Annotated in this window: 50 protein-coding genes and 7 tRNA genes (2 of these 57 running past the window's edge); 46 read left to right on the top strand and 11 right to left on the bottom strand. The window is 59.5% G+C overall.

Going from position 1 to position 56,790, the window contains the following annotated elements; all coding sequences use genetic code 11:
- A protein-coding gene (locus AC3WMT_RS21500; RefSeq protein WP_103304849.1) for an HlyD family secretion protein crosses the window boundary here: on the bottom strand, window positions 1–787 show its 5' portion. Its footprint begins 263 nt before the window's first position; the window shows 787 of its 1,050 coding nt (coding positions 1–787); its start codon is at window positions 785–787; the stop codon falls past the left edge of the window.
- Between the two features lie 228 nt (window positions 788–1,015).
- Between AC3WMT_RS21500 and gltX the strand changes: the two genes are divergently transcribed.
- From gltX to AC3WMT_RS21440, 12 genes are all read left to right on the top strand, one after another.
- Window positions 1,016–2,497: a glutamate--tRNA ligase gene (gene gltX, locus AC3WMT_RS21495; protein WP_103304850.1), complete on the top strand. Its 1,482-nt coding sequence runs from the start codon at window positions 1,016–1,018 to the stop codon at window positions 2,495–2,497.
- Window positions 2,498–2,700: 203 nt separating this feature from the next.
- Window positions 2,701–2,776, top strand: a tRNA-Ala gene (locus AC3WMT_RS21490).
- 79 nt (window positions 2,777–2,855) lie between these two features.
- Window positions 2,856–2,931, top strand: a tRNA-Glu gene (locus AC3WMT_RS21485).
- 53 nt (window positions 2,932–2,984) lie between these two features.
- Window positions 2,985–3,060: transfer RNA gene (locus AC3WMT_RS21480), tRNA-Ala, on the top strand.
- Window positions 3,061–3,141: 81 nt separating this feature from the next.
- Window positions 3,142–3,217: transfer RNA gene (locus tag AC3WMT_RS21475), tRNA-Glu, on the top strand.
- Between the two features lie 182 nt (window positions 3,218–3,399).
- Entirely contained in the window at window positions 3,400–3,939 is a 540-nt protein-coding gene (locus AC3WMT_RS21470) for a TetR/AcrR family transcriptional regulator (RefSeq protein ID WP_103304851.1), read from the top strand.
- 30 nt (window positions 3,940–3,969) lie between these two features.
- Window positions 3,970–4,803: an alpha/beta fold hydrolase gene (locus tag AC3WMT_RS21465; protein ID WP_103304852.1), complete on the top strand. Its 834-nt coding sequence runs from the start codon at window positions 3,970–3,972 to the stop codon at window positions 4,801–4,803.
- A gap of 46 nt (window positions 4,804–4,849) precedes the next feature.
- Entirely contained in the window at window positions 4,850–5,299 is a 450-nt protein-coding gene (locus AC3WMT_RS21460) for an acyl-CoA thioesterase (protein WP_103304853.1), read from the top strand.
- 160 nt (window positions 5,300–5,459) lie between these two features.
- Window positions 5,460–6,419: a tRNA dihydrouridine synthase gene (locus tag AC3WMT_RS21455; protein ID WP_103304854.1), complete on the top strand. Its 960-nt coding sequence runs from the start codon at window positions 5,460–5,462 to the stop codon at window positions 6,417–6,419.
- A 121-nt stretch (window positions 6,420–6,540) separates the two neighbouring features.
- Window positions 6,541–6,987 (top strand): Hsp20 family protein, encoded by a 447-nt coding sequence (locus AC3WMT_RS21450; protein ID WP_103304855.1) that lies wholly within the window; start codon window positions 6,541–6,543, stop codon window positions 6,985–6,987.
- Between the two features lie 187 nt (window positions 6,988–7,174).
- A complete protein-coding gene (locus AC3WMT_RS21445; RefSeq protein ID WP_103304856.1) occupies window positions 7,175–7,870 on the top strand; it encodes a DUF1266 domain-containing protein in 696 nt (231 codons plus the stop codon).
- Window positions 7,867–10,545 (top strand): DUF805 domain-containing protein, encoded by a 2,679-nt coding sequence (locus tag AC3WMT_RS21440; protein ID WP_103304857.1) that lies wholly within the window; start codon window positions 7,867–7,869, stop codon window positions 10,543–10,545. The genes AC3WMT_RS21445 and AC3WMT_RS21440 overlap by 4 nt, the downstream gene beginning before the upstream one ends.
- Here AC3WMT_RS21440 and AC3WMT_RS21435 read toward each other — a convergent pair.
- The 3 genes from AC3WMT_RS21435 to AC3WMT_RS21425 form a co-directional block, all read right to left on the bottom strand.
- The gene (locus AC3WMT_RS21435; RefSeq protein ID WP_103304858.1) at window positions 10,542–12,233 is read right to left on the bottom strand and encodes a molecular chaperone HscC; all 1,692 of its coding nucleotides are present in this window, start codon (window positions 12,231–12,233) and stop codon (window positions 10,542–10,544) included. The two genes, AC3WMT_RS21440 and AC3WMT_RS21435, sit on opposite strands and share 4 nt — an antisense overlap.
- Window positions 12,234–12,319: 86 nt before the next feature.
- Entirely contained in the window at window positions 12,320–15,598 is a 3,279-nt protein-coding gene (locus AC3WMT_RS21430) for a sensor domain-containing protein (protein WP_103304859.1), read from the bottom strand.
- Window positions 15,599–15,667: 69 nt separating this feature from the next.
- A complete protein-coding gene (locus tag AC3WMT_RS21425) occupies window positions 15,668–16,558 on the bottom strand; it encodes a LysR family transcriptional regulator (RefSeq protein ID WP_103304860.1) in 891 nt (296 codons plus the stop codon).
- Window positions 16,559–16,698: 140 nt separating this feature from the next.
- Here AC3WMT_RS21425 and leuC point away from each other — a divergent pair, with 140 nt between their 5' ends.
- The 22 genes from leuC to AC3WMT_RS21315 all read left to right on the top strand — a co-directional run bounded on the left by leuC (window position 16,699) and on the right by AC3WMT_RS21315 (window position 41,721).
- Window positions 16,699–18,117: a 3-isopropylmalate dehydratase large subunit gene (gene leuC, locus AC3WMT_RS21420; protein ID WP_103304861.1), complete on the top strand. Its 1,419-nt coding sequence runs from the start codon at window positions 16,699–16,701 to the stop codon at window positions 18,115–18,117.
- An 11-nt stretch (window positions 18,118–18,128) separates the two neighbouring features.
- On the top strand, window positions 18,129–18,773 hold the full coding sequence (gene leuD, locus AC3WMT_RS21415; RefSeq protein WP_007913445.1) for a 3-isopropylmalate dehydratase small subunit: 645 nt from the start codon (window positions 18,129–18,131) through the stop codon (window positions 18,771–18,773).
- A 146-nt stretch (window positions 18,774–18,919) separates the two neighbouring features.
- Entirely contained in the window at window positions 18,920–19,687 is a 768-nt protein-coding gene (locus tag AC3WMT_RS21410) for a class I SAM-dependent methyltransferase (RefSeq protein WP_103304862.1), read from the top strand.
- Window positions 19,688–19,741: 54 nt separating this feature from the next.
- On the top strand, window positions 19,742–20,824 hold the full coding sequence (gene leuB / locus AC3WMT_RS21405; protein ID WP_103304863.1) for a 3-isopropylmalate dehydrogenase: 1,083 nt from the start codon (window positions 19,742–19,744) through the stop codon (window positions 20,822–20,824).
- Between the two features lie 66 nt (window positions 20,825–20,890).
- Window positions 20,891–22,003, top strand: a complete 1,113-nt coding sequence (asd, locus tag AC3WMT_RS21400) for an aspartate-semialdehyde dehydrogenase (RefSeq protein WP_007956451.1) — start codon at window positions 20,891–20,893, stop codon at window positions 22,001–22,003.
- 274 nt (window positions 22,004–22,277) lie between these two features.
- A complete protein-coding gene (locus AC3WMT_RS21395; RefSeq protein WP_103304864.1) occupies window positions 22,278–23,288 on the top strand; it encodes an aspartate-semialdehyde dehydrogenase in 1,011 nt (336 codons plus the stop codon).
- 208 nt (window positions 23,289–23,496) lie between these two features.
- Complete coding sequence (locus tag AC3WMT_RS21390) at window positions 23,497–26,145, top strand: motility hub landmark protein FimV (protein ID WP_103304865.1); 2,649 nt, start codon at window positions 23,497–23,499, stop codon at window positions 26,143–26,145.
- A 273-nt stretch (window positions 26,146–26,418) separates the two neighbouring features.
- A complete protein-coding gene (gene truA, locus AC3WMT_RS21385; protein ID WP_034152768.1) occupies window positions 26,419–27,243 on the top strand; it encodes a tRNA pseudouridine(38-40) synthase TruA in 825 nt (274 codons plus the stop codon).
- Window positions 27,244–27,308: 65 nt separating this feature from the next.
- A complete protein-coding gene (locus AC3WMT_RS21380; RefSeq protein WP_103304866.1) occupies window positions 27,309–27,935 on the top strand; it encodes a phosphoribosylanthranilate isomerase in 627 nt (208 codons plus the stop codon).
- 204 nt (window positions 27,936–28,139) lie between these two features.
- Window positions 28,140–29,060, top strand: a complete 921-nt coding sequence (accD, locus tag AC3WMT_RS21375) for an acetyl-CoA carboxylase, carboxyltransferase subunit beta (protein WP_103304867.1) — start codon at window positions 28,140–28,142, stop codon at window positions 29,058–29,060.
- On the top strand, window positions 29,057–30,364 hold the full coding sequence (gene folC / locus AC3WMT_RS21370; protein ID WP_103304868.1) for a bifunctional tetrahydrofolate synthase/dihydrofolate synthase: 1,308 nt from the start codon (window positions 29,057–29,059) through the stop codon (window positions 30,362–30,364). Before accD ends, folC begins: the two co-directional genes overlap by 4 nt.
- Entirely contained in the window at window positions 30,348–31,004 is a 657-nt protein-coding gene (locus AC3WMT_RS21365; protein WP_103304869.1) for an SPOR domain-containing protein, read from the top strand. Before folC ends, AC3WMT_RS21365 begins: the two co-directional genes overlap by 17 nt.
- Window positions 31,005–31,102: 98 nt before the next feature.
- Window positions 31,103–31,663: a CvpA family protein gene (locus AC3WMT_RS21360; protein ID WP_007913461.1), complete on the top strand. Its 561-nt coding sequence runs from the start codon at window positions 31,103–31,105 to the stop codon at window positions 31,661–31,663.
- Window positions 31,664–31,704: 41 nt separating this feature from the next.
- Window positions 31,705–33,210 carry an amidophosphoribosyltransferase gene (purF, locus tag AC3WMT_RS21355; protein WP_007956466.1) on the top strand — a complete coding sequence of 502 codons (1,506 nt, stop codon included), beginning with the start codon at window positions 31,705–31,707 and terminating at the stop codon, window positions 33,208–33,210.
- A gap of 73 nt (window positions 33,211–33,283) precedes the next feature.
- The gene (locus AC3WMT_RS21350; protein WP_103304870.1) at window positions 33,284–34,495 is read left to right on the top strand and encodes an O-succinylhomoserine sulfhydrylase; all 1,212 of its coding nucleotides are present in this window, start codon (window positions 33,284–33,286) and stop codon (window positions 34,493–34,495) included.
- On the top strand, window positions 34,492–35,268 hold the full coding sequence (locus AC3WMT_RS21345; protein ID WP_103304871.1) for an SDR family oxidoreductase: 777 nt from the start codon (window positions 34,492–34,494) through the stop codon (window positions 35,266–35,268). The genes AC3WMT_RS21350 and AC3WMT_RS21345 overlap by 4 nt, the downstream gene beginning before the upstream one ends.
- A gap of 183 nt (window positions 35,269–35,451) precedes the next feature.
- Window positions 35,452–35,527: transfer RNA gene (locus AC3WMT_RS21340), tRNA-Val, on the top strand.
- Window positions 35,528–35,583: 56 nt separating this feature from the next.
- Window positions 35,584–35,660 (top strand) — tRNA-Asp (locus AC3WMT_RS21335).
- 486 nt (window positions 35,661–36,146) lie between these two features.
- A complete protein-coding gene (locus AC3WMT_RS21330) occupies window positions 36,147–38,978 on the top strand; it encodes a xanthine dehydrogenase family protein molybdopterin-binding subunit (protein ID WP_103304873.1) in 2,832 nt (943 codons plus the stop codon).
- A complete protein-coding gene (locus AC3WMT_RS21325) occupies window positions 38,971–39,510 on the top strand; it encodes a (2Fe-2S)-binding protein (RefSeq protein ID WP_103304874.1) in 540 nt (179 codons plus the stop codon). Before AC3WMT_RS21330 ends, AC3WMT_RS21325 begins: the two co-directional genes overlap by 8 nt.
- A gap of 2 nt (window positions 39,511–39,512) precedes the next feature.
- A complete protein-coding gene (locus tag AC3WMT_RS21320) occupies window positions 39,513–40,748 on the top strand; it encodes a cytochrome c (protein ID WP_103304875.1) in 1,236 nt (411 codons plus the stop codon).
- A 1-nt stretch (window position 40,749) separates the two neighbouring features.
- Window positions 40,750–41,721 carry an XdhC family protein gene (locus tag AC3WMT_RS21315; protein WP_103304876.1) on the top strand — a complete coding sequence of 324 codons (972 nt, stop codon included), beginning with the start codon at window positions 40,750–40,752 and terminating at the stop codon, window positions 41,719–41,721.
- Window positions 41,722–41,852: 131 nt separating this feature from the next.
- Here AC3WMT_RS21315 and AC3WMT_RS21310 read toward each other — a convergent pair whose 3' ends face one another.
- Window positions 41,853–43,136, bottom strand: coding sequence for an NAD(P)/FAD-dependent oxidoreductase (locus AC3WMT_RS21310; protein WP_103304877.1), 1,284 nt, complete (start codon window positions 43,134–43,136; stop codon window positions 41,853–41,855).
- A 184-nt stretch (window positions 43,137–43,320) separates the two neighbouring features.
- On the opposite strand from AC3WMT_RS21310, the gene AC3WMT_RS21305 reads away from it, so the two are divergent.
- A tRNA-Val gene (locus AC3WMT_RS21305) sits at window positions 43,321–43,397 on the top strand.
- 280 nt (window positions 43,398–43,677) lie between these two features.
- Here AC3WMT_RS21305 and AC3WMT_RS21300 read toward each other — a convergent pair.
- Window positions 43,678–43,845, bottom strand: a complete 168-nt coding sequence (locus AC3WMT_RS21300; protein ID WP_177431417.1) for a hypothetical protein — start codon at window positions 43,843–43,845, stop codon at window positions 43,678–43,680.
- A gap of 165 nt (window positions 43,846–44,010) precedes the next feature.
- Between AC3WMT_RS21300 and AC3WMT_RS21295 the strand changes: the two genes are divergently transcribed.
- Complete coding sequence (locus tag AC3WMT_RS21295) at window positions 44,011–44,277, top strand: hypothetical protein (protein WP_158249175.1); 267 nt, start codon at window positions 44,011–44,013, stop codon at window positions 44,275–44,277.
- Window positions 44,278–44,381: 104 nt separating this feature from the next.
- Here the strand turns inward: AC3WMT_RS21295 and AC3WMT_RS21290 are convergent, their stop codons facing one another.
- Entirely contained in the window at window positions 44,382–44,807 is a 426-nt protein-coding gene (locus AC3WMT_RS21290; RefSeq protein ID WP_256583547.1) for a hypothetical protein, read from the bottom strand.
- Between the two features lie 410 nt (window positions 44,808–45,217).
- Between AC3WMT_RS21290 and AC3WMT_RS21285 the strand changes: the two genes are divergently transcribed.
- The gene (locus AC3WMT_RS21285) at window positions 45,218–45,673 is read left to right on the top strand and encodes a DUF2214 family protein (RefSeq protein WP_103304878.1); all 456 of its coding nucleotides are present in this window, start codon (window positions 45,218–45,220) and stop codon (window positions 45,671–45,673) included.
- A 231-nt stretch (window positions 45,674–45,904) separates the two neighbouring features.
- Here AC3WMT_RS21285 and csrA read toward each other — a convergent pair whose 3' ends face one another.
- Window positions 45,905–46,099: a carbon storage regulator CsrA gene (csrA, locus tag AC3WMT_RS21280; RefSeq protein ID WP_003179932.1), complete on the bottom strand. Its 195-nt coding sequence runs from the start codon at window positions 46,097–46,099 to the stop codon at window positions 45,905–45,907.
- A gap of 250 nt (window positions 46,100–46,349) precedes the next feature.
- On the opposite strand from csrA, the gene AC3WMT_RS21275 reads away from it, so the two are divergent.
- Both AC3WMT_RS21275 and AC3WMT_RS21270 read left to right on the top strand, forming a co-directional pair.
- Window positions 46,350–46,718, top strand: a complete 369-nt coding sequence (locus tag AC3WMT_RS21275) for an SPOR domain-containing protein (protein WP_103304879.1) — start codon at window positions 46,350–46,352, stop codon at window positions 46,716–46,718.
- Between the two features lie 87 nt (window positions 46,719–46,805).
- Window positions 46,806–47,717: a siderophore-interacting protein gene (locus AC3WMT_RS21270; RefSeq protein WP_103304880.1), complete on the top strand. Its 912-nt coding sequence runs from the start codon at window positions 46,806–46,808 to the stop codon at window positions 47,715–47,717.
- A gap of 52 nt (window positions 47,718–47,769) precedes the next feature.
- Here AC3WMT_RS21270 and AC3WMT_RS21265 read toward each other — a convergent pair whose 3' ends face one another.
- From AC3WMT_RS21265 to AC3WMT_RS21255, 3 genes are all read right to left on the bottom strand, one after another.
- Window positions 47,770–48,459, bottom strand: coding sequence for an endonuclease (locus AC3WMT_RS21265; protein WP_103304881.1), 690 nt, complete (start codon window positions 48,457–48,459; stop codon window positions 47,770–47,772).
- Window positions 48,460–48,463: 4 nt separating this feature from the next.
- Entirely contained in the window at window positions 48,464–48,733 is a 270-nt protein-coding gene (locus AC3WMT_RS21260) for a DUF1654 domain-containing protein (protein ID WP_103304882.1), read from the bottom strand.
- Window positions 48,734–48,930: 197 nt separating this feature from the next.
- Window positions 48,931–50,019 carry an asparaginase gene (locus AC3WMT_RS21255; RefSeq protein ID WP_103304883.1) on the bottom strand — a complete coding sequence of 363 codons (1,089 nt, stop codon included), beginning with the start codon at window positions 50,017–50,019 and terminating at the stop codon, window positions 48,931–48,933.
- 349 nt (window positions 50,020–50,368) lie between these two features.
- Here AC3WMT_RS21255 and AC3WMT_RS21250 point away from each other — a divergent pair, with 349 nt between their 5' ends.
- The 7 genes from AC3WMT_RS21250 to rbsD form a co-directional block, all read left to right on the top strand.
- Window positions 50,369–50,815: a hypothetical protein gene (locus tag AC3WMT_RS21250; RefSeq protein WP_103304884.1), complete on the top strand. Its 447-nt coding sequence runs from the start codon at window positions 50,369–50,371 to the stop codon at window positions 50,813–50,815.
- Window positions 50,816–51,016: 201 nt separating this feature from the next.
- Window positions 51,017–51,973, top strand: a complete 957-nt coding sequence (locus tag AC3WMT_RS21245) for a sugar ABC transporter substrate-binding protein (RefSeq protein WP_103304885.1) — start codon at window positions 51,017–51,019, stop codon at window positions 51,971–51,973.
- A 55-nt stretch (window positions 51,974–52,028) separates the two neighbouring features.
- A complete protein-coding gene (locus AC3WMT_RS21240) occupies window positions 52,029–53,582 on the top strand; it encodes a sugar ABC transporter ATP-binding protein (protein ID WP_103304886.1) in 1,554 nt (517 codons plus the stop codon).
- Window positions 53,579–54,556, top strand: a complete 978-nt coding sequence (locus AC3WMT_RS21235; protein WP_103304887.1) for an ABC transporter permease — start codon at window positions 53,579–53,581, stop codon at window positions 54,554–54,556. Before AC3WMT_RS21240 ends, AC3WMT_RS21235 begins: the two co-directional genes overlap by 4 nt.
- A 3-nt stretch (window positions 54,557–54,559) precedes the next feature.
- Window positions 54,560–55,579 (top strand): LacI family DNA-binding transcriptional regulator, encoded by a 1,020-nt coding sequence (locus AC3WMT_RS21230; protein ID WP_103304888.1) that lies wholly within the window; start codon window positions 54,560–54,562, stop codon window positions 55,577–55,579.
- Between the two features lie 24 nt (window positions 55,580–55,603).
- The gene (gene rbsK, locus AC3WMT_RS21225) at window positions 55,604–56,521 is read left to right on the top strand and encodes a ribokinase (RefSeq protein WP_103304889.1); all 918 of its coding nucleotides are present in this window, start codon (window positions 55,604–55,606) and stop codon (window positions 56,519–56,521) included.
- Window positions 56,518–56,790: the 5' portion of a D-ribose pyranase gene (rbsD, locus tag AC3WMT_RS21220; RefSeq protein ID WP_103304890.1), read on the top strand. The gene runs 132 nt beyond the window's last position; only the first 273 of its 405 coding nucleotides appear in the window; it begins with the start codon at window positions 56,518–56,520; its stop codon lies off the right edge, out of view. Before rbsK ends, rbsD begins: the two co-directional genes overlap by 4 nt.

The raw sequence follows: 56,790 nt of genomic DNA, 5'->3' as shown, positions 1-56,790 counted from the left end.
GCTGCATGTGGCCGATCTGGGTTTCCTTGAAGTTGGCCTGCACCCAGATGTCTTCGTCCGGGACGATCGACAACAGATAGGCGCCGGCCTGCACCACCTGACCACTGCGTGCGGCACGCTGGCCGACGAGGCCGCTGATCGGCGCGTGGATTTCGCTGCGGGTGAGGTTGAGTTCGGCTTGCGCAAGGTCGGCGCGGGCGTTGGCGATCTGCGCGTCGAGGCGTTTGATCTCGGCGCTCAGGGCGTTGACCTGTTGACGCTGACCCTGCGCGTCGGCCTGGGCCTTGGCCACTTGCGAGCGGGCGATGTGGGCGTCGGCGGAGAGGGTGGTCACGCGTTCTTCGGAAACGTAACCGGGCTTGCGCAGGGTTTCCGCCCGCGACAAATCCATTTGCGAGCGGCCAAGCGTCGCTTGCGTGGTCGCCACTTGCGCATCGCTGGCGGCGATCAGGCTCGATTGCTGGGTCAGTTTGCTCTGTGCTTGCAGGCGTTCGGCTTCGCGGGTGGCGAGGGCGGCATTGGCACGATCCACGGCCAGGCGGAAATCATTGGGTTCAAGGCGCACCAGCAACTGGCCTTTTTCCACATGTTGGTTGTCCTGCACCAGCACTTCATCGATGCGCGCGCTCAACTGGCTCGAGACACGGGTGATTTCGCCCTGGACATAGGCGTTGTCGGTGCTTTCATAAAAGCGCCCCTTGAAAAACCAATGGGCGAAAAAGCCCCCGGCGATCAACAGGACCAGAAGCAGGAAGATAAACAGGCGACGCTTGAGTTGGGCAGGCATGGGCAAACTGTAGTCGAGGAATTGTAAGGAAAGTTATCAGCAGGCGAATCTGGCATACAGCCGATAAACGGTAAATGCCATCTGTTGATATTCGGCCATTCACCGCAGTCTATGGGTGTTCCAGCCGCAAACTTGGCTTAAATGCCCTGCCCGCTGGAGCGGGGCGGGTGTCGCCTGTTACCATTCGCCGCTTGATTGTTTTGCTTTTCATTCTTTTCGAGACATGCCATGACCACCGTCCGCACTCGCATCGCGCCATCGCCTACCGGGGACCCCCACGTAGGTACCGCTTACATCGCATTGTTCAACTACTGCTTTGCCAAGCAGCATGGCGGTGAGTTCATCCTGCGCATCGAAGACACCGACCAGTTGCGTTCGACTCGCGAGTCCGAACAGCAGATCTTCGACGCCCTGCGCTGGCTCGGTATCGACTGGAGCGAAGGCCCGGACGTTGGCGGTCCGCACGGTCCGTACCGTCAGAGCGAGCGCGGCGACATCTACCAGAAGTACTGCCAGCAACTGGTTGACATGGGCCATGCGTTCCCATGCTTCTGCACCGCTGAAGAACTGGACCAGATGCGCGCCGAGCAAATGGCTCGCGGCGAAACACCACGCTACGACGGCCGCGCGCTGTTGTTGTCGAAGGAAGAAGTCGCAGCCCGTCTGGCTGCCGGCGAACCGCACGTAATCCGCATGAAAGTGCCGAGCGAAGGCGTTTGCGTGGTGCCGGACATGCTGCGTGGCGATGTCGAGATCCCGTGGGATCGCATGGACATGCAAGTGCTGATGAAGACCGACGGTCTGCCGACGTACTTCCTCGCCAACGTGGTCGACGACCACTTGATGGGCATCACCCACGTTCTGCGTGGCGAAGAATGGCTGCCGTCGGCGCCGAAACTGATTCTGCTGTACGAATACTTCGGTTGGGAGCAACCGGAGCTGTGTTACATGCCGCTGCTGCGTAACCCGGACAAGAGCAAGCTGTCCAAGCGCAAGAACCCGACATCGGTGACGTTCTACGAGCGCATGGGCTTCATGCCGGAAGCGATGCTCAACTACCTGGGCCGCATGGGCTGGTCGATGCCGGACGAGCGCGAGAAGTTCTCCCTGCAGGAAATGGTCGACAACTTCGACCTCAAGCGCGTGTCCCTCGGCGGGCCGATCTTCGACATCGAGAAGCTGTCGTGGCTCAACGGCCAGTGGCTGCGTGATCTGCCGGTGGAAGAGTTCGCCAGCCGTTTGCAGACCTGGGCGTTGAACCCGGAATACATGATGAAGATCGCGCCGCTGGTGCAGGGTCGTGTTGAAACCTTCAGTCAGGTTGCACCGCTGGGCGGTTTCTTCTTCGCCGGTGGCGTCAATCCGGATGCCAAGCTGTTCGAGTCGAAAAAGCTCTCGGGCGATCAGGTGCGTCAGTTGATGCAATTGATTCTGTGGAAGCTGGAAAGCCTGCGTCAGTGGGAAAAAGACAACATCACCGGCACGATTCAGGCGGTGGTCGAATCCCTCGAGCTGAAACTGCGTGATGCGATGCCGCTGATGTTTGCCGCGATTACCGGGCAGGCGAGTTCGGTGTCGGTGCTCGATGCCATGGAAATCATCGGCCCGGACCTGACCCGTTTCCGTCTGCGTCAGGCGATTGACCTCTTGGGCGGCGTGTCGAAGAAAGAAAACAAAGAGTGGGAAAAGCTGCTGGGCGCTATCGCTTAAGCACGCCTGACTTTGTAGGAACAACCGAAGGCCGGGATCGTTTGATTCCGGCCTTCGGCGTTTTTCCCCCGGATTTTCGGGGGGAGGGCGGTAAGTGATTGTTATGTCGGCAAAAAACTTTGAAATATTTTAAAAATAAGTTTGACAGCCCTCCGATACGCCCTTAAGATTCGCCCCGTCCTCAGCGATGACATCAACGATGAGGGGCTATAGCTCAGCTGGGAGAGCGCTTGCATGGCATGCAAGAGGTCGACGGTTCGATCCCGTCTAGCTCCACCAATTTACACTTCGAAGCCTGGCCACACCGGCTTCGAAGCGATCAACACTCAGCGTTGATCAGTTGTATAGAAGGGTTTGCGTCCCCTTCGTCTAGTGGCCTAGGACACCGCCCTTTCACGGCGGTAACAGGGGTTCGAGTCCCCTAGGGGACGCCAGTTTTACAGAAGCGATGTTGCAAGATGTCGCTCCGCCGCGAGGCGAAAAATCCGGGGCTATAGCTCAGCTGGGAGAGCGCCTGCATGGCATGCAGGAGGTCAGCGGTTCGATCCCGCTTAGCTCCACCAATTTTACAAGTTCAAGGTCTGGCCACACCGGCCTTGAATCGATCAGATCTCAGCACTGATCAGTTGTATAGAAGGGTTTGTGTCCCCTTCGTCTAGTGGCCTAGGACACCGCCCTTTCACGGCGGTAACAGGGGTTCGAGTCCCCTAGGGGACGCCACGATTACCCGCTCTGCGGGATTTTATAAGGGTCATTCAATTATTGAATGGCCCTTTTGTTTGTCTGGCGTTTGGCCAACTCTCCTTTTTCCTTACACTGTGCTTCAGACCAGCGGTCATATCCTTGACTTGCAGAATATTATTATGCGAATAATATTCTAGTCGTAATATTCGGAGGCAACGATGAACGATAAAAAAGCTCAAACCCGCGAACGCATCCTCAAGGCTGCCAGCGCCGCACTGATTCAGCGCGGCCCGGCAGACCCTAGCGTGGGCGAAGTGATGGGCGCGGCCGGCCTGACCGTCGGTGGCTTCTACGCGCACTTCGAAAGCAAGGACGCGATGATGCTCGAAGCGTTCAAGCAATTGCTGGGGCGCCGCCGCGACCTGATTGCCGACATGGATGCCGAACTGACTGGCGAAGAACGTCGCGCGCTGGTCGCAGCGTTCTACCTGTCGCGCAAGCACCGCGATTCCAGTGACGCGGCGTGCCCGATTCCGGCGTCCATCGGTGAGCTGGGTCGCTTGCCGGACTCGTTCCGAATCGCGCTCAACGAACACCTGGAATTGATGATTGCGCAGTTGGCCTCCAGCCCTGAGGACACCGACAAAGCCCTGGCCGACGTGGCCTTGATGGTGGGTGGTCTGGCCCTCGCAAGAGCGCTTGGCCCTGGAGATTTGTCCGATCGATTGCTGCGCGCTGCCAAGTCGGCGGTGCGTTGACCTGAAGGCAACACGCCTGAGGAGAGAGCGATGAACACGTTGAAGTGGATTCGTGGCGTAAATGGCACCTTGGGCTGGATTGCACCGAAACAGGTAGCAAGCAAAATGCGTCTGGCGTTCATGACGCCGCGTGCTTTGCCGCTGCGGGATTGGGAGTTGCCATTACTGGCCAATTCCGAACGGATCACCTTGCGTTTTGGTTTATCGGCGCTGCGCTGGGGGCAAGGCCCGACGGTGCTGCTGATGCACGGTTGGGAAGGGCGGCCAACCCAATTCGCTGCATTGATCACCGCGCTGGTTGAAGCGGGCTACACCGTCGTCGCACTCGATGGCCCGGCCCACGGTCGGTCGCCGGGGCGTGAAGCCAACGTTGTACTGTTCGCCCGCGCCATGCTCGAAGCCGCCGCCGAACTGCCGCCGTTGCAAGCCGTCATCGGCCACTCCATGGGCGGCGCCAGTGCGATGCTCGCCGTGCAGTTGGGCCTGCGCACCGAAACCCTCGTCAGCATTGCCGCTCCTGCTCGCATCCTCGGTGTGCTGCGAGGTTTTGCTCGTTACGTGGGGATGCCGCCACGAGCGCGTTCCGCTTTCATCCGTCAGGTCGAACAGGATGTCGGCATGCGCGCTGCCACCCTCGATGTAGCCCACTATCAACTGGACATGCCCGGTCTGATCGTGCACGCCGAGGACGACAATTTCGTCTCAGTCAAAGAATCGCAACTGATCCACGAATCCTGGTTCGACAGCCGTTTGCTGCGCCTCGAAAGCGGTGGTCATCAGCGCGTGCTGGCCGACCCTCGGGTGATTGATGGCGTGTTATCACTGCTGGCGGGCCGCAGCCTTCAGGCGCGCCAATCGGCGTGAGCTCCGTTACACTGCCCCGGTTGAATAAATTGACCGGGAGTGGGGCATGGGCTGGGATCGGGCAACGCCGTTTACCATTGATCTGCAAGTGGGCGCCGAGGACATCGACGGGCTGGGCCACGCGAACAACGCGGTCTATGTGACCTGGCTCGAACGCTGCGCCTGGCGTCATTCGCAGCGTCTGGGGCTGGATCTGGTCGAGTACCGGCGCCTGGACCGGGCGATGGCGGTGGTGCGCCACGAGATCGATTATCTGGCCGCTGCCTATGAAGGCGACGAACTGCAGTTGGCGACCTGGATCGTCGATTGGGACCAGCGCCTGAAAATGACCCGGCATTTCCAGCTAAAGCGTCCAAGCGATAACACCACACTGCTGCGCGCCCAGACCACGTTTGTCTGCATTGAATTGTCCACCGGCAAACCCAAGCGCATGCCGGCCGAGTTCATCGAAGGCTACGGCCCGGCGATCCAGCCCTCAGAATCAGTCCAAATCTAAACTGTAGGAGCGAGCCTGCTCGCGATTGCGCTATGTCAGCCGATGCACATGTGACTGAAGCACCGCGATCGCGAGCAGGCTCGCTCCCACAAGGTTTCTGCGATTTCTTGCGATATCCAGTAAACTGCCGCACGTTTTTTCCTTAAGTAGTGTTTTCCCCATGCAAATTGCTCTGGCGCCCATGGAAGGGTTGGTCGACGACATCCTGCGCGACGTGCTGACCCGCGTTGGCGGCATCGACTGGTGCGTCACTGAATTCATTCGGGTCAACGACCAGTTGCTCACCCCGGCCTACTTCCACAAGTTCGGTCCGGAGCTGCTCAACGGCGCGCGCACCCGTTCCGGCGTGCCGCTGCGCGTGCAATTGTTGGGTTCTGACCCGGTATGTCTGGCGGAAAACGCGGCGCTGGCCTGCGAGCTCGGTTCCGAAGTGATCGACCTCAACTTCGGCTGCCCGGCCAAGACCGTGAACAAGTCCCGTGGCGGTGCAGTGCTGCTCAAGGAGCCTGAACTGCTCAACCAGATCGTCGAGCACGTGCGTCGTGCCGTACCTGCGCATATTCCCGTCACTGCCAAGATGCGCCTGGGCTTCGACAGCCCGGACGGTTCGCTGGTCTGTGCGACGGCACTGGCCGAGGGCGGCGCCGAACACATCGTGGTTCACGCCCGAACCAAAATGGATGGCTACAAGCCGCCGGCGCACTGGGAGTGGATCCCGCGGGTGCAGGACGTGGTCAAGGTGCCAGTGTTCGCCAACGGCGATATCTGGAGCGTCGAAGACTGGCGCCGTTGCCGCGAAATCAGCGGCGTGGAAGACATCATGCTCGGTCGCGGTCTGGTCTCGCGCCCGGATCTGGCCAAACAAATCGCTGCCGCACGCGCCGGTGAAGAGGTCGTGGAAATGACCTGGACCGAGCTGCTGCCGCTGATCCAGGACTTCTGGCTACAGGCCAAAGCGCAGATGACTGCGCGCCAATCGCCGGGTCGTTTGAAGCAATGGCTGGCCATGCTGACGCGCAATTATCCCGAAGCCACCGAGCTGTTCACCGTCCTGCGCCGCGAGACGGAACCTGATCAAGTCTCGCGTTTGCTTGGTCTGCCGGTCGCCGAAGCGGCCTGAAAAAAATCTGCAAATAATCTCTTGAAATCATTTCAGCGGTCCCTATCTAAGGGTTACGCGATGCCGAATTCGGGTCGCGGAGACATAAAACCTTGCTGATTGTTTTCAGGAGATTTGAACCATGAGTACTGCATTTTCCCTCGCGCCATTGTTCCGTTCCTCGGTAGGTTTCGACCGTTTCAACGATCTGTTCGAAACCGCCCTGCGCAATGAGCCAGGCAGCACCTATCCACCCTACAACGTTGAAAAACACGGCGACGACCAATACCGCATCGTCGTGGCGGCAGCCGGTTTCCAGGAAGAAGACCTGGAGCTGCAAGTCGAGAAGGGTGTGCTGACCATCAGTGGCGGCAAGCGTGATGCCAACGAAGGCGTAACCTTCCTGCACCAGGGCATTGCCCAGCGTGCGTTCAAGCTGTCCTTCCGTCTGGCCGATCACATCGAAATCAAGGCCGCCGGCCTGAGCAACGGTCTGCTGAGCATCGACCTGTTGCGGGTGATCCCGGAAGAAGCGAAAGCCAAACGCATCCCGATCAACGGGACGCAGCAACCGGTTCTGCAGCATTGATCACAGGCAGATACACAATCGTCTGATCAAGCGCTGAGCCGCTGAATGAAGGCCCCGATACGTCGGGGCCTTTTTTATGCGCGCAGGAAAACCGCACGCACTGTTTGCCGCTGCGGCTACGGCTCTTTACAATCCGCGCCAACAAGGCCGGCACTCTCTCATTTCCGCTGGCCCGGAGCCTTTGTTCATGGACGAAATGGAACAGCGCTGGCTATACGCGCTTTCTGCGCCTTTGGTCGCCCTCAATCCCGATGCCGACTACGCCGCCCCCACTTACTGCTTCGACCTCAAACACGTCGATGTCGAAGGCGGCTGGGGCATTACCACGCGCGCGCAATTGCTCGACATGTTGAGCACGGCCGACACCGGGCACGCGACCTCTTTGAACGAAGCCTACCGACAGTGGGAACGTTGTCTGCCGTCTGAATGGCAAGCCCTGCTAGACACGCTGGATACCCGCCAACGCGCTTTTTATGAGTTGGCCAGCCGTACGTTCGGCGAGTGTGGCTCTGGCGGTATTCGCGCCTGGGACATTGGCCGAATGGGCTTTCTGCTGCGCTCGGCGGTGCTGCACGGCTGGATCGATCTCACCGAAAGTCTCTGGCTGCACGGCCGCATGGCGGCGCGTGCGCGGTACTACTACGACAGTTGGACGAGTTACCTGAATGGCTTCGTCCTCGGCAAAGCCTTCTGGCATTGCCTGGGCAACAAAGATGAGGAACTTGCCCACGAATACGATCGGCAAGGCGACTACATCGGCACCACGGTGGTCATCAGAAAGCTTGATCGCGATGCCCGCGAATTCTTTGCCCAGTTGCCCTGGGACATGCCCTTGCATCTGCCTGAAAGGCCCGACTCATTAGGGGAGTTCGACTGGTCATGAGCTGCTGGATTCGCTTGGGTATCGAGCCCACCAAAGACAATGACGTCATTCGCGGCGCCTATCGCGCGCGCTTGCCGCAACATCATCCTGAAACCGATCCGGAAGGATTTCAGGCATTGCGCGAAGCGTACGAGCTAGCAATGCGTTTCGCCCGTGAGCAGCCGGACGAGGCAGGCGAACCAGTCGATGACGAGGCGAGTCCTGCCGACCAGACATTGGCAGATTTCGAAGCGCTGCTGATCGATCCGACACGTCGCTTCAGTCCTGCAGCCTGGCAGGCATTCAACCTTGAGTTGGATCGCCTGCCTCTGGACGTGTTGGACGATGTTTGCTGGCCATTGTTGCGTGAGTTGCTCGACGCGGGACCGATTTCCCACGCCTGCGCACGCTTGTTGGCACAGCGCCTGGGCTGGGCGAGCCGGATGCTCGATCTGGCTTTCGACAGCGCCCGACATGTCGATGAGTTCTTGAAGCGGATAGCCGCACCGGACCCGTTCGACACGTCGTTGATGTGCCATTGGCCCGTCGTCGCGCAGTTGGAAGCGCTCTGGTATGTGCGCACGCTGAATCATCTTCACCATAACGCTTCGCTCGACGATTTCCGCTATTTCGCCAGCCTGCACACCTGTATCCCGCTGCCTGCCGATGATGCGCTGGTGCAACGTCTGGCGATCCAGTTCAGTCAGGCAGGCATTGCCAGTAAAGACTTTCTCGACATCATCAGTGAGCAGCATCGGCTGGCGCCGGACGACGTTGACTGGCTTTATCTGCTGGCCTGTCAGCGCAGTGCGCTGGGCATGGAAGAGTTGGCGCTTCAGGCCTGGGTGCAACTCTGGCGAGAGCATCACCATCCCAAGGCCGCCACTTGGTTGCTGGATCTGTGCGCGCGTCATCAACCACAGCGCTTGCCGCTGCTGATCCAGGCGTTTGATCGTCTGGAAAACTTCCGCGACTGGTCCGCTGACCTCAGTGATGTCACCCAGGAATATGGCAGTCCTTCGCAGCGTCCGGAAACCTTGGGGCGCTGGTTTCGCGCGCGGCAGCTGGACTTGCAGGGCATCGCCGATGCCTTTGTCGAGTGGCGCATCAGCGGTGACGAACTACCTTTGCTGGCGTGGCTGATTATTGCCAGCGACGACCCGGCACTTCAGGTGCTGTACCAGCACGCCTGGGCTTTGCACCGCGGCGATGTGCCCTTGCTGCAACGCGTCATGGATGCGCCAGAGGCTCCTGAGATTCTTGATCAGCTGGTGCTGGAAGGCTTCAAGTACCAAGCCGATCAACAGATCTGCTGGTTGACCCAAGCCCCCATTCCGCGTGCCTTGCATGCGTTTCTGACCAGCGAAGAATCGGCGCAGCTGCCGCCGGAACTGCATAAGGGCGAGCCGCTGGAGCTCAGCCTGCTGTGGATGCGCCGTTTGCGAGCCTATGACACGCGGTCGCTGGCCCGGCTGGACGAAGCATTCAGTCTGAGCAAGCGCGACGTCGTGCTCGATGGCTTGAAGCTGCAAGCGCAGTTGGCCGAGCAAGGCATGCTACTGCCGGCCATCGATAACCCTGACGCCGTCTGGGAATGGCATCGTCAGGCGCTGTACTTGCTGGCGACCCTCGACGAGCCGACACGTTGGCTGGGTGCGCAATCGGCGCACTGCATTGATTCGATGAGCGTTGCGCGTGAGCATCCATTGGCGCGTTTGCAGCCGCTGCTGTGTCGATTGAATCGCGAGCAGGGCAGCGCCAGTGGCCTGCTGGGCTGGCTGCAAGCAGCCGACCCGGTGCATGCCTTGCTCGCGCGTAAACTGTTCAGCGTCCAGGAAGCGCTCGACAGCGCAAGGCTGTTGAGCAATGACCGTTTGTACGAGTGCATGCGCAGCGACATCAGCCGTTTCAATGAGGATTTGCTCGGTCGCATGCTGTTGGCTGGGGTGCTGTATCACGATCCGCTGCTCAATGCGCAACAGCGCAAATACCTGCTTGAGAGCATCACCGAAGTCGTCAATCCACAGGATTGGTTCGACGGATTCCGCCACAGTCTGATCAAAGGTGAACCCACACGCCCGCCGCGTGAGGTGCTGGAGGATGACGGCGTTGATTACACCGACGCGTTTTACCTGGCGCTGGATGTGCTCAAGGATATGGCGCGTTACGGTAGCGCCGGGGTGCCGCGCCAGAAAATCCTGATGCGCATGCAGCAGGCCAAGGACAACACGCACAATGGCCTCGGCTTACGCTTTGCCTTTAGTGCATTACTGTCGTGGTCAGAGCGTTTGCTGTTGGCCAAGGCTGACACTCGGCCGACGCCTGCAACCGCGTTCTGGCGTCTTGGCACACGACTGGGGCGCGAGGCATTTATCGGTCAGGTGATTGGTATCGTGCTGCTTACGCCATTGCTGGCCTTGTTCAGTGGCTCGATGTTTTCCGCTTTCGTGGTATTGGCAGTGGCGCTGATGTTGATGCTCAGTGCCATTCTGAGGCGTCTGCACGACATGGGCCGAGGTGTTGCAAGCTTTCTGATTCTGGCCGGCCTGACCCCGGTCTTGCCATTTCTGCCGCTGGTGCTGTTCGGCTTTCCCGGTGAGAAGTTGCCCAACCGCTACGGTGTACCACCGGACAGTGATCGAGAAGACACGTTATCCGGTGGTTTGCAGGCCGCGTTGCGTCGACTCAACGGCTAGAGACGCAGCTCATCCAGAACTTTGTTGAGTTGTGAACGGTGGCTGGCGATTTCTTCCGATCGCTGACCACCCAGCACCGAGGTGAAACTGTCCAGCCACTCGGCGATACGCTGCCGGTCGTCGCCGAGGCTTTGCATCCACGCACGTTCCAGTCGCGCCAGCAGGGTGCGGTTGGGCAGGGCATCGCGGGGGTGTATTTTCAGGCTGGTCAGGCGTTCATGGCTGGCCTGGCGGGATTGCTCGTCAAGCCCGGTAGGGCTGCGGTCGATGCTGTGGCTATGGCGTTCGCCGGTTTCCAGTAACGTGACGTCGACTTCGAGCAAACCATTGATGTCGTAACTGAAGCGCACGTCCAGCGCCTGGATGTGATCGGTGGGTGTCAGCGTGACATCGAAGGCGTCGATGAAAATGTTGTCGCGCACCCACGGCCGTTCACCCTGATAAACCGCAATGCGGATGAACTCCTGCCTAGGCGAGGTCGTGTGGTAGCGCTCCACGCGTGACGTCGGAATGATGGTGTTGCGTTCGATGATGGGTGAGAACGCGCCTTTGATGTCATCGCCGCGCATGGTCGAAATCCCCAGCGTGTACGGGCAGACATCGGTCAGGATCAGTTCTTCTACCGCGCCATCGCGGGCCTTGCACGCCGCTTGCGTCGCCGCACCAAGCGCAACAATCGTGTCCGGATCAAGATGACGGTAAGGCAGGCGCCCGAACAGCGTGGCGACCAATTGCTGCACCGCCGGCATCCGCGTGGCGCCACCCACTAGCACCAGACTGTCGAGGTCGCGTGGCTTGAGCCGGGCATCGCGCAGGGCCTGTTCGATCGGTGCGCGCAAACGGCCAAGCAGCGGTTCCCAGATTTTCACCGCAGCGGCTTCGTCCAGCGACCACTCGAATGTCTGCTCGGCATGTCGCCAGCTCAGTTGCTGTCTGCCTTCGCCCAGTTTGCACTTGAGCTGCTCCAGCGCATCGCCAAGGCTGGCCATGGCTTGCGCGTCGACCGTTGCAGGGGTCAGTTGCCAGTCCTTGAGGCAGGCTTGCAGCAACGCGGCGGTGAAGTCTTCGCCACCGAGAAAATTGTCGCCGGTGGACGCATGCACCTCGATCAGCGGCAGCGCGTATTCCAGCACCGTGACATCGAAGGTGCCGCCGCCCAGATCGAAGATCAGCGTGCGTTCGAATTTCTGTTCATGCAGCCCATAAGCCATGGCCGCGGCGGTCGGCTCGTTGATCAGGCGCGTGACGGACAGTCCGGCCAGTTCAGCGGCAAACATTGTGCGTTTGCGTTGCTCGTCACTGAAATACGCCGGTACGGAAATCACCGCTTCCGAGACGGGGTGGCCAAGAAAAGCTTCGGCGTCCTGCTTGAGTGAGCCGAGCACCAGCGCCGAAAGCTCCTCGGGGCTGAACTGACGACTGCCGAGTTCGACTTGTTTATCACTGCCCATAAACCGCTTGAAGGCCGCAGCGCTGCGCTCCGGGTGTGTGGTCAGGCGGGCGCGGGCGGCTTTGCCCACCAGAATCGTGTCGTCTTCGTCGAGGCTGACCACCGACGGGGTCAACACATCGCCGAGGGCGTTGGGAATCAACCGCGCCTGACCGTCCTGCCAGACGGCGATCAAGCTGTTGGTGGTGCCAAGGTCGATGCCCAGCAGGGCCGGGCGGGGAAGGGTTGCATCCTGCATGACTGATCTCGAAACGGCGCAAAAAAAGCGACCCTACAGGTTGCCGCCAACCCTGGCAATTGCGCGGTTGTTGCAAATTGGGCGCGTCAGGGCAGCAGTTTTTTCAAGTCCTCCAGCGGCAAGGGCCGACTGTGCAGATAACCCTGATACAAGTGGCAACCCAGGCCTTGCAGGAACGCCAGTTGCTCCGGCGTCTCCACGCCTTCGGCAATCACTTCGAGTTCGAGGCTGCGGGCCATGGCGACAATGGCGCGGATGATCTCCGCGTCGTTCGGGTCGGTCGTTGCATCGCGGATGAACGACTGGTCGATTTTCAGCGTGTCCACCGGCAAGCGCTTGAGGTAGGTCAACGACGAATAACCGGTGCCGAAATCGTCCATGGCGAAGCTCACGCCGAGTTTTTTCAAGCGGCGCATTTTGCTGATGGTGTCTTCCAGATTCTGAATGACGATGCCTTCGGTGATTTCCAGTTTCAGCAGCGTGCAGGGCAGGCCGTGGCTGATCATGCTGTGTTCGATGCGTTCGACGAAGTCGTTTTGGCGGAACTGGCGTGGGCTGATATTCACGCACAGGCTGAAGTCGAAAGGGTTGATCAGGTCTGTGGCGATCAGTTGTTTGAACGCCTCGCAGGCTTCGTCGAGGATCCAGGTGCCCACTTCCAGAATCAGGCCGCTGTCTTCCAGCACCTTGATGAACTCGGTCGGCGATTGTGCACCGAGCTCCGGGTGATTCCAGCGCACCAAGGCTTCGGCGCCGATGATGCGGTTGTCCCGTGCGTCGACCTGTGGCTGGAAATGCACCTTGAATTCGCCACGAGACAAGGCCAGGCGCAAGTCGGTCTCCATGCGCAGCCGTTCGCTGGCCGCTTTCTGCATAGTGTTGTGGTACATCTGCGTGGTGTTGCGCCCGGAATCCTTGGCCCGGTACAGGGCGATGTCGGCACGCTTGAGCAGGTCGGTCGGGGTTGAGCCGTGGTCGGGAATCAGTGCCACGCCGATGCTCGGCGTCACTTGCAGGCGTTGACCGTCAAGGAACATCGGCTCCGAAAGCAATTCACGGATGGTGTCGGCCAGTTCGCGCACCTGCGCGCTGACTTCGTTGCGCGAGCCTTCCAGGCCGCTGAGCAGCACCACGAACTCATCGCCGCCCAGACGTGCGACCGTGTCTTCCATGCGCACGCTGGCTTCGAGCCGAGCGGTGATGATCTTCAGCACCGTGTCACCGACCGGGTGGCCAAGCGAGTCGTTGATGTGTTTGAAATGGTCGAGGTCAAGAAACAGCAGCGCACCGCGCAGGTTGTGGCGCTTGAGCAGGGCGATCTGCTGGCTCAGGCGATCCATCAGCAGCGCACGGTTGGGCAGGTTGGTCAGCGGGTCGTGGTAGGCCAGATGGCGAATCTGTGCTTCGGCGTTTTTCAGCAGGCTGACGTCGCGGGCGGTCAGTAGCAGACATGCCGTTTCATTCAGGGTGATCGGTTCGACCGACACTTCCAGCGTCAGCAATTCCCCGCGCTTGTTGCGCCCGAGCATTTCCTGATGGTGCACGCGGCCCTTGATCTGCAGTTCGGCCAGCAGCGCAGAACGTTGTTTCTCCTCGGCCCAGATGCCGACCTGATACACGGTTTTGCCGACCACCTCATCGGCGCGATAGCCGGTAAGGCGACAGAAACCGTCGTTGACCTCCAGATAGCGTCCGGTATCGCGTTCGGTGATGGTGATTGCGTCCGGGCTTGAGTGAAACGCCTTGGCGAACTTCTCCTCGCTGGCCTTGAGGGCGGCCTCCGAGCGTTGCTGCTGCGTGATGTCGCGCAGAGTGGTGACAATGCAGGGCTGATTGCCGACGCTGATCTGCCGGCTGGAAATCACGCAGGTCAGCGACTGGCCGTCCTTGTGCTGAACAATAATCGCAACATTGCTCAGGCCCTGTTCACGGATCACCCGTTCGATGCGTTGCAGGCTTTTCGCCGAGGCGTCCCACAGACCGATGTCTTCGGCGGTGCGGCCGATCACGTCGGCGGCGCTCCAGCCGAAAGTCTGGGTGAAGCTTGAGTTGATTTCGATGAATTCGCCGCTGTCCTGCCGTGTCACGCAGATCGGGTCGGGGCTGACCTGGAACAGCGTGGCAAATTTCTCTTCGGACGCCACCAGCCGCTGTTCGCGCTCGACCTGATCGGTGATGTCCAACAGCGTGCCGGCCATGCGCAGCGGCGCACCGTTGTCGTCGCGATAGAGGCGTGCACGGCTTTCCAGATAGCGTGAGCTGCCGTCCGGCAGTTGCACGCGATACGTCAGTTGGTAATTGCCCGCCGGGCCTTCGCGCAGGCTGCGATAGGCGTCGCGCATGCTGTCGCGCTCTTCGCCGGGCACGCCTTCGAAAAACTCGTCGAACGATTCATGAAACGGTATCGGCTCCAGCCCGTGCAATTGCGCGGCGCGCGCCGAGCCATAGAGCATGCCGCTGGGGATGTGCCAGTCCCAGGTGCCCAGCTGCGCCGAATCCAGCGCGAGATCGAGGCGTTCCTGGCTGTCTTTCAGGGCGTGTTCGGCGGCTTTGCGCTCGGTGGTGTCGAGGAAGGTGCTGAGCAGATACGGCTGGCCTTCGAGCTCGACTTTCTGGGCGCTGAGAATGCCGTCGTGAATCTGCCCGTTACTCTCACGAAACTGCACTTCCATGCTGACCAGTTCGCCCTTGGCCTTGGTTTTCTTGACCAGTTCGGCGCGTTGCTCGGGGTGCACCCACAGGCCCAGCTCCAGAGTGGTGCGACCAATCGCGCTCTGCACCGGCCAGCCGAACAGGCTTTCAAAATACTGGTTGGCCTCGCTGATCAGGCCGTCTTCCTGGCGGGTGAGCAAGACCATGTTCGGGCACAGGTGAAACAGGGTGGCGAAACGTTTCTCCGAGCTGCTCAGGGCCTGTTCGCGTTGACGCTGGTGGGTGATTTCGCGAATCACCCCGATCATTCGGGGGCGGCCGTTTTTGTCCGGAAGCAGGCTGCCGTTGATCTCCAGCCAATGCAGGCTGCCATCGGGCCAGCGGATGCGGTGGTGCATCGCCTGTTCCAGCGGCGCACCGGCAATCACCGCATGGAAGGCGCGGACGGTTTTCGCGCGGTCTTCGGGCGGCAGCAAATCGAGGTATTCAAGATCTTCCGGCAGTGGCTGGCGCGGATCGAAGCCGAACAACGCCTGGGTGCCCCGTGACCAACTGATCTGCCCGCGCTCGATGTCCCAATACCAGGCGCCGAGCCGAGCGCCGTTGAGCGCGGCGAGTAATTGCGGCGCGCTCTCCCAGCTCTGCTCGGAACGTCGCGGGTCAATGGCTTGAATGCGCGGCATCGGCGGAATTCGGTCAACAGATTTCGGCATCGTTAACAGGCCTTGAGCGGTGGTGGCATTTTAGGCACAGGGACAGCGGCTCTATAGGAGTAGCACAAGTTAGCCCAGAGTCCCTGGCAGATCGATTTGAGCTTCCAGCAAGGCCATAAATGCTCTTGCCGCATTCGATAGCGTCCGTTCGGTGTGCACGATATAGCCTAGCTGGCGACTGAGCTGTATGCCCGGCAAAGCGATGCTTGCCACCTGATCATCGAGCATGGTGCGCGGTAACACGCTCCAGGCCAGGCCGATGGAGACCATCATCTTGATGGTTTCCAGATAGTTGGTGCTCATGGCGATGTTCGGCGTCAGCCCCTGGGCCTCGAACAATCGTTGGACAATATGGTGTGTAAATGTGTTGCCGCCGGGGAAAACCGCCGGATGACCGGCAATGTCCGCCAGACTGACGGCGCCATTGCTGATCAGCGAATGCTCGGGGGCGACCACGAAATCCAGCGGGTCGTCCCAGACCGGCGTGGCTTTGACCAGCGTGTGCGGCTCCGGCGCCAGGGTAATGACCGCCAGCTCCGCACGGCCATGGAGAATTTCCTCGTAGGCCACTTCCGAATCGAGGAACTGAATATCCAGCGCGACTTGTGGGTAGCGGCGGGTGAATTCCCTTAATAACGGTGGCAAACGGTGCAGGCCGATGTGGTGACTGGTGGCCAGCGTCAGCCGGCCGCTGACTTCACCGGTCAGATTGGTCAGTGCCCGACGGGTGTCGTCCAGAACATTGAGAATCTGATAAGCCCGCGGCAGCAGGGCGCGGCCGGCTTCGGTCAGGCCGACTTCACGACCGAGGCGATCGAACAGTCGCACCTTCAGTTGTTGCTCCAGTCCGGCAATGCGCTTGCTGATGGCCGGTTGCGTCAGGTGCAGCCGTTCGCCGGCGCCGGAGAAGCTGCCGGTCTCGGCAATCGCGATAAAAGCGTTGAGGTTGGCCAGATCCATGGTTGTATTCCAGTTGGTTATCCAAAGCATAAAAAATATGAATTTGAGTTATTTAATCTAACCCCATAGGATCGGCCTCACAAGCCAAAGGGTTATTGATAAGCCCAGGGCATAGAAACAAGCTGATGAGGAACCGTCTGATGGCCGGCAAAACGCTCTACGACAAGCTCTGGGATTCGCATTTGGTCAAGCAGCGCGACGATGGCTCGGCGCTGATCTACATCGATCGTCACATCATCCACGAAGTGACCTCGCCGCAAGCCTTCGAAGGCCTGCGTCTGGCCGGGCGCAAGCCTTGGCGCATCGATGCCAACATCGCGACCCCGGACCACAACGTACCGACCACGCCAGAGCGCAAGGGCGGCATCGAAGCGATTGCCGATCAGGTCTCGCGTTTGCAGGTTCAGACCCTTGATGACAACTGCGATGAATACGGCATCGTCGAGTTCAAGATGAACGACATCCGCCAAGGCATCGTCCACGTGATCAGCCCGGAGCAGGGCGCAACCTTGCCGGGCATGACCGTGGTCTGCGGCGACTCGCACACCTCGACTCACGGCGCTTTCGGCGCGCTGGCTCACGGTATCGGCACCTCCGAGGTCGAGCACGTGCTCGCCACCCAGTGCCTGGTCGCCAAGAAAATGAAAAACATGCTGGTGCGCGTCGAAGGGCAATTGCCGTTCGGTGTGACCGCCAAGGACATCGTCCTCGCCGTGATCGGCAAGATCGGCACGGCCGGCGGTAACGGCCACGCCATCGAATTCGCCGGCAGCGCGATCCGCGACTTGTCCGTCGAAGGCCGCATGACCATCTGCAACATGTCCATCGAAGCCGGCGCCCGTGTGGGGCTGGTGGCGGCGGACGAAAAGACTGTCGAATACGTCAAGGGTCGTCCGTTCGCTCCGAAAGGCGCGCAATGGGACATGGCCGTCGAAGCCTGGAAAGACCTGGTCTCCGACGCCGATGCCAAGTTTGACACCGTGGTTGAACTGGACGCCGCGCAGATCAAGCCGCAAGTCAGCTGGGGCACTTCCCCGGAAATGGTTCTGGCCGTTGATCAGAACGTGCCGGACCCAGCCAAAGAGATGGATCTGGTCAAACGCGACTCGATCGTCCGCGCCTTGAAATACATGGGTTTGACCGCCAATCAGGCGATCACCGACATTCAACTGGATCGCGTGTTCATCGGTTCCTGCACCAACTCGCGGATCGAAGACTTGCGTGCTGCTGCGGTGATCGCCAAGGGCCGCAAAGTCGCTTCGACCATCAAGCAAGCCATCGTGGTGCCGGGTTCGGGTCTGGTGAAGGCACAGGCTGAAGCCGAAGGTCTCGACAAGATTTTCCTCGAAGCCGGTTTCGAATGGCGTGAGCCGGGTTGCTCGATGTGCCTGGCGATGAACCCGGACCGTTTGGAGTCTGGCGAGCATTGCGCCTCGACCTCCAACCGTAACTTCGAAGGCCGTCAGGGCGCCGGTGGCCGTACCCACCTCGTCAGCCCGGCCATGGCGGCTGCGGCAGCGGTGAACGGTCGTTTCATCGACGTTCGTGAATTGATTTAAAGGAGCGCAGCATGAAAGCTTTTACTCAGCACACTGGTCTTGTCGCGCCTTTGGATCGTGCCAACGTCGACACTGACCAGATCATCCCGAAGCAGTTCTTGAAGTCGATCAAACGCACCGGTTTTGGCCCGAACCTGTTCGACGAATGGCGTTACCTCGATGTCGGCCAGCCGTATCAGGACAACTCCAAGCGTCCGCTGAACAAGGACTTCGTCCTCAACGCCGAGCGTTATCAAGGCGCCAGCGTGTTGCTGGCCCGGGAGAACTTCGGTTGCGGCTCCAGCCGTGAACACGCGCCATGGGCGCTGGAAGAGTACGGTTTCCGCAGCATCATCGCGCCGAGCTACGCCGACATCTTCTTCAACAACAGCTTCAAGAACGGCTTGTTGCCGATCATCTTGAGCGACGCTGAAGTCGATGAGTTGTTCAAGCAGGTTGAGGCCGAGCCGGGTTATCAATTGCAGGTCGATCTGCAGGCGCAGACCGTGACCCGCCCGGATGGCAAGGTGTACAGCTTTGAAATCGATGCGTTCCGCAAGCACTGCTTGTTGAACGGTCTGGACGATATCGGTTTGACCTTGCAGGACGGTGATGCGATTGCGACGTTTGAGGCCAAACATCGGGTGAGCCAGCCTTGGTTGTTCCGCGACGCGTGATTGATTCGAGATTGATGTAGTCGGGGCCGGCCCCATCGCTGGCAAGCCAGCTCCCACAGGGATTTGCGGTGTTCACAAAACCTGTGGGAGCTGGCTTGCCAGCGATGAGGCCGGAACAGACACCACAAGATCAAAGGGAAGTCCCCATGACCAGCACCGCCCAGCACACTCAGGTCGTACAAAAGCAATTCGGTGAACAGGCCGCCGCCTACCTGAGCAGCGCCGTTCACGCGCAAGGCACTGAATTCGCACTCCTAAAAGCTGAGTTGGCCGGGCAGGGCGAGGCGCGAGTTCTGGATTTGGGTTGCGGCGCCGGCCACGTGAGTTTCCACGTCGCACCGCTGGTCAAGGAAGTGGTCGCTTACGACCTGTCGCAGCAAATGCTCGACGTGGTCGCTGCCGCTGCCGTTGATCGCGGCATGAGCAACATTGTCACGGTCAACGGCGCCGCTGAGCGCCTGCCGTTTGCCGACGGTGAGTTCGACTTTGTGTTCAGCCGTTATTCGGCGCATCACTGGAGCGATCTCGGTGTGGCACTGCGCGAAGTGCGCCGGGTGCTGAAACCGGGCGGTGTGGCGGCGTTCGTTGACGTGTTGTCACCGGGCAGCCCGCTGTTCGACACTTACCTGCAAAGCGTCGAAGTGCTGCGCGACACCAGTCATGTGCGCGATTATTCCGCCGGCGAGTGGTTGCGTCAGGTCAGCGAGGCCGGTTTGCACACGCGCAGCACTACGCGTCAGCGCCTGCGTCTGGAGTACAGCAGTTGGGTCGAGCGCATGCGTACACCCGAAGTGATGCGCGCGGCGATCCGCCAGTTGCAGCAGTCGATGGGCAACGAAGTGCGCGAATATTTTGAGATTGATGCCGATGGCTCGTTCAGTACAGATGTAATCGTGCTGATGGCCGAGAAATAACAAATTTTCCGGGCGTGCCGGTAAAGGCGCACCGACTGAAGACACGAGGAAAGCATGAGCAAGCAGATTCTGATTCTCCCAGGTGATGGCATTGGTCCGGAAATCATGGCCGAAGCGGTCAAGGTGCTGGAACTGGCCAACGACAAGTACAGCCTGGGCTTTGAGCTGAGCCATGACGTGATCGGTGGCGCCGCCATCGACAAGCACGGCGTGCCGCTGGCCGACGAAACCCTCGACCGTGCCCGCGCCGCCGATGCCGTGCTGCTGGGCGCGGTGGGCGGCCCGAAATGGGACACCATCGAGCGCGATATTCGTCCTGAACGCGGTCTGCTGAAAATCCGTGCGCAATTGGGTCTGTTCGGCAACCTGCGTCCGGCGATTCTCTATCCGCAACTGGCCGATGCTTCCAGCCTGAAGCCGGAAATCGTTGCCGGCCTCGACATCCTGATCGTCCGTGAACTGACCGGCGGCATCTACTTCGGCGCGCCACGTGGCACTCGCGAGCTGGAAAACGGCGAGCGCCAAGCCTACGACACCCTGCCGTACAGCGAGAGCGAAATCCGCCGCATCGCCCGTGTCGGTTTCGACATGGCCATGGTCCGTGGCAAAAAACTCTGCTCGGTGGACAAGGCCAACGTCCTCGCATCCAGCCAGCTGTGGCGTGAAGTGGTCGAGCAAGTGGCGAAAGACTATCCAGAAGTCGAACTGAGCCACATGTACGTCGACAACGCCGCCATGCAACTGGTGCGCGCGCCGAAGCAGTTCGACGTGATCGTCACCGACAACCTGTTCGGCGACATCCTGTCCGACGAGGCGTCGATGCTCACCGGTTCCATCGGCATGCTGCCGTCGGCCTCGCTGGACGCCAACAACAAGGGCATGTACGAGCCTTGCCACGGCTCGGCGCCGGACATCGCCGGCAAGGGCATTGCCAACCCGCTGGCAACGATTCTGTCGGTGTCGATGATGCTGCGTTACAGCTTCAATCTGCACGACGCGGCCGATGCCATCGAGAAGGCGGTCAGCGTGGTGCTTGATCAAGGCTTGCGCACCGGCGACATCTATTCGGCCGGTTGCACCAAAGTCGGTACGCAGGAAATGGGCGACGCAGTAGTCGCCGCGCTGCGGAATCTGTAATCTCTCGGGCCCGCTGCGAAATTCAATACAAAGCAGCGGCCCACTTTTCAAGAAGGTGTAGTTGCGATGAAACGTGTAGGTCTGATCGGTTGGCGCGGCATGGTCGGTTCCGTGCTCATGCAGCGGATGCTGGAAGAGCAGGACTTCGATCTAATCGAGCCAGTGTTTTTCACCACTTCCAATGTCGGTGGCCAAGGCCCGTCCGTGGGCAAGGACATTGCTCCGCTCAAGGACGCTTACAGCATTGAAGAGCTGAAGACCCTCGACGTGATCCTGACCTGCCAGGGCGGCGACTACACCAGCGAAGTGTTCCCGAAGCTGCGCGAAGCCGGCTGGCAGGGTTACTGGATCGACGCGGCCTCGAGCCTGCGGATGAACGATGACGCAGTGATCATTCTCGATCCGGTCAACCGCAAGGTCATCGACCAGCAACTCGACGCGGGCACCAAGAACTACATCGGCGGTAATTGCACCGTCAGCCTGATGCTGATGGGCCTGGGCGGTCTGTTCGAAGCCGGTCTGGTTGAGTGGATGAGCGCCATGACCTATCAGGCGGCTTCCGGTGCCGGCGCGCAGAACATGCGTGAACTGATCAAGCAGATGGGCGCGACCCACGCCGCTGTCGCTGATCAACTGGCCGATCCGGCCAGCGCGATCCTCGACATCGACCGTCGCGTTGCCGAGGCCATGCGCAGCGATGCGTACCCGACCGAAAACTTCGGCGTACCGCTGGCCGGCAGCCTGATCCCGTGGATCGACAAGGAACTGCCGAACGGCCAGAGCCGTGAAGAGTGGAAGGCCCAGGCCGAGACCAACAAGATCCTCGGTCGCTTCAAGAGCCCAATCCCGGTCGATGGCATCTGCGTGCGCATCGGCGCCATGCGTTGCCACAGCCAGGCGCTGACCATCAAACTGAACAAAGACGTGCCGATCGCCGATATCGAAGGGCTGATCAGCCAGCACAACCCTTGGGTCAAACTGGTGCCGAACCAGCGCGAAATCAGCATGCAGGAGCTGAGCCCGACCAAGGTCACCGGCACCCTGAATGTTCCGGTCGGCCGTCTGCGCAAGCTGAACATGGGTTCACAATTCGTCGGTGCCTTCACCGTCGGCGACCAACTGCTGTGGGGCGCGGCCGAACCGCTGCGTCGCATGCTGCGGATTTTGCTGGAGCGTTGATCGCTTGAAGCAATGAGAGAGCCCGTGCCTTGTGAGAGGTGCGGGTTTTTTTATGCCTGGGATTCTCGGGTGCCTGTACAGGCCTCATCGCTGGCAAGCCAGCTCCCACAGTGATCGGTGTTTTCCACAGATTTTATGCACACCACAAAAACTGTGGGAGCTGGCTTGCCAGCGATGAGGCCAGTAGCTGCGGCACAAATCCCCGGCAGAAATTGCCTGTGCGCCAGTCACCCGGTAAAGTGCCGCTCCCCCCGTTTCGCCAGAGGCTCGCACCATGACCCAGACCCTAGATATTGCCGTGATCGGCGCCACCGGTACTGTCGGCGAAACCCTCGTACAGATTCTCGAAGAGCGCGACTTCCCGGTCGGCAATCTGCACCTGTTGGCCAGCAGCGAATCCGCCGGCAGTTCGGTGCTGTTCCGCAACAAGAACGTGCGTGTGCGTGAAGTCGACGAGTTCGATTTCAGCAAGGTCAAACTGGTGTTCTTCGCCGCCGGCCCGGCGATCACCCTGAGTTACGCCGCGCGTGCCCATGCCGCCGGGTGCTCGCTGATTGATCTGTCGGGTGCTTTGCCGGCCGATCAGGCGCCGCAAGTGGTGCCGGAAGCCAATGCCGATGTGCTCGCTGGTTTGAAAGCGCCGTTCCAGGTCAGCAGTCCAAGCCCGTCTGCCGCCACGCTCGCCGTGGTGCTGGCGCCGTTGCTCGATCTGATCGACCTGCAATACGTCAACGTCACCGCCAATCTGGCCGTTTCCGCTCAGGGTCGTGAGGCCGTCACCGAGCTGGCGCGTCAGACTGCCGAGCTGCTGAACATGCGCCCACTGGAGCCGACATTCTTTGATCGGCAGATGGCCTTCAACCTGCTGGCTCAGGTCGGTACGCCTGACGCGCAAGGCCACACGCTGCTGGAAAAGCGTCTGGTGCGCGAGCTGCGCCAAGTGCTGGCGCAGCCTTTATTAAAGATTTCCGCAACTTGTGTTCAAGCCCCGGTGTTTTTTGGCGATAGCTTTAGCGTGACCTTGCAGTCAGCGCAGGCCGTCGACCTGGAAAAGGTCAACGCCGCACTGGAAGACGCACCCGGTATCGAGCTGGTCGAAGCCGGCGATTATCCGACCGCAGTCGGTGACGCGGTAGGGCAGGACGTTGTCTATGTCGGTCGGGTGCGCAGCGGTGTCGACGACCCGGCGGAACTTAATCTGTGGCTGACGTCAGATAACGTACGCAAAGGCGCCGCCCTTAACGCTGTGCAGGTGGCCGAATTGTTGATAAAAGACCTGCTGTAAAAGATACTTGGCAACAATTTGTCGACTGATTCTAGGTGAGCGCTATGCTTGCCCGCAGCACTCGATAACGTTTCACCCTCCGGGACTTTCCGGGGCATCAAAGAAATGATCGCGCGCGACATCTGTCGTCGTCGCGCGCAATGCCTTACGGCAGCGGTATTCAACATCTTCTCGCTGGCCGAGGAACGTTCAAACAAAGGATGAGGCTATGGTTCAAGTTCGCAAACTGGTGTTAGCAATAGCGGCCGCCTCGGCGCTGTCCTCCGGTATGGCGCATGCCCTCGGGCTCGGGGAGCTGACCCTGAAGTCGACCCTGAACCAGCCGCTGGTGGCTGAAATCGAGCTGCTCGACGTCAAGGATCTCACCGCTGCCGAAGTGGTGCCGAGCCTGGCTTCCCCTGAAGATTTCGCCAAGGCCGGCGTTGATCGCCAGGCCTTCCTCAACGATCTGACCTTTACCCCGGTGCTCAACGCCAGCGGCAAAAGCGTGCTGCGCGTCACGTCGAGCAAGCCGCTGTCGGAACCGATGGTCAAATTCCTCGTGCAGGTGATGTGGCCCAACGGCCGTCTGCTGCGCGATTACAGCGTGCTGCTGGATCCATCGAAGTTCTCGCCGCAGACCGCTGATGCGGCCGCGCAACCGGCGCCGTCGCAGACTATTGCCGCGCCGACCACGGGCGCCACGCACCCGACTCAATACACCACAACGCCACGCGACACTTTGTGGGAAATCGCCGCGAAGGCGCGCACCGGCGGTTCAGTGCAGCAGACCATGCTGGCAATTCAGGCGCTGAACCCCGATGCGTTTATCGGTGGCAACATCAACCGGCTGAAAACCGGTCAGGTGCTGCGTCTGCCCGATTCGGTGCAAAGCACTGCGCTGCCGCAAACCAAGGCAATCGCTGAAGTCGCGGCGCAGAACGAAGCCTGGCGTCAGGGCCGTCGTTACGTGGCCAAACCTGGCACCGGTCAGCAGCAGCTCGACGCGACCAATCGTGGTCGCGCCAACACCGGCGCCGCGCAGAACACCAGCGACAACCTGAGCCTGGTCTCCGCCGAAAGCGCCAAGGCGCGTGGCAAGGGCCTGGCGGGCGACGCCAAGGCGTTGAGCAACAAATTGGCGGTGACTCAGGAAAGCCTCGACACGACTCGTCGTGACAACGAGGAACTGAAAAGCCGCATGTCCGATCTGCAAAGTCAGTTGGACAAGCTGCAAAAACTGATCGAGCTGAAGAACAATCAACTGGCGAAGATGCAGGCTGAAGGGGCGGGCGCTGCGCCTGCTGCGAATGCCGCTGTTGCACCGGTTCCGGCGATCACCGCTGAACTGGCCGCAACACCGCCAGCAACGCCGGCAGAAGCGGCCTCGCCGACGCCAGAATCCGCCATTGCGCCGCCGGTCGATACACCTGCTGAAACGCCGGTGGTCGAGCCTAAGCCTGTGGTTGATGACGAGAAAACGTTCAACGAACTGCTGACCAATCCGATCCTGCTGGGTCTGATCGGCGGCGGTGCAGTGGTTCTGCTGCTCTTGCTGTTGCTGCTGGCCCGTCGCCGCAAAGCCCAGCAGGAAGCCGAGAAGCATCTGCGCATGGCTCGCGCCCTGTCTGAAGAGCAAGAGTTCTCGGCTGAACAGGATCTGCCGGAAAGCAGCTTCGAGGGTCTGGAAACTCCGGCCGCCAGCGTCAAGCTCAATACGCCGGCTCCTGCTCCAACTCCAGCTCCGATCGTTACGCCAGTGGTCATGGCTGAACCGATTGCCGCGCCACTGGTGGCCCCGGCCGCCGATCGCTCGGATGACGTGCTGGACAAGGCTCAGTCGCACATCAATGCCGGTCGCTTGAATCAGGCGGCTGCGCTGCTGGAAGAGGGCGTCAGCCTTGAGCCGCAGCGTAGCGATCTGCGCCTGAAGCTGATGGAAGTCTACGGTCAGCAAGGCGATCGCGATGCGTTCGTCGGTCAAGAGCGTCAACTGGTTGCCAACGGCGACAACTTCGCCAAGGTCGAAGAGCTGAAAAGCCGCTTCCCGGCCATGGCTGTGGTGGCTGCTGCCGGTCTGGCTGCCGCTGCTGTCGCTGCCGAGCTGGACGCACAGTACGTCAAGGACTTGCTGCTGGATGAGCCGGAAGTAGCGGAGCCCGCTCCGGCGCCGGTCGAAGATGATCTGGACAGCGCGTTCGACCTGAGCCTGGACGATCTCGACAACATCACCCCGGTCACCCCTGAGCCCGTGGTCGAGCCGCAAGCGCCAGTCGAGCTGGACGAGTTCCCGTCGGACGATGACCTGAGCTTCGAATCGGTGCTGCAACAGCAGACCGAGATCAAAGAAAATCTTGACGATCTGTCGGACTTCGACCTGGATCTGGACCTCGGTGCCGAGCCGGCTCCAGCGGTTGATCTGGCGGACGATGACTTCCTGCTGGATCTGGACGAAGGCGTGAAGGATCTGCCGCCGGTCGAGCCGCCGGTCGTTGCTGACTTGCCTCAGGATGATCTGGAACTGCCGGCCGATTTCGATCTGTCGCTGGCCGACGAGATGGATAGCAATCCTGCGGCTGAACCTGATGCGTTCGCTTCTGAACTGGATGACGTCAACGCTGAGTTGGATCGTCTGTCGCAAAGCATCGCCGAGCCGACCTTCACCGAAGCCGATGCGGCTATCGGTGATGATCTGGGCGAAGACGATTTTGACTTCCTTGCGGGTACTGACGAAGCCGCCACCAAGCTCGATCTGGCCCAGGCCTACATCGACATGGGCGACAACGACGGCGCGCGCGACATCCTCAACGAAGTGTTGACCGAGGGTGACGAGAAGCAGCGTGGTGAAGCCAAGGAAATGCTTTCGAATCTGGCTTGATTCAGCGGTAACAAAAAAACGGCAGCCATTGAGGCTGCCGTTTTTGTTTGGGCTGGATGCTGTTTTGCCTGAGCTATCACCATCGCTGGCAAGCCAGCTCCCACAGTTTTGGCGGCGCATGCAATTCCTGTGGGAGCTGGCTTGCCAGCGATGGCGCCAGATCAGACGACAGAGAACTCTCTGGCATCCACTGACCACGGCCCTATAATGCTCGCCTTTGCAAAAACAGCAGGCTGTCTCACCTTGGCAAACATAGATAACCCGGCCGCCGAAATGGCGCCCGACGGCTTTTACCGCGTCGCGCTTGGCGTTGAATACAAAGGCTCGCGCTACAGCGGCTGGCAGCGTCAGTTGACCGGCGTGGCCACGGTGCAGGAAGAGCTCGAGAAGGCCTTGTCGAAAGTCGCCAACTCGCCGGTCTCGCTGCAGTGCGCCGGGCGTACCGACGCTGGTGTGCACGCCTGCGGCCAAGTGGTGCATTTCGATACAACGGTGGATCGTTCGCTGAAAGCCTGGGTCATGGGCGCCAATATCAATTTGCCCCACGACATCAGCGTCAGTTGGGCGCGAGTGATGCCGGCGCATTTCCATGCGCGGTTCAAAGCCATCGCCCGGCGTTATCGCTACGTGATCTACAACGATCAGATTCGTCCGGCGCACCTCAACGAAGAAATCACCTGGAACCACCGCCCGCTGGATGTCGAGCGCATGGCCGAGGCCGCGCAATATCTGATCGGGACCCATGATTTCAGCGCCTTCCGTGCCGGTCAGTGCCAGGCCAAGTCACCGATCAAGAAGATGCACCACCTGCGCGTGACCCGCCACGGCAAGATGATCGTGCTCGATATTCGCGCCAACGCTTTTCTGCATCACATGGTGCGCAACATTGCCGGTGTGCTGATGACCATTGGTGCCGGCGAGCGACCGGTCGAGTGGATGAAAGAGGTGCTGGAGAGCCGCGAGCGCCGCTCCGGGGGTGTGACAGCGCATCCTTACGGGTTGTATCTGGTGCAGGTCGAGTATCACGACGAATTCCCGTTGCCCGAGCGTTTTATCGGGCCACATTTCCTTACGGGTTTCTCCGAACTTGACGGCTGACGCCCTCGAACGCTTTTGTTACCATCCGGGACTTTCCCGGATTTTACCTTGGAGTTTTTCTCGACATGTCAGCCGTTCGCAGCAAGATCTGCGGGATTACCCGCATAGAAGATGCGCTGGCAGCCGTCGAAGCCGGGGCTGATGCGATCGGGTTCGTGTTCTACGCCAAGAGTCCGCGTGCGGTAAACGTGCAGCAGGTGCGAGCGATCATCAAGGCGTTGCCGCCGTTTGTGACTACGGTGGGCCTGTTCGTCAACGCCAGTCGCTGTGAGTTGGGCGAGATTCTCGATGCCGTGCCACTGGATCTGTTGCAGTTCCACGGTGATGAATCGGCAGAGGAGTGCGAAGGCTGGCATCGTCCGTACATCAAGGCGCTGCGAGTCAAGGCCGGCGATGACATCGCTGCGTCCGTCGATGCATACCCAAGCGCCAGTGGCGTGCTGCTCGACACTTATGTCGAAGGCGTGCCCGGCGGAACCGGCGAGGCCTTCGACTGGTCTTTGATTCCGCAAGGTTTGAGCAAGCCATTGATTCTGGCGGGCGGTCTGACCCCGGAAAATGTCGCAGACGCTGTGGCCCGGGTGAAACCCTACGCCGTCGACGTCAGTGGCGGGGTAGAAGCGAGTAAAGGCATCAAGGATCACGTGAAGGTTCGGGCGTTCATCGACGCCGTACGCAAAGCTCCATATTGATGTGACGGCTGGCAGTCTGCCGCCGTCCATCAATGCACTTGCACAAAGCAGGCGCGGCTGAGGGTTTGTGAGCAGTACGCAGGTCATGTTTCGCGCTGACCGTGGCTGTTCACCCATCATCGCCACACACATGAATTTAGCTGAAGGGCATACGCGGGGCTGCGAACCAGAGCGTTCGGGCCGCCGGTACTGGAGAAAGAAAGCATGAGCAACTGGTTAGTAGACAAACTGATCCCTTCGATCATGCGTTCGGAGGTCAAGAAGAGCTCGGTGCCTGAAGGTCTGTGGCACAAATGCCCGTCCTGCGAGGCTGTGCTGTACCGTCCGGAGCTGGAAAAGACCCTGGATGTTTGCCCAAAGTGCAACCACCACATGCGCATCGGCGCACGTGCACGCATCGACATCTTCCTCGATGCCGAGGGTCGCAACGAACTGGGCGCCGATCTGGAGCCGGTTGACCGTCTGAAATTCCGCGACGGCAAGAAGTACAAGGATCGCCTGACCGCTGCCCAGAAGCAGACCGGCGAGAAAGATGCGCTGATCTCCGTCAGCGGCACCCTGCTGGGTATGCCGGTGGTGGTTTCGGCGTTCGAATTCAGCTTCATGGGCGGTTCCATGGGCGCCATCGTCGGCGAGCGCTTCGTTCGCGCTGCCAACTACGCGCTGGAAAATCGTTGCCCGATGATCTGCTTCGCCGCTTCCGGCGGTGCGCGCATGCAGGAAGCCCTGATCTCGCTGATGCAGATGGCCAAGACTTCGGCTGTGCTGGCGCGTCTGCGTGAAGAAGGCATTCCGTTCATCTCCGTGCTGACCGACCCGGTCTACGGTGGTGTTTCCGCCAGTCTGGCGATGCTCGGTGACGTGATCGTCGGTGAGCCGAAAGCCCTGATCGGCTTCGCCGGTCCGCGTGTGATCGAGCAGACCGTTCGCGAAAAACTGCCGGAAGGCTTCCAGCGCAGCGAGTTCCTGCTGGAACACGGTGCGATCGACATGATCATCCATCGTCAGGAGCTGCGTCCGCGCCTGGGTAACCTGCTGGCACAAATGACCGGCAAGCCGACGCCGAAATTCGTCGCCGCGCCGATCGAGCCGATCGTCGTTCCACCGGTGCCTGCCAACGTATGATCGAGCGCACCCTTGGCGAGTGGCTCGCCTACCTGGAGCAGTTGCATCCGTCCGCCATCGACATGGGCCTGGAGCGTTCGCAACAGGTAGCGTCCCGCATGGGGCTGGGTCAGCCGGCGCCTCGGGTGATTACGGTCACCGGCACCAACGGCAAGGGTTCGACCTGCGCGTTCGTGGCTTCATTGCTGCGCGCGCAGGGCCTGAGCGTTGGTGTCTACAATTCCCCGCACCTGCTGCGTTATAACGAGCGGGTGCAGCTCAATGGCGTCGAAGCCACTGACGCGCAGCTGTGCGAAGCCTTTGCTGCGGTCGAGGCCGGGCGCGGCGAAACCTCCCTGACTTACTTCGAAATGGGCACCCTGGCGGCGTTCTGGCTTTTCCAGCAAGCCGGACTTGACGCCGTGGTGCTGGAAGTCGGTCTGGGTGGGCGTCTGGACACGGTCAACGTGGTCGATGCCGATATCGCACTGGTTACCAGCATCGGTGTTGATCACGCCGATTATCTGGGTGATACCCGTGAATCCGTGGCTTTCGAGAAAGCCGGGATTTTCCGCCATGGCAAACCGGCCTTGTGTGGTGACCTCAATCCTCCGCAACCGTTGCTCGACAAGGCGCGGGAACTGGCTTGCCCGTTCTTCCTGCGCGGGCGTGATTTCGATCTCGGTATCACCGATCAACATTGGCAGTGGCGCGGTATCGACGCGCAGGGTCAGGTTGTCGAGCTGCACGATTTGCCGCTGCTCGATCTGCCGATGGAAAACGCCGCGCTGGCGTTGCAGGCCTATCTGTTGCTCGGTTTGCCATGGGAGGCGCAACAGATTATTGCGGCTCTGCAGAGGACTCGCGTAGTCGGACGTCTGGATCGCCGTTCGTTCGAATTCGATGGCAAACGCCTGAACCTGCTGCTGGATGTGGGTCATAACCCGCACGCGGCGGAGTATCTGGCCCGCCGTCTGGCCTCGCGACCTCCGGTCGGCAAGCGTCTGGCGGTGTTTGGTCTGCTGGCGGACAAGGATCTGGATGGTGTTATCGGCGAGTTGAATGCTAGTGTCGAGCACTGGGCCGTAGCGCCGCTGGATTCGCCGCGCGCTCGTCCGGTTGCAGAATTAGCCGCCGCATTGCAGAACCTTGGCGCATCGGTCACGTCTTACGACAGTGTTGCCGCCGCTCTGGAAGGGCAGTGTGCAGTCGCAACCAGTGACGACGAGATTCTGTTGTTCGGATCATTTTATTGTGTCGCCGAGGCCCTTGAATGGCTGGCCCGGCGCTCCACGGAGGAAGCGGCAAATGGCTTTGCTGGATAAAGCGTACAAGCAGCGCATGGTCGGTGCCCTGGTGCTGGTGGCGCTGGCGGTGATCTTCCTGCCAATGCTGTTTTCCCGCCAGGATGAGCAGCGTCAGGTGACTGTCGATGCGCCCGCCGCGCCGCACGCACCTGTCGTGCCGCAAGTGCAGATGGAAACCGTGGCCGTTCCCGAGCCGCAGGCCTTGCCGCAAGAGCCGGTGCCGACGGATGAAGACGTCGCAGAAGACACTGCGCCTGCTGTCCCGGTTGCTCCGACGCCAGCGCCCGCTGCCCCCATCGCGATCGTCAAACCTGCAGCGCCGCCTGCGGTGGCCAAGCCGATTCCGGCGCCTGCGCAGCCTATCGCCGCTGCATCGTCCAGGCCTGACACCACGCAAAGTCGCGTCGATGCCAACGGTCTGTCGGTCAGCTGGTCGGTGCAACTGGCCAGTCTGTCGAGTCGCGCCAGTGCTGAAAGCCTGCAGAAAACCCTGCGCAGCCAGGGTTATAACGCCTACATCCGTTCTGCCGATGGCAAGAACCGGGTGTTCGTCGGTCCACTGATCGAGCGCGCCGAAGCCGATCGTCTGCGTGATCTGTTGGGTCGTCAGCAGAACCTCAAGGGTTTTGTCGTGCGCTTCCAGCCCGAGCGCGGCTGAAAACTATCACTTCGATTGAAATGCACTGAAAATCGCAGCTTACCGACAGCCATGCGCTCTGCTAAAATGCGCCGCCTTATCCGTCTGTAGGCTGCACTGTGCCATTTACCTGGGTTGACTGGGCGATCGTTGCAATCATCGCCATCTCCGCTTTGATCAGTTTGAGCCGCGGCTTCGTCAAGGAAGCATTATCGCTGGTGACCTGGATCATCGCAGGAGTCGTCGCCTGGATGTTCGGTGGCTCACTGTCCGAGTACCTCGCCGGATACATCGAAACCCCATCGGCTCGCGTGATCGCGGGCTGTGCCATCATGTTTGTCGCCACACTGATCGTGGGCGCAATGATCAATTATCTTATCGGCGAGTTGGTTCGCGTCACCGGGTTGTCCGGGACCGATCGATTCCTCGGCATGGCCTTCGGCGCTGCGCGTGGCGTGTTGCTGGTGGTCGTGGCGGTCGGGCTGTTGAGCCTGGGGCCGGTACAGCAGGACGGGTGGTGGAAAGAATCACAGCTCGTGCCAAAGTTTCTATTGGTCGCCGACTGGTCCAAAAACCTGATTCTCGGGTGGAGCAGTCAGTGGCTTGCCAGCGGAATCAGCGTACCCGCTGATATTCCGTTCAAGGAGCAACTCTTGCCGTCGGCCAAAACGCCTCAGTGAGTGTTGTTCAGTTCAGATCCATTAAGTAGGGGTTGCGTCGCATGTGTGGCATCGTCGGTATCGTCGGTAAGTCGAACGTCAATCAGGCGCTGTATGACGCGCTAACCGTGCTCCAGCACCGCGGCCAGGACGCTGCCGGTATCGTGACCAGCCATGATGGCCGGTTGTTCCTGCGCAAGGACAATGGCCTGGTGCGTGACGTGTTCCAGCAGCGTCACATGCAGCGTCTGGTCGGCCACATGGGTATCGGTCACGTCCGTTACCCGACCGCGGGCAGCTCGACTTCGGCCGAAGCCCAACCGTTTTACGTCAACTCGCCTTACGGCATTACCCTGGCGCACAACGGTAACCTGACCAACGTTGAACAGTTGGCCAAAGAGATCTATGAATCCGATCTGCGTCACGTCAACACCAGTTCCGACTCGGAAGTGCTGCTCAACGTGTTCGCCCACGAGCTGGCCCAGCGCGGCAAGCTGCAGCCGACCGAAGAAGACGTGTTTGCCGCCGTGACCGACGTGCACAACCGTTGCGTCGGTGGTTATGCGGTAGTGGCCATGGTCACCGGTTACGGCATCGTCGGTTTCCGCGACCCGCACGGCATCCGCCCGATCGTTTTCGGCCAGCGTCACACCGACGAAGGCGTCGAGTACATGATCGCCTCGGAAAGCGTTTCGCTGGACGTGCTCGGTTTCACCCTGATTCGCGACCTGGCACCGGGCGAAGCGGTCTACATCACTGAAGACGGCAAGCTGCACACCCGTCAGTGCGCGACTAATCCTTCCCTGACTCCATGCATCTTCGAACACGTCTACCTGGCGCGTCCGGATTCGATCATCGACGGCGTGTCGGTCTACAAGGCCCGTCTGCGCATGGGTGAGAAGCTCGCCGAGAAGATCCTGCGCGAGCGTCCGGAACACGACATCGACGTGGTGATCCCGATTCCGGACACCAGCCGCACCGCAGCGCTGGAGCTGGCCAACCATCTGGGCGTGAAATTCCGCGAAGGTTTCGTCAAGAACCGTTACATCGGCCGGACCTTCATCATGCCGGGCCAGGCCGCTCGCAAAAAGTCGGTACGCCAGAAGCTCAACGCCATCGAGCTGGAATTCCGCGGCAAGAACGTGATGCTGGTCGACGACTCGATCGTACGCGGTACCACTTGCAAGCAGATCATCCAGATGGCCCGTGAAGCCGGCGCGAAAAACGTCTACTTCTGCTCGGCGGCTCCGGCTGTACGCTTCCCGAACGTCTACGGCATCGACATGCCGAGCGCTCACGAACTGATCGCGCACAATCGTTCGACTCAGGACGTGGCGGATCTGATCGGCGCTGACTGGCTGATCTATCAGGACTTGCCTGACTTGATCGAAGCGGTGGGTGGCGGCAAGATCAAGATCGAGAACTTCGATTGCGCAGTGTTCGATGGCAAGTACGTCACCGGCGACGTCGACGAGGCTTACCTGAACAAGATCGAACAGGCACGCAACGATGCCTCGAAGGTCAAGACCCAAGCGGTCAGTGCGATCATCGATCTGTACAACAATTGAGTGATTACCGGCCCTGAGGGGCCGGTTTTGTATCTGACTTTTATTTTTCGAGAACAGGGCAAGGAGTGACAGCATGAGTCAGGAATGGGATGCCGGTCGGCTGGACAGCGACCTCGAAGGCGTAGCGTTCGATACCCTGGCCGTACGTGCCGGTCAGCACCGTACGCCGGAAGGCGAGCACGGTGATCCGATGTTCTTCACCTCCAGCTACGTGTTCCGCACCGCCGCCGATGCGGCCGCACGGTTCGCCGGCGAAGTGCCGGGCAACGTTTACTCGCGTTACACCAACCCGACCGTGCGTGCGTTCGAAGAGCGCATTGCCGCGTTGGAAAGCGCCGAGCAGGCGGTTGCTACCGCCACTGGCATGGCCGCGATCATGGCGGTAGTGATGAGCCTGTGCAGCGCCGGCGATCACGTGCTGGTCTCGCGCAGCGTGTTCGGTTCGACCATCAGCCTGTTCGAGAAGTACTTCAAGCGTTTCGGTGTGGAAGTCGATTACGTGCCTTTGGCCGATCTGTCAGGTTGGGATGCGGCAATCAAATCCAACACCAAACTGCTCTTTGTCGAGTCGCCTTCCAATCCGCTGGCTGAGTTGGTGGACATCACCGCGCTGGCAGAAATCGCTCACGCCAAAGGCGCGATGCTGGTGGTCGACAACTGCTTCTGCACGCCTGCGTTGCAGCAGCCGCTGAAAATGGGCGCGGACATCGTTGTGCACTCGGCAACCAAGTTCATCGACGGCCAGGGCCGTTGCATGGGCGGCGTGGTGGCCGGTCGTAGCGAGCAGATGAAAGAAATTGTCGGTTTCCTGCGCACCGCCGGCCCGACCCTGAGCCCGTTCAATGCGTGGATCTTCCTCAAGGGTCTGGAAACCCTGAACCTGCGGATGAAGGCGCACTGCGCCAACGCTCAGCAACTGGCCGAATGGCTGGAGCAGCAGGACGGTATCGAGAAAGTGCACTACGCCGGCCTCAAGAGCCATCCACAGCATGAACTGGCCCAGCGTCAGCAGAAAGGCTTCGGTGCGGTGGTGAGCTTTGAGGTCAAGGGCGGCAAAGAGGGCGCCTGGCGCTTTATCGACGCGACTCGTCTGATTTCGATCACCGCCAACCTCGGCGACAGCAAAACCACCATCACCCACCCGAGCACCACATCCCACGGTCGTCTGGCGCCTCAGGAGCGTGAAGCGGCGGGCATTCGCGACAGCCTGATCCGTATCGCGGTCGGCCTGGAAGACGTCGCCGACCTGCAAGCCGATCTGGCGCGCGGTCTGGCAGCGCTGTGATCGAGTTGTCCACTCCGAAAGCGGCTACCCATGGTCGCGTTGCACTGGTCACGGGTGCTGCGCGCGGTATCGGTCTGGGGATTGCGGCGTGGCTGATCAGCGAAGGCTGGCAGGTGGTGCTGACGGATCTGGATCGTGCGCGCGGGTCGAAAGTGGCGAAGGTGCTGGGCGAAAACGCCTGGTTCATCGCCATGGATGTGGCGGATGAGGGGCAGGTCGCGTTTGGCGTGGCCGAAGTGCTGGGGCAGTTTGGTCGTCTCGATGCGTTGGTGTGCAACGCAGCCGTGGCCGATCCGCATAACATCACTCTGGAAAGCCTTGATCTGGCTTACTGGAATCGAGTGCTGGCGGTGAACCTCAGTGGCCCGATGTTGCTCGCCAAGTACTGTGCGCCTTATCTGCGGGCGCACAACGGGTCGATCGTCAATCTGGCGTCGACTCGGGCCGGGCAGTCGGAGCCGGATACCGAGGCTTATGCAGCGAGCAAGGGTGGATTGTTGGCGCTGACGCATGCGTTGGCGATCAGTCTCGGGCCGGAGATTCGCGTCAATGCGGTCAGTCCGGGCTGGATCGATGCGCGGGATCCGTCGGCGCGTCGTGCCGAGCCACTGGCGGATGCCGATCATGCTCAGCACCCGGCGGGCAGGGTAGGGACGGTCGAGGACGTAGCGGCGATGGTGGCGTGGCTGTTGTCGCGCAATGCCGGGTTTGTCACCGGGCAGGAGTTCGTCGTTGACGGCGGCATGACCAAGAAGATGATTTACAAGCAGTGAGAGCCAGCTGCAAGCGTCGAGCTGCAAGTTGAAGCGAGATCGCGGTGTCTCTGCTTTGGATGTTTATGCTTTTGCTTGCAGCTTGAGACTTGCCGCTAAAAACTGTTTTTGAAAAAAACTTCAATCCTGCTATTGACTTAGGTTCGCTACCTGCGTAAATTTCGCGGCCTCGGAGATGCAAACGGGTGATTAGCTCAGCTGGGAGAGCGTCTGCCTTACAAGCAGAATGTCGGCGGTTCGATCCCGTCATCACCCACCACTCCCCGAGATACTTGCGTAAGCAAGAGCGTAGGCTGAAAGTGCCTGCACCGACGCGCAGCGGTAGTTCAGTCGGTTAGAATACCGGCCTGTCACGCCGGGGGTCGCGGGTTCGAGTCCCGTCCGCTGCGCCATATCTGCTTCAAGGACCACTGAACGCCTTGAAGCACCGAAGTCAGCTTCGCTGAGTCGGATCCGATAGCAAAGACCCTGGTCGAAAGACCGGGGTTTTTTGTGTCTGAAATTTGGCTTTTCCTCTTTTCCTCCCTCCTTAATCCAGCGCAAATCCCTGTGGGAGCGAGCCTGCTCGCGAAGGCGTCGGCACGTTCAAAATCAGTATTGGCTGGAAGAACGCTTTCGCGAGCAGGCTCGCTCCCACAAGGGGGTCGATATGTTCAGCGATCTGCTGCGGTGCCACGTCGCATTGATTTTTTGATTCTTTAGTCAAATTTTTGTAACTGGTTGTTTGCTGCGAGCCCAGAAACCTTTAAAGTTAACCTTTCGGTCAGCTTTGCACTGTCAACACAGCTCTTTGCTTCGCCAGAAAGAGCTTCTGCAAGACTCGAGATTCCCAGTAGATAACCAGAAGGGCGGACTTATAACCGCCCAGAGGATGATCCATGTCCAACCGTGAAATATCCCGGCGCTCGTTCCTCCAGGGCGGGCTGGTGGCGGGTGTGAGCGTCACGCTCACGCCGCTCAGCAGTCAGGCGCTGGCTGCCTTGATGGAAAACAGCGTCACCGTGCCGTCCGAGAAGTGGCTCGGCAACAACGGCAAGGCGCGCCAGCGTAACGATGCCTTGTCGAAGGTCTGCGGCAGCAAGGTGTTTGCCCGCGACATCCGTTCCAAGGACATGCCGGGCTGGCCCGAGCAGCAAGGCCACGCCATGTTGCTGAAAACCATCAAGGCCGATCGTATCTACGACGGCTACGATTTGTCGTGGCTCGGCGCCGACTTGCAACCTGATCGCATCGTCACCGCTGCCGACCTGGACAAGGACGGTATCGTCTTCCCGGAGGAGCACGCGCCGGACCCATTGCTGCCGGTCGGCAAAGTGCCGATGTTTATCGGTCACCCGGTGGCGATCCTGATCTGGAATGACTTCGAGCGTTTCCGTCAGGCCAAGAACAAACTCAAATTCAACGACAAAGCGATTCGTTACGGTGCCCAAGTGCCGTACTACGAAGGCGACCCGTATGGCAGCTTCCGCTACGTGCGCGTGGGTGGCCCGACCTCGGCCGACGAAGATGAGTTCGCCAGCCTCAAGGACTCGATCCTGTTCCCGATGCTGAAAAACCGTCGTCCGGTGTGGAATTCCCAGCCGAACCTGCACGGCAACCTGACCGAGCGCGGTTTGTTCTACGCCGACCGCATGAAGAAAGAGATCGACACGCCGCCGGACAACTGGCTGGTGTTCGACGAGCGCTACAAGACCCCGTCGATCGAACCGGCCGCGATGGAGCCGGATAACGGCAACGGCTGGTACGACCCAGCGACCAAAACCCTGCACTTCGTCGTGGCCACTCAGTGCCCATTGGAAGCGGCGACCGAGACCGCGAAAATGATCGCGCCGTCGCGCTTCGGCCTGGCCAATCTGAACATGCACCCGGGTTACACCGTGGGTTACGGATCCAAAGACCACAACATCTTTGTCTATTACGCAGCCCTCGCGGCGCTGTATGGCGCCGGTGTACCGATTCGCCTGGCGAACGACCGCTACGAGCAATTCCAGAGTGGTATCAAGCGTCACCCGTTCGACATCCGCTACCAGTTGGCTGTGGACAAAAACGACTACAGCTTCAAGATTTTCCGCGCAGAAATGAGCGTCGACGGTGGTGGCCGGATCAACTACAGCCCGTCGGTAGCCGCCGTTGGTGCCACGGCTGCGCAGTCGATCTACTACATGCCGCAGAACGATCTGCAAGTCACTGCTTACCACTCGCGTGGTGTTGAAGCCGGCTCGATGCGCGGCTACGGCACTCTGCAAAGCATGGCGTCGACCGAAATGATGGTCGACGAAATCGCCAATCGTCTGGGGGTCGACGCGATCGACCTGCGCCGCAAGAACGCCCTGCGTTCCGGCATGAAAAACACCCAGGGCGCGATCCCGGCCGGTGCGTTGCGCCTGCACGAGATCCTCGACAAAGCCTCGGTGCACGAAGTCTGGAAGAACCGCGACGCAATCAAGAAGCAGCGCGAAGCGGCCGACCCGGACAACTGGTACGGCGTCGGTTTTGCCATCTGCCAGAAAGACTTCGGCACCGGTTCCGAAGCGCCGATGGCCAGCATCGAGTTCACCGCTGAAGGTCGCATCAGCCTGCGCCACATCGGTATCGAGATCGGCACCGGCATGTCCACTTCGCAAGCCTTGGTGGTCGCCGATTTCCTCGGCAACCCGGCGCACGAAGTGAAGACCGGCGAAACCGAATGGAAGGAAATGCAGCTGATCACCAGCGGCAACCCTTACATCATGACTCAGGCCGAACAGGACAACCTGCTGCGTAACCCGCGCTGGGTCGGCAAATTGGCTTCGGCCTCGTCGGCGACCAACTCGGCCTACTACTTCAGCCACGCCACCCGTGAAGCGGCGCGTGTGTTGTTCAACCACGGCTTGTGGCCGGCGGCGCTGGAGATCTGGCGTCAGGGTCCGTTCGGTGGCCAGGCCAACCCTTACGTGGTACGTCGCGAAGATGCGCATTGGGTCGACGGCAAACTCACCGCCAACGGCATGCAGCCGCTGAGCTTCGAAGAATTGGCCAAGCGTGCTCACGAGCGCGGTCTGGTCACCGCTGCCACGGTGCACGGTTTCAACCGTTGGAGCTGGGCTGAGGCCGAATACAGCATCGACGGCGTGAAAGAGCGTCTGCCGCTCGACGGTCTGGCGGTGAAGTACGGCGATGGCGCACCAAAAGCCAAGCAAGCGCTGATGAGCACTGCCGGTTTCCACCTGCTCGATCGCCAGAACATCAGCTATCCAGCCACTCAGCTGAACAACGCTGCCGTGACTTACTACAGCCCGGTCGCGACGCTGGTCGAACTGAAGGTCAACAAAGGCTCGGCGGAAGTCGAAGTGCTCAACCACCATTCGTGGGTCGAGTGCGGCCGTGTGCTGGTCGAAGAGCTGGTCAAGGGTCAGATGGAAGGCGGTATCGCCATGGGCATAGGTCACGCCTTGATGGAAGAAATGCCGCTGTACGAAGGCGGGCCGGGGGAGGGTGACTGGAACTTCAACCGTTATCGCCTGCCGATGGCGCGCCACGTTGCGGTGTGGAAACAGACGTCGGAGATTCTCCCGGCGCTGTCGCCAAGCGACCCGTCCAAAGGCATCGCCGAAGTGGTGATGATCCCGATCGTCGGTGCCATCGGTAACGCCGTGGCGCACGCCATCGGTAAACGTGTTCGCGATCTGCCTATCACTGCTACGCGCATCAAGGAGGCCCTCAATGGCTAACCGTCCGCTTCAACTGACCCTCAATGGTCAATCCGTCGGCCCGGTGGACATCCCTGATGACCTGCCGATGATCGACTACCTGCACGAATACAAGAACCTCACCGGTTCGCGCCTGGGCTGCGGCCAGGGCATCTGCCACGCCTGTGTGGTGATCGTCGATAACCCTGACGGCACCAGCGAAGAAGTGCGCACCTGCATCACCGGCGCGCATTACTTCGAAGGCAAGAAAGTCCGCACCATCGAAGGTCATGCAAGCCGCGATGAGCATGGCCAGGTCACCGAGCTGAACCCGATCCAGCAACGCTTCGTCGACGAATTCGCTTTCCAGTGCAGCTACTGCGCGCCGGGCTTCGTCAACGCCGCGACCGTGCTGGTGGAAAAGCTGCAACGCCAGCCGATCGTCAAAAGCAAACTGGAACAAGTCATCGAGGACAGCCTCGGCCATCACGTCTGCCGTTGCACCGGGTACGTGCGTTACTACAACGCCACCCGCAACGTGCTGACCGATCTCGGCCTGGTCAAGGAGGGTTAAGCATGAAGCTATTACTGACCCGCCTGACCCTGGCGGTCGGGCTGGCTGCGCCGCTGGTATTTGCTCACGCCGATGATCAGGTCAAGCGCGGCGAGTACCTCGCTCGCGCGGCTGACTGCATGGCTTGCCATACCGCTCCGGGTGGCGCGCCATTTGCGGGTGGTCTGCCGATCGTGTCGCCGTTCGGCACGATCTACGGCACCAACATCACCCCGAGCAAAGCGCACGGCATCGGTCTTTACAGCGATGACGAGTTCTTCGCTGCGCTGACCGAAGGCAAGCGTCGCGATGGCGCGAACCTCTATCCGGCGATGCCGTATACCTCGTATCACCTGATGCCGCGTGCAGATTCGGATGCGATCCATGCGTACCTGAAAACCATCGAGCCGATCGAGCGCCCAGCCCCGGTCACCAGCCTGAGCTTTCCGTTCAACGTGCGTCCGGGCCTGATCGGCTGGAACATCATGTACGGCAAAGCGTTGAAACTGGAGCCGGCGGAAGGCAAAAGCGACGCCTGGAAACGCGGCCAGTACATGGTCGAAGTCCTCGGCCACTGCGGTGAATGCCACACGCCACGCGGCCTGCCGGGCGCGATGCAGTTGGATAAACGCCTCACTGGCGGCATTCTCAATGGTTATCTGGCACCAAGCCTTCTGGCCACCGATCTGGCCGCTCGCGGCTGGAATGAACAGGATCTGAGCACGTTCCTCAAGCACGGCATGAGTGCGCAGGGGACGATGTTCAACGAGATGTTCCCAGTGTTCCACAACAGCACTCAGGGTCTGAAGGATACCGATCTGTCAGCGATGGCGACTTTCCTGCTCGGCGATAAACCGCCGGCAGCCAAAGAACTCGTCGAAGTGCCCGTGGACAAGCTCAGCGCGAGTGCCCAGCGCGGCCGTCAGGAATACTTGAACGTCTGCGCCGGTTGCCACGCCGCCGGTGGCGAAGGCAAACCGCATATCGCCGTGGCCATGCGCGGCAACACCACGCTGCGCCTGGAAGATCCGCGCAACCTGCTGCGGGTGATCGAGGACGGTATCGGCGAACAGAAGTTCGCAGGGTTCGAGCACATGCAACCAATGCCGGGTTTCGCCGACAAGCTCAGTCCTGAACAGCTGACAGATCTGCTCAACTACCTGCGTCAGGGGTGGGGTGGCCAGTCTGCCGAGTTGGTGGTGAGCGAGGTGCAAAAGTTGCAGGCTGACGCACCGTCCATCGAGCACAAGGCGCACTGACATGCAGCATCTCGATCTACAGGTTGTGCGACGGGCGTTGGAGTGGTCGGTGGCGGGGCAGCGCATCTGGCTCTGCACTGTGCTGACCACCTACGGCTCGGCGCCGCGTGCGCCGGGTTCGCTGCTGGCGGTGAACGACGGCGGGCAGTGGATCGGGTCGCTGTCGGGTGGTTGCGTCGAGGAAGATTTTCTCGAGCGCGTTGCCGAAGGTGCGTTCCTCGATGCAGTCAACGTGGTGCGTTATGGGGAAGGTGATGATCCGCGCTCGCGGGTCAGCCTGCCCTGTGGCGGCATCCTCGATGTGCTGGTTGAGAAATTTGACGCTGATTGTGGCGTGCAGGCGCATCTGCGTGAGCTGGAGTCGTCGCTGCAGGGGCAGCGTCGCTTGATCCGTGAGGTTGATCTGGCCAGTGGTGCGCGCAGTCTGTTCACTGATCGTGAGCAGGGGGCGCGCATCGAACGTGAGATCGATCGGGTGCGCATTCGTGTCGGTGCGGCGCAACGCTTGTTGCTCGCCGGGTACTCCAGTGTGGCGCAGGCGTGTGCCGAGTTTGCCGTCGGCCTTGGGTTTGAGGTGATTCTCTGCGATCCGCGCGATGAGGTGCTCGAAGGTGTGGTGCTCAATGGCGTGGAGGTGCGTCGGCAATTGCCTTCGGTATTTATTGCCGACGGTGGCTGCCATCGCGACACGGCGGTGGTGGCGCTGACCCACGATCCGCGCATCGACGATCTGGCGATGATGGAGGCGGTGCGTACCGAAGCGTTCTACATTGGCGTGATGGGCTCACAGCAAACATCGCAGAAGCGCTTCGAGCGTCTGCGGCGGATTGGTGGTCTGGGGGAGGGCGAGCTGGCGCGGATTCATGCGCCGATCGGACTGAACCTTGGCAGCAAAACGCCTGCTGAAATCGCCTTGGCGGTGCTGGCCGACATCCTGCGGATTCGTAGCGGGATTGCCCGGGACCAACTCTGATACGGGGCGTATATATCTACTTGTGGCGAGGGGATTTATCCCCGATGGACTGCGCAGCAGTCCCTTCTTTAAGGGGGCGCTGCGCGACCCATCGGGGATAAATCCCCTCGCCACAGTTGTTTCACGGTCAGTCAGAAGCCGAGTTTATCCCGCAACCCGTAATACCAGGCCCCCAGCGCCGCAAACGGCGTCCGCAACATCTGTCCACCCGGGAACGGGTAATGCGGCAAATCAGCAAAAGCATCAAAGCGCTCAGCCTGCCCGCGCAATGCCTCGGCCAACACCTTGCCAGCAAGATGCGTGTACGTCACACCGTGACCACTGCAACCTTGCGAGTAATAGATGTTGTCGCCCAGCCGTCCAACCTGTGGCAAGCGCGACAGCGTCAGCAGGAAATTTCCGGTCCAGGCGTAATCAATCTTCACATCCTTCAACTGCGGAAACGCCTTGAGCATTTTCGGGCGGATGATCGCTTCGATGTTTGCCGGATCCCGCGCGCCATACACCACGCCGCCGCCGAAGATCAGACGCTTGTCGCCCGTCAGACGGTAGTAGTCGAGCAGGTAATTGCAGTCTTCGACGCAATAATCCTGCGGCAGCAACGTCTTGGCCAACTCATCACCCAGCGGTTCGGTGGTGATCACCTGCGTGCCGCACGGCATCGATTTGGCCGCCAGTTCCGGCACCAGATTGCCCAGGTAGGCGTTGCCGGCGACGATGATGAACTTGGCCCTGACCTTGCCTTGTGGCGTGTGCACCACCGGGTTGGCCCCGCGCTCAATGCGCACGGCAGGCGATTGCTCATAGATAGTGCCGCCGAGGGATTCAACCGCCGCCGCTTCGCCAAGCGCCAGGTTCAGCGGATGAATATGCCCGCCGCTCATGTCGAGCATGCCGCCGACGTACTGATCGCACGCCACGACTTCGCGAATGCGGCGTTGGTCGAGCAATTCAAGCTGCGTATGACCGAAGCGCTCCCACAGGCGTTTCTGCGACTCCAGGTGACCCATCTGCTTGGCCGTGATGGCGGCGAAAACGCCGCCATCCTTCAGATCGCACTGGATGTTGTACTTGGCCACACGCTCACGAATGATCCGGCCGCCTTCAAAAGCCATCTGCCCGAGCAGTTGCGCCTGCTTCGGTCCGACGCTGCGCTCGATCACATCGATATCGCGGCTATAGCTGTTGACGATCTGACCGCCATTGCGACCCGATGCACCGAAGCCGACCTTGGCCGCTTCCAGCACGGTCACGCGAAAACCGTTCTCCAGCAGAAACAGCGCAGAGGACAGCCCGGTATACCCGGCGCCAATCACACAGACATCCGTCTCCACATCATCCTGCAAGGCCGGACGTGGCGGTACGGCGTTGGCCGACGCCGCGTAGTAAGACTCTGGGTAGGGGGTGTTCGCCATCCTGCAGCCTCTGTTTAATATATTTTACGAGTGCGCCGATCCTACCCGAGTTGAAAAACCTCCGCCAGCCACCGGAAAAATCTTCTTCGCTGGCCCGAAATTAAATATTTTGCATATTCATAGGGTTAGGTGAAAAAAAGGTGTTGACACCCCTCCGGAATTCCGTAGAATGCCGCCTCACAGCAGGCACGTAGCTCAGTTGGTTAGAGCACCACCTTGACATGGTGGGGGTCGTTGGTTCGAGTCCAATCGCGCCTACCAAACAAAATCCGCTCTGCTGGGCGGTCTAGAAGGGCTCACCGAAAGGTGGGCCCTTTTTTGTTGTCTGTGATTTGCAAAGCTTTTGCAAAACCCCGCCTCAGAACGGCAGTTCGGCGCTGACCTCAACCTAGTCGATCGTCTTGGCGTCGTGTCCCCCTTGGTAGCACATCGTCACTTTCTCGTCCGCATCTCCACCAAAGCTTTATGGCAGTGTTAAGGCTCCAAAGGCCAGCCACAGTCAATCAGCGGAGAAGCCCGGCTCTGCGCCGGGCTCGTTAAATTAACTTCGGCGCGAATCCAGCTTTTTCACAATCTGGGCGGAGGATCTTTCTTTGCGTCTCTGCACCCAACTATGAAGGGCGTGCAGTGGGTGTAGAAAGGCTGCAAGCACGCCCAGTAGCATGATGATGAAAATGGTGATCAGCGGGATGCTTTCGTGCGAGAACATGGTGGGTTACTCCTGTAGTCACTATGTCGGAACCCGCAGACTAGACGCATATAACGATGATTTCGATGAACGTATGTTCATCAATGGGCGCATGAATTGTGCTACGGCAGAGCTCGCCAAATTGACGAATTGTGGAAATTAGCGAGCGGTTCTCGATGGGGCTCAATGCGCGTCCATGCACCTGATGAATCATGGGCAGCTGAAATTCCAGGCATCAATAACAAGGTCCTCTGCCTCCTCGCCAATAGTCGTGATGCCCAGGCATTCCTGGTTTTTCCTGTAATGGAATTGGCAGTACTGCACGCCCTGGGTGCATCGCTCGACTTCCGTGATGCCCATATTCAGAAGTTCTACCGCAGTGCCGACAGGCTGCCTCTGAATGAGCGCATCTGGCCTCCAGCCGTTCTTGATCAATGCACTTCGCGCCGATAAAAACGGCATACCTTCTCTGATGGGTATCTCTGTAGCGCAGGCAGAGGCACTGGAGAGATAAAGCAAAATGCAGGCGCAAGGGAAGGATCTCACTTTCCGCACCCTTACTCTCTTTCGGGGCATTCGAAATTCCATGAGTAGATCTTCATGTCTTTAATCTCTTCGCCCACTGTTGCGACGCCGAGACAGGTTTGGTCTTTTAAATAGTAGAAACTGCAGAACTGAATGCCCATCGTGCAGGATTCAATTTCGATGAAGCCTTTTCTTATGAGAATATTTTCGACCCCGATCTTTTCTATGTCGGTTGGGTTCGGTTTCCAGCCGTTTTGAATCAGTGCGTTTCTGGCGCTTGTAAATGACATCCCCTCTTTGATTGGCACCTCTGCAGCTTTTACATGAAAACTTGCACAGCATAAGAAGCCGATGAAGAGCCAAGTGCTCACGCTGCTCATGTTGAGGAGGAGTCCCTGCGGAGTTTTTGGTGGGGAGATTGCCGAGAGGGAGCGTCGTCCATGGTGGAGATGTTTCATTGCTTTGCGATCCTTGCTGGTTTTGCGTGCGAATGATCCAGTGGGGGGAGATCATGGTCAATCATTGCTGTGGGGATGGCTTTGGTTTTCAGGTGTAGAGTCACCGTCCGTCGCCAGCATCCTTGAAAAAAGTGTGGATATTGAATGGCTTACGAGTGTTACTAACTGGCCGGTTATCGAAAAAATGTTGTTACATGCGGGATAAATCAGTAACATCCGCCCCGCGTTCACCACCACGGTTTATGCATTTTTAAATCCCAAGCTTCCATCAGCTGCTTGGGATTTTTTTTGCCTGCGATTTGGCTGTCGCAGTGCCTGTCTTTCATCCGCCGATCCTGCGCGGGCAAATCCTTGCTTTTTCGACTACTACTGACTGGCCGATTTTCAACTCTTTCCAAAGGGGTTTGTCGATGCTGGTTCACTGGTTTCTAGCGGCAATTCATCTATTGGCTTTTGCCTTGGGTTTTTGGGCGGTGCTTACACGCGGTACAGCGTTCCGCCGCCTGGCGGCCGGTACTGGAGAGGTCGGGCGAGTGTTGCTTGCCGATAACTTATGGGGCATTTCTGCATTGATCCTGCTGGTGACCGGCGGGATGCGCGCATTTGGCGGGTATGAGAAGGGCACTGACTATTACCTTCATCAGCCGCTGTTTCATCTGAAGATGACGCTGTTGGTGCTCATTCTGCTGATTGAACTCGCCCCGATGGTCACGCTGGTCAAATGGCGGATCGCATCTGCTCGCGGTGCGGCACTAAATACCGGGCGTGCAAAGTTGTACGCGCGAATCAGTCATGTCGAGGCGTTGCTGCTAGTGCTAATGGTGATTGCCGCCACCGGCATGGCGCGTGGCGTGACATTCGGCTAGGAAGGCGAATTCTCTGCGCTCTATCGGAAACGTCCGACAGCCAGCCCTAAAAATGGCGGGTAATATCGCTCGGCAACGAAGGATAGGGATGCGGTAAAGCGTTGAGAGGGAAGGAGGTCGCGTGTCAGGCGCCGTGCCCAACAGAGTGGGGAGCGGATGGCAATACGGCGCGTGTATCTCTAGCCAGTCATTACACGAGGCAAACGAACTGGCTACTGACTGCGGGGCGGCTCAGGGAGTTTGTGGCTTGTCCGGGGCGGTCAGGCCAGCCTGAATGCGCTGGTAAATCTCTTCACGATGCACGGCAACGTTTTTCGGAGCGTTGATGCCGATTCGTACTTGCTGGCCGCTAACGCCCAGAATGGTGATGGTGATGTCATCACCAATGTTTATGCTTTCACCGACTTTGCGGGTGAGTATCAGCATGGTCTTCTCCTTGATTGCTTTGTAGGGCACCTGATTCAGACAGTGCAGAGGTCGGTGGTACGTATAGATTAGTGCGAAGTCTCACGGTTTGGGTGCCTCTTTCTGACGCGCAGATGCGGCATTAATTCCCAGGGCGTAACTATACAGAGGCTGCAATCATCAATCTCGTTGTTTTGTGCCCATTTTGCGGGGCTCACGAAGTATTTATGAATGATAAGATCGCCGCTTTGAGATTTTCGAGGAAAGCGTTGTGCGCAAATTGGTCTGGATGGTCGCGGCACTGGCATTGGCAGGATGTGGTGAAGGCAAAGGTGTAGACGCGCAGAAACCGAAAACGACAGTCGCGAGCGCTCCTGCGGTTGCCGCCGCCCCTCAATGGGACCTTGAGGTGCGCGGTGAAACCCCTCAAGCCGTCAGTGACCTGAGCGGCTGGTTGATCGAGCATGCTTTCGTTCCGACGGTCATCAAGGATGGCAGCGGCAAAACGCGGATTCTGATTGGCCCGTTCAACTCCCAGGCCGAGGCGGAAGCTCGTAAGGTGCAGGTGGATGCTGCATTGGTGAAGGCCAAAAAGCAGAATGTTGAGTCCGTGTTGGTTGAGCATCCGCTCACGCCGTAAACGATTCATCTGGTGGAGCTGCCTAAAGGTTGTCAACTGCGATTCGTTCCTATTCAAGTCGCTGATGATTTCCAGAAGGAGCTCCCCATGGCCTCCGCCAATCCCTACAAGTTGTTCGATGTCACCTTGCATCGTAAAACGCAGTTGAGCCCGCATATGATGCGGATCACCCTTTGCGGCCCGTCCGTCAATGAAATGGCGACTTGGGCGCCGGATCAAAGGGTGAAGCTGTTTTTCCCTGCCGCCGACGGGTCGCCATCACGGCTTTCTCAAGATGAAGGTTGGTTCGCTCGCTTCCGGGCGATGCTGGCGGATCGACGTCCTGCGATGCGCACCTACACAATCCGTCACCTGCGCGCTGAGCAAGGCGAGGTAGATATCGATTTCGTCCTGCATGGCGAGAACGGCCCGGCATCGCGTTGGGCGCTACGGGCTCAACCCGGTGAGTCGATGCAGATCCTTGCGCCCGACAGCCATTTCTCGGCGCAGGATGCCGGTGGATTCGAATGGAAGCCACCGCAAATTCTCAAACAGGTTCTGCTCGTCGCCGACGCCACCGCGCTGCCGGCGGCCATGGGTATTCTCGATGAGTTGGCGGCGCTCAATAAGCCGCCTCAAGTCCAGGCATTCTTTGAGGTGGATAGCGCGCAGGACGTGCTCGCCGTTCCTGACTGGCCGGGACTGTCAGTGCGATGGCTGATTCGTGATCAGGCTAGTGAAACCGTCGCGGGAGCGCTGATGATTGAAGCGGTGCGCGGGGCAACGCTACCCGTTCATGCGTCGTCAGAGGGGCGGGCAGTCGAGTTGGCCGATGTCGATATCGACAAGGATATTCTCTGGGAAATTGCCGCTAGCGCCCCTGAAGGATTTTACGGCTGGGTCGCCGGTGAAAGTGCGGCAGTCATGAGCTTGCGCAAATACCTGATCAAGGAGTGCGGCATTCCTCGCGAGTCGCTCAATCTGATGGGGTATTGGCGTTACAACAAGTCTGGAAGCTAGCCACAAAAAAGGCCTCGAACATAACATTCGAGGCCTTTTTTTCACGCTGCGATCAGCCGCAGGCTTTCATGTTCACCGGGCCGACAAACTCATTGCCGCGCCCCATCACGCACGCCACGCTTTGATTGCGCTGGCGTTCCCAGTCTTGCACCGGATAAGTCTTGTCCCACGCTTCGTACAATTGCCGATCCTGTTTCGACAGGCGCAAGCCGTACTGCTTGCTCATGTAGAAATAGGTGCGGGCGATCATGCCGCGAATCGAAGGGCGGGGCATGACCTTCTTGGCCTTGAAGTCGACCTGGGTCAGGCACGAGCCGTACTGACCGGATTGCACCGGCAACCAGCCGTAGCTGAAGTTGCTGCGGTCGCCGTTGACCTCGCCAATACTTGGTACCAGGTTATGCAGGTCGGCTTCTGCCTTTTGATAAGTCGGGTCATAACGGGTGCAGTTCTTGCGTCCGCCTTCCTGCCAGCATTGGCGCTGGTGGCCGAACTGCCATGCCGGCACGATGTGTTCCCACTCGATGCGTGACGCACGCTTGGCATTTTTGCGCGGTACGTAACCGCACGCCTTCAGATCAACTTTGTTGCCGGTGTACTTACACCCGCAATAAAACTCGGTGGACTGCGGTGCATACAGTTTCCACGCGACCTTCTTGGCTTCTGAAAATGTGCGGGGCGCGCCGGCCTGGGCGCCCATGGCGATGAACAGCAGCAGCAAAGCAAAACAGCGGACAATCATTGAATCAATCTTCCTTCGGCACAACCCAAAAAATCTGCACGCCGCCATCGTCGCGATAGGCGAGGGTGACGTTGTCGTTCTCGTCGATTTCCTCGAGCAGGCGCTCCCACTCATCCATTGGTTCGTCCGGCAAGCGGAAGATCAATGCGGCTTTGGATTTTTGCGCTGTGGGGGAATTGATGATTTTTTGAACGCGCATACCCATGCGTTCATAAGCGTCAGGAGCATCAGGGGAGGTGGCCACGAGGTTATCCTTATTAAGCTGTACGTGCATACAGTATTTAACTGTAGGCAATTTCGCAACTGCTTAAAATTCAAGAAAATCCTCTGACAGCGGTTTTCCGATTTTGGTGTGAGGTGTGTCGATTTTTTTGTAGGGGAAATGCTTGCGTGCTGTAGGCGACGCTCCATTTGCCAGGCAGGTGAATGGAGCGAAGGGTGCCCGACCGGGATTGGTCGGGCGGAGGTCAATCAGTATTCCCAGAACATCCGTTGCAGCTCTTTGCTGTCGTTGGTTTTGGTCAAAGCGACCATCGCCAGAATGCGGGCTTTTTGTGGGTTCAGGTCGTGAGCGACAACCCAGTCGTACTTGTCGTCAGGCTGTTCGGCGTTACGCAGAACGAAACCGCCAGCGTTGACGTGAGACGAGCGGATGATCTGCACGCCATCCTTGCGCAGGGCCTGCAGGGTCGGAACCACGCGGGACGACACCGACCCGTTGCCGGTGCCGGCGTGGATGATGGCTTTGGCGCCGGACTGGGCGAGTGCCTTGTAGGCGGTATCGCTTACGTTGCCGTAGGAATAGGCGATTTCTACGTCAGGAAGGCTCTTGATGTTTTTGATGTCGAATTCCGAGTCCATGGTGTGACGCTTGGCTGGCAAGCGGAACCAGTAGGACTTGCCTTCAACCACCATGCCTAGTGGGCCCCAGGCGCTCTTGAACGCCTCGGTCTTGATGTTGATCATTTTGCTGACGTCGCGACCGGACTGGATTTCATCGTTCATGGTCACCAGTACGCCTTTGCCGCGTGCTTCTTTGCTGCTGGCCACGGCCACGGCGTTGTACAGGTTGAGCATGCCGTCAGCCGACATCGCAGTGCCTGGACGCATGGAGCCGACAACGATGATCGGCTTGTCGGTCTTCTCAACGAGGTTCAGGAAGTAAGCGGTTTCTTCCAGGGTGTCGGTACCGTGGGTGATGACGATGCCGTCAACGTCTTTGCTGTCGGCCAGTTCGGCAACGCGACGGCCCAGTTGCAGCAGATTGTCGTTGGTGATGCTTTCCGAGGCGATCTGCATGACTTGTTCGCCACGCGCATTGGCCAGTTTGCTCAACTCGGGAATGCCGGCGATCAGTTGTTCCACGCCGACCTTGGCAGCTTGATAAGTGGCGCTGTTGGCGGCACTGGCGCCAGCTCCGGCGATGGTGCCACCCGTGGCGAGCACCACGACGTTGGCCAGTTTGGTCTGGGACTCGACTTCTTTTGCCTGAAGGGCAGTCGGCAGGAGTAAAAGGAGGGCCAAAGCGCCCGGAACGAAGTTTTTCAAAGCAGATGTCATTATTTTTCTCTCTAGTAGTGAGACGGTGCTGATGCAGGTTCATCTAGATGCGCCCCGTGCCGATCTGGGTGCGCGGGGTGCGGTGAAGGGAGCAGGATCTGTACCAGCCGTACTTTGCGTTAGAGAAATGTTTAAGCTGATGATTTACATCAAGATTTTATGACTCGGTGAGGTTCCTGATGAATCGTTTATCCGGATTTCCGAACAATGGTCGCTTTCGCGTTCGGCTCACCGAAAAGGACTACTGCCCCTGTCGAACAGATCGGGTTGCCGGTTGTGGAATTCCTGCTAAAGAATCCTTCGCGCAGGCCGATGGGTGTTAAAGGAAATTAAAATTTAAGGAGTTCACATGTCACTGACGATCGGCATTGCAAATCCCGGTGCTGTCACCATTGGCGGTAAGACCGCAGCGACGATCAATGCAATAAATGAAGCCGAAGCGGATGCCTCCGCCGAGGCGCTGGGCACCGAGGAAGAAAGCAGTAATCAGGTCAGAACCGGTGGTCCCGCGCAGGAAGCGAGCAAGACTGAAAGCAGCGATAATCTCAGCATTACCGTCAAGATGCTGCTCAAACGCATGCAGGAATTACAGAAGCAAATGCAGGAGCAGCAACAGCAACTCGCTGCCGCGCAGGCTGCGAGCTATCCGACGCCAGAGGCCAAGTCGCAGGCAGTCATGTCCATTCAGGGGCAGATCGCGCAAACCAGCGGCGCAATGATGGAAGTATCGGCGGCGCTGCTGAAAGAGATGTCCAAGGGTTCCACCAGCGGTAACCTGGTCAGCACCACGGCATAAACAGCGACCGGGCGGATCAGCAGATTCGCCCTACAATACATGACGATTTCTGATTGTTGACAAATGTCGGCGGGATTCGCATAGTTCGGTCTACGCAAACGTTTGCGCGACGTTCGTCGGGGCATTCTGTCATCGGCAAAGTAATGTAGATTACGCCAGCGCAAGCGTTGCTTACAATAATCATAAGATCGGAGTGAACCCATGAAGCTGCCATTTGCTGGACGTCTTCTTGCTGTCGCTATGCTGGCTGCCACAGCCGCTGCACTGCCTGTCTCTTCGGCGTTCGCCGAATCCCCTGAAAAACCCAAAGTCGCACTGGTCATGAAATCTCTGGCCAACGAATTCTTCCTGACCATGGAAGACGGCGCCAAGGCCTACCAGAAAGAACACTCCGCCGATTTCGACCTGATCTCCAACGGCATCAAGGATGAAACCGACACCGCCGGCCAGACCCGCATCGTCGAGCAAATGATTCTGGCCAAGGTCAATGCGCTGGTCATCGCGCCTTCCGATTCCAAGGCCATGGTGCCGGTGATCAAGAAAGCAGTCGACGCCGGTATCACCGTGATCAACATCGACAACCAGCTTGATCCGGCAATCGTCAAAAGCAAAAACATCAGCGTGCCATTCGTAGGTCCGGACAACCGCAAAGGTGCGCGTCTGGTCGGTGAATACCTGGCCAAACAGCTCAAGGCCGGTGACGAAGTCGGCATCATTGAAGGCGTGTCGACCACGACCAACGCCCAGCAGCGTACCGCCGGTTTCAAGGATGCGATGGACGCGGCGCAAATCAAGGTTGTTTCCCTGCAGTCCGGCGACTGGGAAATCGACAAGGGCAACAAGGTTGCCGCGTCGATTCTCAGCGAATATCCGCAAGTCAAAGCGTTGCTGGCGGGTAACGACAGCATGGCCGTCGGTGCCGTTTCCGCCGTACGCGCCGCCGGCAAGGCAGGCCAGGTGCAGGTGGTCGGTTACGACAACATCAATGCCATCAAGCCAATGTTGAAGGATGGTCGCGTACTGGCGACTGCCGACCAATATGCCGCCAAACAAGCCGTGTTCGGCATCGAGACCGCGCTGAAAATCATCAAGGGCGAGAAAGTCGACAGCGGTGCCAATGGCGTGATCGAAACGCCGGTCGAGCTGGTCACCAAGTAAGTCCTCTGGCGACACAACGGCGCTCGTCCGTCCGGGCGAGCGCATGGAGATTTTTATGTCAGTTTCCGCCCCGAACGCTGTCCTCTCGGTCAGCGGTATCGGTAAGACCTATGCGCAACCGGTGCTCACCGGCATCGATTTGACGCTGATGCGCGGTGAAGTGCTGGCGCTCACTGGCGAGAATGGCGCCGGTAAAAGCACGCTTTCGAAGATCATTGGCGGTCTGGTCACTCCGACCACGGGCCATATGCAGTTTCAGGGCAAAGAATATCGCCCGGGCAGTCGTACCCAGGCAGAAGACCTTGGCGTACGCATGGTCATGCAAGAACTCAATCTGTTGCCGACGCTGTCGGTGGCGGAGAATCTGTTTCTCGATAATCTGCCAAGCAATGGTGGCTGGATCAGCCGCAAGCAGTTGCGTAAAGCCGCTATCGAAGCCATGGCGCAAGTCGGTCTCGACGCGATCGATCCGGATACGTTGGTCGGCGAGCTGGGGATCGGGCATCAGCAGATGGTCGAAATCGCCCGGAACCTGATCGGCGATTGCCATGTGCTGATTCTCGACGAACCCACCGCGATGCTGACGGCGCGTGAAGTTGAAATGCTCTTTGAGCAGATCACTCGTTTGCAGGCGCGCGGCGTCTCGATCATCTACATTTCCCACCGCCTCGAAGAGCTGTCCCGTGTTGCCCAGCGCATTGCCGTGTTGCGTGACGGCAACCTGGTCTGCGTCGAACCGATGGCCAATTACAACAGCGAGCAACTGGTCACGCTGATGGTCGGTCGTGAACTGGGTGAACACATCGACATGGGCCCGCGCAAGATTGGCGCCCCGGCGTTGACGGTCAAGGGTCTGACGCGTTCCGACAAGGTGCGCGACGTCTCGTTCGAAGTGCGCGCCGGAGAGATCTTCGGGATTTCCGGGCTGATCGGGGCAGGGCGCACGGAATTGCTGCGGCTGATTTTCGGTGCCGATGTCGCCGACAGCGGCACGATATCGTTGGGCTCGCCCGCACAAGTTGTGAGTGTGCGTTCGCCGGTCGATGCGGTACGCAATGGCATCGCGTTGATCACCGAAGACCGCAAGGGCGAAGGCTTGCTGCTCAGTCAGTCGATCAGCGCCAACATCGCGTTGGGCAACATGCCGGAAATCTCCAGTGGCGGTTTCGTTAACAATGGCGACGAGATCGCCTTGGCGCAACGGCAGATCGATGCCATGCGCATCCGCAGTTCGAGCCCGACCCAGTTGGTGTCAGAGCTTTCCGGGGGGAACCAGCAGAAGGTTGTGATTGGTCGCTGGCTGGAGCGTGATTGTTCGGTGCTGCTGTTCGATGAGCCGACTCGTGGCATCGACGTCGGTGCCAAGTTCGACATTTATGCCTTGCTCGGTGAATTGACTCGCCAGGGCAAAGCGCTGGTGGTGGTCTCCAGTGACCTGCGTGAATTGATGCTGATCTGCGACCGGATCGGCGTGCTGTCCGCAGGTCGTCTGATCGATACCTTCGAGCGCGACAGCTGGACCCAGGATGATTTGCTTGCCGCCGCGTTCGCCGGCTACCAAAAACGTGATGCGTTGCTCAACGAAGCGGCGCCTAGGGATCTCCCATGAAAACTGCATCTCCTGCCGGCAAACGTAGTGGCAATTTTTACGGGCTGGGTACTTATCTGGGGCTGGCCGGTGCCTTGCTGGCGATGGTCGCGCTGTTCTCGATCTTGAGCAGCCACTTTCTGTCCTATAACACCTTCAGCACCCTGGCCAACCAGATTCCCGATCTGATGGTGCTGGCAGTCGGCATGACCTTCGTGCTGATCATCGGCGGCATCGACCTTTCGGTGGGCTCGGTGCTGGCATTGGCGGCATCAACGGTCAGTGTCGCCATTCTCGGCTGGGGCTGGAGTGTTCTGCCGTCGGCGCTGCTGGGCATGGCGGTAGCGGCGCTGGCCGGCACCGTCACTGGTTCGATCACCGTTGCCTGGCGGATTCCATCGTTCATCGTGTCCCTCGGCGTGCTGGAAATGGCTCGCGGCCTGGCGTACCAGATGACTGGTTCGCGCACGGCTTATATCGGTGATTCTTTTGCCTGGCTGTCGAACCCGATCGCATTCGGCATCTCGCCTTCGTTCATCATTGCCTTGCTGGTGATCTTCATGGCCCAGGCGGTTTTGACTCGCACCGTGTTTGGTCGCTACCTGATCGGCATCGGCACCAACGAAGAGGCGGTAAGGCTGGCGGGGATCAATCCGAAGCCTTACAAGATTCTGGTGTTCAGCCTGATGGGGTTGTTGGCCGGTATCGCCGCGCTGTTCCAGATTTCTCGTCTGGAAGCGGCTGACCCGAACGCCGGCTCCGGTCTGGAGTTGCAAGTGATTGCTGCTGTGGTGATCGGCGGGACCAGCCTGATGGGCGGGCGCGGTTCGGTAATCAGCACGTTCTTTGGGGTGTTGATCATTTCCGTGCTGGCAGCGGGTCTGGCGCAAATCGGTGCGACCGAACCGACCAAACGTATCATCACCGGTGCAGTGATTGTCATCGCGGTCGTGCTCGATACCTATCGTAGCCAGCGCGCCAGTCGGCGGGGCTGAGCCATGGCGACGATCAAGGATGTGGCGGCCCTCGCGGGGATTTCCTACACGACCGTGTCGCATGTGGTGAACAATACCCGGCCGGTCAGTCAGGAAGTGCGGCGCAAAGTCGAGGCGGCCATCAAGAGCCTCGACTATGTGCCGAGCGCGGTGGCGCGCTCGTTGAAAGCCAAGACCACGGCAACCATTGGCCTTTTGGTGCCCAACAGCCTCAACCCGTACTTCGCCGAACTGGCGCGGGGCATCGAGGATTACTGCGAGCGTAACGGCTACTGCGTGATCCTCTGCAACTCCGATGACAACCCGGAAAAGCAACGCAGCTATTTGCGCGTATTGCTGGAAAAACGTATCGATGGGTTGATCGTCGCTTCGGCGGGCGGTGAAAGTGGTTTGGCGCAAGGGTTGGCCGGGGTGAAGACGCCCATGGTGATTGTCGACCGTGGCCTTGATGGCGTGGATGCCGATCTGGTACGCATCGACCACGAATACGGCGCCTATCTCGCCACCCGCCATCTGCTGGAGCTTGGCCATCGCGATATTGCAACAATCGGCGGTCCGGCGAGCACCAGCGTGGCGCAGATGCGTCAGGCCGGATATTGCCGGGCGCTGAAAGAGGCGGGCATAGAAATACGTCAGGCGCGCATGCTGGAAAGTGATTTCACCAGTACCGGTGGTTACAACGCCGCGGCGATCCTGCTCGAGAGCAACCCGCCGAGCGCGATTTTCGCCGGTAACGACATGATTGGTATCGGTGTGCTGCGTGCAGCGGCAGAGCGTAACGTGCGGGTGCCGAGTGATCTGTCGGTGATCGGCTTCGACGATATCCAGATGAGCCGTTATGTCTATCCGGCACTCACTACCGTCGGCCAGTCAATCCTGCAGTTGGGCGAAATGGCGGCCGAGGTGCTGCTGCGAAGACTTGCTACTCCAACTCTGGGCACGGATCAAAGGATCGTGACCCCGAGTATTGTCCTGCGCGAGTCGACCGCGCCGCTGTCCGGCGTGTTCACCGAATATCGCTGAAACCGAATTGACGAGTAATGATGTATGCCAGCAAATGTAGTGGTAATAGGCAGCCTGAACATGGATCTGGTGACCCGGGCGCCACGGTTGCCCCGGGGCGGTGAAACGCTGATCGGTCACTCCTTCGCCACCGTGTCCGGCGGCAAGGGTGCCAATCAGGCAGTGGCTGCCGCGCGACTGGGTGCACAAGTGGCGATGGTCGGTTGTGTCGGCAATGACGACTATGGCGTGCAATTGCGTGATGCCTTGCTGGCTGAGCAGATTGACTGCCAGGCGGTGAGCGTCGTCGAGGATTCCAGTGGCGTGGCGTTGATCGTGGTCGATGACAACAGTCAGAACGCCATCGTGATTGTCGCCGGAGCCAACGGCGCGATGACACCGGCGGTGATCGACCGGTTCGACGCCGTGCTACAGGCTGCCGATGTTGTCATCTGTCAGCTTGAAATTCCGGATGCGACGGTGGGCCATGCGCTCAAGCGCGCGCGTGCGCTGGGCAAGACGGTGATCCTCAACCCCGCGCCAGCCAGCCGCACGTTGCCGTCGGATTGGTTCGCGGCCATCGATTATCTGATTCCCAATGAAAGCGAAGCCGCTGCATTGAGCGGCCTGCCGGTCGATTCGCTGGAAACCGCAGAAAGCGCTGCAAGTCACTTGATCGCGATGGGTGCGGGCAAAGTCATCATCACCCTCGGCGCCGAGGGCTCATTGTTCGCCAACGGCAAAGGCTTCGAGCATTTTCCTGCCCCCAAAGTGAAAGCCGTCGATACCACGGCGGCAGGGGATACCTTTGTCGGTGGTTTTGCCGCTGCCCTGGCCGCTGGCAAGTCCGAAGCTGAAGCGATTCGCTACGGGCAGATTGCCGCTGCATTGTCAGTGACTCGCGCTGGCGCGCAGCCTTCTATCCCAACAATGTCCGACGTACAGGCCTTTAAACCCGCATGAAAAAGACTCCTCTGCTCAATGTCGCGCTGTCGCGGCTGATCGCCTCCCTGGGCCATGGCGACATGGTGGTCATCGGTGACGCCGGGTTGCCGGTGCCGCCCGGTGTCGAATTGATTGATCTGGCGCTGACCCACGGCGTTCCGGATTTCGTCACCACGTTGAAAGTGCTGCTCAGCGAAATGCAGGTGGAAAGCCATGCGTTGGCCAAAGAGATTTTCGATAAGCAGCCGACGGCGCTCACCACGCTGGAGGCGTTGAATGAAGAGGGC

It is taken from the genome of Pseudomonas sp. FW305-7 (assembly GCF_058786735.1).
Note: the sequence above shows the minus strand (reverse complement) of the source record. Positions and strands in the feature narration are given on the sequence as shown.

What these genes read in the sequence shown, in the direction of transcription:
- gltX (WP_103304850.1), top strand. Translation starts at nt 1,016, where the DNA reads ATGACCACCGTCCGCACTCGCATCGCGCCATCGCCTACCGGGGACCCC.
- AC3WMT_RS21470 (WP_103304851.1), top strand. Translation starts at nt 3,400, where the DNA reads ATGAACGATAAAAAAGCTCAAACCCGCGAACGCATCCTCAAGGCTGCC.
- AC3WMT_RS21465 (WP_103304852.1), top strand. Translation starts at nt 3,970, where the DNA reads ATGAACACGTTGAAGTGGATTCGTGGCGTAAATGGCACCTTGGGCTGG.
- AC3WMT_RS21460 (WP_103304853.1), top strand. Translation starts at nt 4,850, where the DNA reads ATGGGCTGGGATCGGGCAACGCCGTTTACCATTGATCTGCAAGTGGGC.
- AC3WMT_RS21455 (WP_103304854.1), top strand. Translation starts at nt 5,460, where the DNA reads ATGCAAATTGCTCTGGCGCCCATGGAAGGGTTGGTCGACGACATCCTG.
- AC3WMT_RS21450 (WP_103304855.1), top strand. Translation starts at nt 6,541, where the DNA reads ATGAGTACTGCATTTTCCCTCGCGCCATTGTTCCGTTCCTCGGTAGGT.
- AC3WMT_RS21445 (WP_103304856.1), top strand. Translation starts at nt 7,175, where the DNA reads ATGGACGAAATGGAACAGCGCTGGCTATACGCGCTTTCTGCGCCTTTG.
- AC3WMT_RS21440 (WP_103304857.1), top strand. Translation starts at nt 7,867, where the DNA reads ATGAGCTGCTGGATTCGCTTGGGTATCGAGCCCACCAAAGACAATGAC.
- AC3WMT_RS21435 (WP_103304858.1), bottom strand. Translation starts at nt 12,233, where the DNA reads ATGCAGGATGCAACCCTTCCCCGCCCGGCCCTGCTGGGCATCGACCTT.
- AC3WMT_RS21430 (WP_103304859.1), bottom strand. Translation starts at nt 15,598, where the DNA reads ATGCCGAAATCTGTTGACCGAATTCCGCCGATGCCGCGCATTCAAGCC.
- AC3WMT_RS21425 (WP_103304860.1), bottom strand. Translation starts at nt 16,558, where the DNA reads ATGGATCTGGCCAACCTCAACGCTTTTATCGCGATTGCCGAGACCGGC.
- leuC (WP_103304861.1), top strand. Translation starts at nt 16,699, where the DNA reads ATGGCCGGCAAAACGCTCTACGACAAGCTCTGGGATTCGCATTTGGTC.
- leuD (WP_007913445.1), top strand. Translation starts at nt 18,129, where the DNA reads ATGAAAGCTTTTACTCAGCACACTGGTCTTGTCGCGCCTTTGGATCGT.
- AC3WMT_RS21410 (WP_103304862.1), top strand. Translation starts at nt 18,920, where the DNA reads ATGACCAGCACCGCCCAGCACACTCAGGTCGTACAAAAGCAATTCGGT.
- leuB (WP_103304863.1), top strand. Translation starts at nt 19,742, where the DNA reads ATGAGCAAGCAGATTCTGATTCTCCCAGGTGATGGCATTGGTCCGGAA.
- asd (WP_007956451.1), top strand. Translation starts at nt 20,891, where the DNA reads ATGAAACGTGTAGGTCTGATCGGTTGGCGCGGCATGGTCGGTTCCGTG.
- AC3WMT_RS21395 (WP_103304864.1), top strand. Translation starts at nt 22,278, where the DNA reads ATGACCCAGACCCTAGATATTGCCGTGATCGGCGCCACCGGTACTGTC.
- AC3WMT_RS21390 (WP_103304865.1), top strand. Translation starts at nt 23,497, where the DNA reads ATGGTTCAAGTTCGCAAACTGGTGTTAGCAATAGCGGCCGCCTCGGCG.
- truA (WP_034152768.1), top strand. Translation starts at nt 26,419, where the DNA reads ATGGCGCCCGACGGCTTTTACCGCGTCGCGCTTGGCGTTGAATACAAA.
- AC3WMT_RS21380 (WP_103304866.1), top strand. Translation starts at nt 27,309, where the DNA reads ATGTCAGCCGTTCGCAGCAAGATCTGCGGGATTACCCGCATAGAAGAT.
- accD (WP_103304867.1), top strand. Translation starts at nt 28,140, where the DNA reads ATGAGCAACTGGTTAGTAGACAAACTGATCCCTTCGATCATGCGTTCG.
- folC (WP_103304868.1), top strand. Translation starts at nt 29,057, where the DNA reads ATGATCGAGCGCACCCTTGGCGAGTGGCTCGCCTACCTGGAGCAGTTG.
- AC3WMT_RS21365 (WP_103304869.1), top strand. Translation starts at nt 30,348, where the DNA reads ATGGCTTTGCTGGATAAAGCGTACAAGCAGCGCATGGTCGGTGCCCTG.
- purF (WP_007956466.1), top strand. Translation starts at nt 31,705, where the DNA reads ATGTGTGGCATCGTCGGTATCGTCGGTAAGTCGAACGTCAATCAGGCG.
- AC3WMT_RS21350 (WP_103304870.1), top strand. Translation starts at nt 33,284, where the DNA reads ATGAGTCAGGAATGGGATGCCGGTCGGCTGGACAGCGACCTCGAAGGC.
- AC3WMT_RS21330 (WP_103304873.1), top strand. Translation starts at nt 36,147, where the DNA reads ATGTCCAACCGTGAAATATCCCGGCGCTCGTTCCTCCAGGGCGGGCTG.
- AC3WMT_RS21325 (WP_103304874.1), top strand. Translation starts at nt 38,971, where the DNA reads ATGGCTAACCGTCCGCTTCAACTGACCCTCAATGGTCAATCCGTCGGC.
- AC3WMT_RS21320 (WP_103304875.1), top strand. Translation starts at nt 39,513, where the DNA reads ATGAAGCTATTACTGACCCGCCTGACCCTGGCGGTCGGGCTGGCTGCG.
- AC3WMT_RS21315 (WP_103304876.1), top strand. Translation starts at nt 40,750, where the DNA reads ATGCAGCATCTCGATCTACAGGTTGTGCGACGGGCGTTGGAGTGGTCG.
- AC3WMT_RS21310 (WP_103304877.1), bottom strand. Translation starts at nt 43,136, where the DNA reads ATGGCGAACACCCCCTACCCAGAGTCTTACTACGCGGCGTCGGCCAAC.
- AC3WMT_RS21300 (WP_177431417.1), bottom strand. Translation starts at nt 43,845, where the DNA reads ATGTTCTCGCACGAAAGCATCCCGCTGATCACCATTTTCATCATCATG.
- AC3WMT_RS21295 (WP_158249175.1), top strand. Translation starts at nt 44,011, where the DNA reads ATGCGCGTCCATGCACCTGATGAATCATGGGCAGCTGAAATTCCAGGC.
- AC3WMT_RS21290 (WP_256583547.1), bottom strand. Translation starts at nt 44,807, where the DNA reads ATGAAACATCTCCACCATGGACGACGCTCCCTCTCGGCAATCTCCCCA.
- AC3WMT_RS21285 (WP_103304878.1), top strand. Translation starts at nt 45,218, where the DNA reads ATGCTGGTTCACTGGTTTCTAGCGGCAATTCATCTATTGGCTTTTGCC.
- csrA (WP_003179932.1), bottom strand. Translation starts at nt 46,099, where the DNA reads ATGCTGATACTCACCCGCAAAGTCGGTGAAAGCATAAACATTGGTGAT.
- AC3WMT_RS21270 (WP_103304880.1), top strand. Translation starts at nt 46,806, where the DNA reads ATGGCCTCCGCCAATCCCTACAAGTTGTTCGATGTCACCTTGCATCGT.
- AC3WMT_RS21265 (WP_103304881.1), bottom strand. Translation starts at nt 48,459, where the DNA reads ATGATTGTCCGCTGTTTTGCTTTGCTGCTGCTGTTCATCGCCATGGGC.
- AC3WMT_RS21260 (WP_103304882.1), bottom strand. Translation starts at nt 48,733, where the DNA reads ATGCACGTACAGCTTAATAAGGATAACCTCGTGGCCACCTCCCCTGAT.
- AC3WMT_RS21255 (WP_103304883.1), bottom strand. Translation starts at nt 50,019, where the DNA reads ATGACATCTGCTTTGAAAAACTTCGTTCCGGGCGCTTTGGCCCTCCTT.
- AC3WMT_RS21250 (WP_103304884.1), top strand. Translation starts at nt 50,369, where the DNA reads ATGTCACTGACGATCGGCATTGCAAATCCCGGTGCTGTCACCATTGGC.
- AC3WMT_RS21245 (WP_103304885.1), top strand. Translation starts at nt 51,017, where the DNA reads ATGAAGCTGCCATTTGCTGGACGTCTTCTTGCTGTCGCTATGCTGGCT.
- AC3WMT_RS21240 (WP_103304886.1), top strand. Translation starts at nt 52,029, where the DNA reads ATGTCAGTTTCCGCCCCGAACGCTGTCCTCTCGGTCAGCGGTATCGGT.
- AC3WMT_RS21235 (WP_103304887.1), top strand. Translation starts at nt 53,579, where the DNA reads ATGAAAACTGCATCTCCTGCCGGCAAACGTAGTGGCAATTTTTACGGG.
- AC3WMT_RS21230 (WP_103304888.1), top strand. Translation starts at nt 54,560, where the DNA reads ATGGCGACGATCAAGGATGTGGCGGCCCTCGCGGGGATTTCCTACACG.
- rbsK (WP_103304889.1), top strand. Translation starts at nt 55,604, where the DNA reads ATGCCAGCAAATGTAGTGGTAATAGGCAGCCTGAACATGGATCTGGTG.